The sequence below is a fragment of the Cytobacillus sp. Bac17 genome (assembly GCF_024519925.1).
GTDB lineage: Bacteria > Bacillota > Bacilli > Bacillales > Cytobacillaceae > Cytobacillus > Cytobacillus pseudoceanisediminis.
This window is the reverse complement of record NZ_JALJRC010000032.1, coordinates 1-45,005: the sequence shown is the minus strand read 5'-3', so window position 1 is coordinate 45,005 and position 45,005 is coordinate 1. Positions and strand designations below refer to the sequence as shown.

At 40.1% G+C, this 45,005-nt stretch carries 45 protein-coding genes, 1 pseudogene and 1 riboswitch; of the genes and pseudogenes, 10 read left to right on the top strand and 36 right to left on the bottom strand.

From position 1 onward, the window contains the following. Nucleotides 1-695 precede the first annotated feature (695 nt). The 6 genes from NR125_RS24570 to NR125_RS24545 form a co-directional block, all read right to left on the bottom strand. The gene (locus NR125_RS24570; RefSeq protein ID WP_009335220.1) at nt 696-1,427 is read right to left on the bottom strand and encodes a class I SAM-dependent methyltransferase; all 732 of its coding nucleotides are present in this window, start codon (nt 1,425-1,427) and stop codon (nt 696-698) included. Nucleotides 1,428-1,663: 236 nt separating this feature from the next. After that, the gene (locus NR125_RS24565) at nt 1,664-2,341 is read right to left on the bottom strand and encodes a GNAT family N-acetyltransferase (RefSeq protein ID WP_009335221.1); all 678 of its coding nucleotides are present in this window, start codon (nt 2,339-2,341) and stop codon (nt 1,664-1,666) included. A 332-nt stretch (nt 2,342-2,673) separates the two neighbouring features. Beyond that, nucleotides 2,674-3,630 (bottom strand): ATP-grasp domain-containing protein, encoded by a 957-nt coding sequence (locus NR125_RS24560; RefSeq protein WP_009335222.1) that lies wholly within the window; start codon nt 3,628-3,630, stop codon nt 2,674-2,676. Between the two features lie 15 nt (nt 3,631-3,645). Further along, the gene (locus tag NR125_RS24555) at nt 3,646-4,695 is read right to left on the bottom strand and encodes an LLM class flavin-dependent oxidoreductase (RefSeq protein ID WP_009335223.1); all 1,050 of its coding nucleotides are present in this window, start codon (nt 4,693-4,695) and stop codon (nt 3,646-3,648) included. A 110-nt stretch (nt 4,696-4,805) separates the two neighbouring features. After that, a riboswitch (SAM riboswitch) is annotated at nt 4,806-4,909 on the bottom strand. Between the two features lie 117 nt (nt 4,910-5,026). Then, entirely contained in the window at nt 5,027-6,010 is a 984-nt protein-coding gene (locus NR125_RS24550) for an ABC transporter permease (protein WP_009335224.1), read from the bottom strand. A gap of 7 nt (nt 6,011-6,017) precedes the next feature. After that, nucleotides 6,018-6,944, bottom strand: a complete 927-nt coding sequence (locus tag NR125_RS24545) for an ABC transporter ATP-binding protein (RefSeq protein ID WP_009335225.1) — start codon at nt 6,942-6,944, stop codon at nt 6,018-6,020. 107 nt (nt 6,945-7,051) lie between these two features. Here NR125_RS24545 and NR125_RS24540 point away from each other — a divergent pair, with 107 nt between their 5' ends. Further along, on the top strand, nt 7,052-7,822 hold the full coding sequence (locus NR125_RS24540; protein WP_009335226.1) for an SGNH/GDSL hydrolase family protein: 771 nt from the start codon (nt 7,052-7,054) through the stop codon (nt 7,820-7,822). A gap of 111 nt (nt 7,823-7,933) precedes the next feature. Here NR125_RS24540 and NR125_RS24535 read toward each other — a convergent pair whose 3' ends face one another. The 11 genes and pseudogenes from NR125_RS24535 to NR125_RS24485 all read right to left on the bottom strand — a co-directional run bounded on the left by NR125_RS24535 (nt 7,934) and on the right by NR125_RS24485 (nt 17,091). Beyond that, nucleotides 7,934-8,683: an ABC transporter permease gene (locus tag NR125_RS24535; protein WP_009335227.1), complete on the bottom strand. Its 750-nt coding sequence runs from the start codon at nt 8,681-8,683 to the stop codon at nt 7,934-7,936. Then, nucleotides 8,684-9,445, bottom strand: coding sequence for an ABC transporter ATP-binding protein (locus NR125_RS24530; protein ID WP_256816291.1), 762 nt, complete (start codon nt 9,443-9,445; stop codon nt 8,684-8,686). A gap of 172 nt (nt 9,446-9,617) precedes the next feature. Beyond that, nucleotides 9,618-9,959, bottom strand: coding sequence for a DUF1048 domain-containing protein (locus tag NR125_RS24525; protein ID WP_009335229.1), 342 nt, complete (start codon nt 9,957-9,959; stop codon nt 9,618-9,620). A 72-nt stretch (nt 9,960-10,031) separates the two neighbouring features. Then, a complete protein-coding gene (locus tag NR125_RS24520; protein ID WP_019379484.1) occupies nt 10,032-10,352 on the bottom strand; it encodes a PadR family transcriptional regulator in 321 nt (106 codons plus the stop codon). Between the two features lie 245 nt (nt 10,353-10,597). Further along, nucleotides 10,598-10,941, bottom strand: a pseudogene (locus NR125_RS24515) (VOC family protein). Between the two features lie 99 nt (nt 10,942-11,040). Next, a complete protein-coding gene (catA, locus tag NR125_RS24510) occupies nt 11,041-11,688 on the bottom strand; it encodes a type A chloramphenicol O-acetyltransferase (protein WP_256816289.1) in 648 nt (215 codons plus the stop codon). Nucleotides 11,689-11,883: 195 nt separating this feature from the next. After that, complete coding sequence (locus tag NR125_RS24505) at nt 11,884-12,960, bottom strand: copper resistance D family protein (protein ID WP_009335234.1); 1,077 nt, start codon at nt 12,958-12,960, stop codon at nt 11,884-11,886. Between the two features lies 1 nt (nt 12,961). After that, complete coding sequence (locus NR125_RS24500) at nt 12,962-13,492, bottom strand: copper resistance CopC family protein (RefSeq protein WP_236887978.1); 531 nt, start codon at nt 13,490-13,492, stop codon at nt 12,962-12,964. A 538-nt stretch (nt 13,493-14,030) separates the two neighbouring features. Continuing rightward, nucleotides 14,031-16,166, bottom strand: coding sequence for a heavy metal translocating P-type ATPase (locus tag NR125_RS24495; protein WP_082919362.1), 2,136 nt, complete (start codon nt 16,164-16,166; stop codon nt 14,031-14,033). Next, the gene (locus NR125_RS24490; RefSeq protein WP_019379488.1) at nt 16,159-16,527 is read right to left on the bottom strand and encodes an ArsR/SmtB family transcription factor; all 369 of its coding nucleotides are present in this window, start codon (nt 16,525-16,527) and stop codon (nt 16,159-16,161) included. Before NR125_RS24490 ends, NR125_RS24495 begins: the two co-directional genes overlap by 8 nt. A 183-nt stretch (nt 16,528-16,710) precedes the next feature. Then, entirely contained in the window at nt 16,711-17,091 is a 381-nt protein-coding gene (locus tag NR125_RS24485) for a FixH family protein (protein WP_009335238.1), read from the bottom strand. Nucleotides 17,092-17,292: 201 nt separating this feature from the next. On the opposite strand from NR125_RS24485, the gene NR125_RS24480 reads away from it, so the two are divergent. Both NR125_RS24480 and trmL read left to right on the top strand, forming a co-directional pair. Next, nucleotides 17,293-17,790, top strand: coding sequence for a PCYCGC motif-containing (lipo)protein (locus NR125_RS24480; protein ID WP_269465762.1), 498 nt, complete (start codon nt 17,293-17,295; stop codon nt 17,788-17,790). A gap of 143 nt (nt 17,791-17,933) precedes the next feature. After that, nucleotides 17,934-18,404, top strand: a complete 471-nt coding sequence (trmL, locus tag NR125_RS24475) for a tRNA (uridine(34)/cytosine(34)/5-carboxymethylaminomethyluridine(34)-2'-O)-methyltransferase TrmL (protein ID WP_009335240.1) — start codon at nt 17,934-17,936, stop codon at nt 18,402-18,404. A gap of 393 nt (nt 18,405-18,797) precedes the next feature. On the opposite strand, the gene NR125_RS24470 is transcribed toward trmL, so the two are convergent. The 4 genes from NR125_RS24470 to NR125_RS24455 form a co-directional block, all read right to left on the bottom strand. Continuing rightward, nucleotides 18,798-19,085, bottom strand: a complete 288-nt coding sequence (locus NR125_RS24470) for a hypothetical protein (protein WP_009335242.1) — start codon at nt 19,083-19,085, stop codon at nt 18,798-18,800. 159 nt (nt 19,086-19,244) lie between these two features. Continuing rightward, a complete protein-coding gene (locus NR125_RS24465) occupies nt 19,245-19,868 on the bottom strand; it encodes an FMN-binding negative transcriptional regulator (RefSeq protein WP_009335243.1) in 624 nt (207 codons plus the stop codon). 21 nt (nt 19,869-19,889) lie between these two features. Then, on the bottom strand, nt 19,890-20,408 hold the full coding sequence (paiA, locus tag NR125_RS24460; protein ID WP_009335244.1) for a spermidine/spermine N(1)-acetyltransferase: 519 nt from the start codon (nt 20,406-20,408) through the stop codon (nt 19,890-19,892). 12 nt (nt 20,409-20,420) lie between these two features. Further along, nucleotides 20,421-20,846 (bottom strand): MarR family winged helix-turn-helix transcriptional regulator, encoded by a 426-nt coding sequence (locus NR125_RS24455; RefSeq protein WP_009335245.1) that lies wholly within the window; start codon nt 20,844-20,846, stop codon nt 20,421-20,423. A gap of 279 nt (nt 20,847-21,125) precedes the next feature. Here NR125_RS24455 and NR125_RS24450 point away from each other — a divergent pair, with 279 nt between their 5' ends. After that, entirely contained in the window at nt 21,126-22,901 is a 1,776-nt protein-coding gene (locus NR125_RS24450) for a beta/alpha barrel domain-containing protein (RefSeq protein WP_256816288.1), read from the top strand. 61 nt (nt 22,902-22,962) lie between these two features. Here NR125_RS24450 and NR125_RS24445 read toward each other — a convergent pair whose 3' ends face one another. Then, nucleotides 22,963-24,483: a DHA2 family efflux MFS transporter permease subunit gene (locus tag NR125_RS24445; protein WP_251156631.1), complete on the bottom strand. Its 1,521-nt coding sequence runs from the start codon at nt 24,481-24,483 to the stop codon at nt 22,963-22,965. 61 nt (nt 24,484-24,544) lie between these two features. Beyond that, entirely contained in the window at nt 24,545-26,881 is a 2,337-nt protein-coding gene (helD, locus tag NR125_RS24440) for an RNA polymerase recycling motor HelD (protein WP_009335248.1), read from the bottom strand. Between the two features lie 465 nt (nt 26,882-27,346). Here helD and NR125_RS24435 point away from each other — a divergent pair, with 465 nt between their 5' ends. The 3 genes from NR125_RS24435 (at nt 27,347) to NR125_RS24425 (ending at nt 31,267) form a co-directional block, all read left to right on the top strand. Continuing rightward, nucleotides 27,347-28,969, top strand: a complete 1,623-nt coding sequence (locus NR125_RS24435) for an ATP-binding protein (RefSeq protein ID WP_009335249.1) — start codon at nt 27,347-27,349, stop codon at nt 28,967-28,969. Then, the gene (locus tag NR125_RS24430) at nt 28,966-29,661 is read left to right on the top strand and encodes a response regulator (protein WP_256816287.1); all 696 of its coding nucleotides are present in this window, start codon (nt 28,966-28,968) and stop codon (nt 29,659-29,661) included. The genes NR125_RS24435 and NR125_RS24430 overlap by 4 nt, the downstream gene beginning before the upstream one ends. A gap of 280 nt (nt 29,662-29,941) precedes the next feature. Further along, nucleotides 29,942-31,267 (top strand): CitMHS family transporter, encoded by a 1,326-nt coding sequence (locus tag NR125_RS24425; RefSeq protein ID WP_009335251.1) that lies wholly within the window; start codon nt 29,942-29,944, stop codon nt 31,265-31,267. Nucleotides 31,268-31,634: 367 nt separating this feature from the next. Here the strand turns inward: NR125_RS24425 and NR125_RS24420 are convergent, their stop codons facing one another. The 8 genes from NR125_RS24420 to NR125_RS24385 all read right to left on the bottom strand — a co-directional run bounded on the left by NR125_RS24420 (nt 31,635) and on the right by NR125_RS24385 (nt 37,554). Further along, the gene (locus tag NR125_RS24420) at nt 31,635-32,069 is read right to left on the bottom strand and encodes an NUDIX hydrolase (RefSeq protein ID WP_217027556.1); all 435 of its coding nucleotides are present in this window, start codon (nt 32,067-32,069) and stop codon (nt 31,635-31,637) included. Nucleotides 32,070-32,242: 173 nt separating this feature from the next. Then, entirely contained in the window at nt 32,243-32,569 is a 327-nt protein-coding gene (locus NR125_RS24415; RefSeq protein WP_256816285.1) for an antibiotic biosynthesis monooxygenase family protein, read from the bottom strand. 449 nt (nt 32,570-33,018) lie between these two features. Next, nucleotides 33,019-33,582 (bottom strand): ribonuclease FAU-1 family protein, encoded by a 564-nt coding sequence (locus NR125_RS24410; protein ID WP_180321091.1) that lies wholly within the window; start codon nt 33,580-33,582, stop codon nt 33,019-33,021. Between the two features lie 38 nt (nt 33,583-33,620). After that, nucleotides 33,621-34,097, bottom strand: coding sequence for a GNAT family N-acetyltransferase (locus NR125_RS24405; protein ID WP_071157920.1), 477 nt, complete (start codon nt 34,095-34,097; stop codon nt 33,621-33,623). A gap of 107 nt (nt 34,098-34,204) precedes the next feature. Further along, the gene (locus NR125_RS24400) at nt 34,205-34,828 is read right to left on the bottom strand and encodes a class I SAM-dependent methyltransferase (protein WP_071157918.1); all 624 of its coding nucleotides are present in this window, start codon (nt 34,826-34,828) and stop codon (nt 34,205-34,207) included. A 258-nt stretch (nt 34,829-35,086) separates the two neighbouring features. Then, the gene (locus NR125_RS24395; RefSeq protein WP_256816283.1) at nt 35,087-35,503 is read right to left on the bottom strand and encodes an NUDIX hydrolase; all 417 of its coding nucleotides are present in this window, start codon (nt 35,501-35,503) and stop codon (nt 35,087-35,089) included. A gap of 292 nt (nt 35,504-35,795) precedes the next feature. Then, entirely contained in the window at nt 35,796-36,851 is a 1,056-nt protein-coding gene (locus tag NR125_RS24390; protein ID WP_256816282.1) for a flavin-containing monooxygenase, read from the bottom strand. Nucleotides 36,852-37,026: 175 nt separating this feature from the next. After that, a complete protein-coding gene (locus tag NR125_RS24385) occupies nt 37,027-37,554 on the bottom strand; it encodes a CueP family metal-binding protein (RefSeq protein ID WP_180321086.1) in 528 nt (175 codons plus the stop codon). A gap of 182 nt (nt 37,555-37,736) precedes the next feature. Here NR125_RS24385 and NR125_RS24380 point away from each other — a divergent pair, with 182 nt between their 5' ends. Beyond that, nucleotides 37,737-38,690: an arsenic resistance protein gene (locus NR125_RS24380; protein WP_256816281.1), complete on the top strand. Its 954-nt coding sequence runs from the start codon at nt 37,737-37,739 to the stop codon at nt 38,688-38,690. A gap of 115 nt (nt 38,691-38,805) precedes the next feature. Here NR125_RS24380 and NR125_RS24375 read toward each other — a convergent pair whose 3' ends face one another. Together NR125_RS24375 and NR125_RS24370 are read right to left on the bottom strand one after the other, a co-directional pair. Next, nucleotides 38,806-39,345 (bottom strand): PadR family transcriptional regulator, encoded by a 540-nt coding sequence (locus NR125_RS24375; RefSeq protein WP_009335261.1) that lies wholly within the window; start codon nt 39,343-39,345, stop codon nt 38,806-38,808. A 135-nt stretch (nt 39,346-39,480) separates the two neighbouring features. Then, entirely contained in the window at nt 39,481-40,713 is a 1,233-nt protein-coding gene (locus tag NR125_RS24370) for a cytochrome P450 (protein ID WP_009335262.1), read from the bottom strand. A 547-nt stretch (nt 40,714-41,260) separates the two neighbouring features. Here NR125_RS24370 and mleCBF point away from each other — a divergent pair. Further along, nucleotides 41,261-42,103, top strand: coding sequence for a CBF family alpha/beta fold macrolide esterase (gene mleCBF / locus NR125_RS24365; RefSeq protein WP_192908184.1), 843 nt, complete (start codon nt 41,261-41,263; stop codon nt 42,101-42,103). 381 nt (nt 42,104-42,484) lie between these two features. Here the strand turns inward: mleCBF and NR125_RS24360 are convergent, their stop codons facing one another. The 3 genes from NR125_RS24360 to NR125_RS24350 form a co-directional block, all read right to left on the bottom strand. Beyond that, nucleotides 42,485-43,123 (bottom strand): CPBP family intramembrane glutamic endopeptidase, encoded by a 639-nt coding sequence (locus tag NR125_RS24360; RefSeq protein WP_256816279.1) that lies wholly within the window; start codon nt 43,121-43,123, stop codon nt 42,485-42,487. A 205-nt stretch (nt 43,124-43,328) separates the two neighbouring features. Further along, nucleotides 43,329-44,243, bottom strand: coding sequence for a tetratricopeptide repeat protein (locus NR125_RS24355; protein WP_256816278.1), 915 nt, complete (start codon nt 44,241-44,243; stop codon nt 43,329-43,331). A gap of 151 nt (nt 44,244-44,394) precedes the next feature. Further along, nucleotides 44,395-44,712 carry a hypothetical protein gene (locus tag NR125_RS24350; RefSeq protein WP_256816277.1) on the bottom strand — a complete coding sequence of 106 codons (318 nt, stop codon included), beginning with the start codon at nt 44,710-44,712 and terminating at the stop codon, nt 44,395-44,397. Between the two features lie 51 nt (nt 44,713-44,763). Between NR125_RS24350 and NR125_RS24345 the strand changes: the two genes are divergently transcribed. After that, complete coding sequence (locus NR125_RS24345; protein ID WP_372675478.1) at nt 44,764-44,889, top strand: GNAT family N-acetyltransferase; 126 nt, start codon at nt 44,764-44,766, stop codon at nt 44,887-44,889. The last annotated feature ends 116 nt before the right edge of the window (nt 44,890-45,005 follow it).

The following is a 45,005-nucleotide window of genomic DNA, read 5'->3' as shown; positions in this document are numbered from 1 at the left end:
TGTCGATGCAGGCGATGCTTACTTTCGCTGCCATGAATTTGAAGAAAATGGCCAACTGGACTTGGCAAGGTCCAGAAATGGCCTAAATGATAACCTCGGAGAGGTCTGCAATTCTCTGTAATTACTTGAAGTCCCACAAAAAATGAAAAAAAGAGTTCGGAATGAGACTATTCCGAACTCTTTTTGTCTACAAACTGAAGGCTTAGGAAACTAAGCCTTCTTTAACTACTTGCCCCTTTTTAACCAGCAGCAACCATAGTTAATCGGGATGTATTACGACGAAAATAACATGGAGCGAGGAAAAATGGTAGTTAATCGGGATGTTTAACGACCAAAAGGACGAAGGCTGGGGAAAATGGTAGTTAATCGAAATGAATTACCAGATTGATTAGTGAAAGAACAATTTAAGACCCCGGATTTTTTCAATTGCTGTATTGACTCTGCAACATCGGAAAACAATTTAAAGTCTCCTGGATAAATAACACTGCCACTTCCACCGATAGTTCCATCCCTACCAATAAAAAACTGCTTGTAAAAACATAAAATACTTCCTCCGAAATACCTGTAATTTTTAATAAATTATTCTGTATTAATTAAAGGAATTCCTGTATTTTGGAAATTACTGCCTTAATTAACCTGCATCGCATGTTAAATAAGAAAAACGTCCCTGCATTTACGCAGGAACGTTTAAACAATTACTTTTCTGCTGAGATAATTAAGAACATAGGTCTACGGAGTTCATCTTTCATTTCAGGAATACTGATTAACATTTCCTCAGAGGGAATAGGTTCCTTAATTGCCCTTATATTAAATCCAGCATTAACTAAGGCATTGATATAAGTTGAAAATGTGCGATGGTATTTTATAACGTTTTCAGTTAGAAATGTTGTTTCACGTAATCCTTCCAATTGATAATTGTCAACTGCCCAATGCAAACGATTCCCTTTGTCATCATGATGCCAATCTTGTTCGTTCCGAGAAGTGAAGATTGGATGTTCAACTGAAAAGACAAAAGAACCTCCAGGCTTTAAACAATCATAGACCTTCTTACAAATTGCTTCAAAGGACTTAATATAATGAAAAGCCAATGAGCTGATGACAACATCAAATGGAGAGTCTGAAAAATCAATGTCTTCAATTGGCATTTTAATGTATGAAATGAAGGAATCATGAGTCATTTCACGAGCTTGGTCAAGCATTTTTTCAGATATATCTACTCCAATAACAGACCTTGCTTGCTGTTCACGAGCATAACGGCAATGCCAACCGAAACCGCATCCCAAATCTAGTACACTTTTATTTCGGAGCTCGGGTAAAAGTTCTTTTAATACATGCCATTCTCCAGCAGCTTCAAGTCCTTTGACTGAACGTGCCATTTTTTTATATTCAGAAAAGAAATTCACATCATCATACTTGTTTTGCTTCATTTTATGCAACTCCTAAAAATATTAGTTAGCCTCCTAAAATTAAAACAGCATCTAATTCAGGAGGCTATCTATCTCCTTCTAACCATTTCTTTCACCTCATTAAAAATAACTGTACCTAATATAACACATTGCTTATTAAACAAACCGCCCCGTTTGTCTAATAGTGTCTTTAACAAAAGAAGCACTAATCCTTCCTGGATTAATGCCCTATTAGATGCAAAAGCAGTCATGTGTAATCAGCTTATATGAATGTCTGTTCCATACTGAGCTAATTGCAGCTTCCTTGCCACAGATTGAGATGCTAAGTTGTCCTTAGAAGTGCTATATAGAGCAATGCGTCCTTGTATCTGAACTTCTGCAGCCCAGGCCTTTGCAACATCTGCACTGTATGCTCTTCCACGGTAGTCTTCATGTGTAAACAAACTTGCTTCGTCGGCTTTTGAAGTCTTCCTTGCACTACAGCAAATTGAAACTGGTATATTGTCTTCAATTATTACAAAACAGGGTTGCTTGTATTCAAAGTCTTCATAGGTATATGGAAACTGAGACTTTAAAATTTCTTTGTTTTCATGAGTTATTTTAATTGCTCTTGAATAAGTCCTGTCCCTTACATCAGGAAATACATACGCTGGCCCAGTCCATACATTGCTTAAAAGATGGTCAATGCTTAATGCCTTTATTATTTTCCCTGGATGAGCACCAGGGTTAGCTCCTATAACTTGGTCTAACTTCTCTACAGTACTCTTATCCAGTGAGTTTGAATACCTTACTATACTACCCATTCTAGTGGCACCAATGAAAATTCGTGGCGCTGCACCGTAAGGGGGTTCATTCACAGCTATCACTCGATTTTCACTATCATGTCTAAATAACACATTCACATGAAGCTCCATCAATTCTAAATCAGAGATCATACTATTCCTCCGCAATCTTCATTTCTGTCTAATATTCAAGATTACACTGTCATCTCCTGCAGCGTTTTCATTTATAGTCCAATCCTATGTATGGATAATTCCTTTATCTCTTAACAACCATATCTATATTTTTAGAGCTAAATCAATAAAATCCCACCTATTTTTCCAATTTCTAACCTGCCCAGTTTGTAAAAAAAAGCTGCCTGGTTTAGGCAGCTCTCTTAAGCACTAAAGAAGCAATCCCTCTCATCGCAAGATTGATTGGGATTGCTTCTTTATAAAACATGCTGCAGTAAAAGACAATAGGACCTGCTATAGCAGGTCCTCACAAATTAAGCCGTTGCAGTTGCAGCGTATTTTTCTTCCAATGTCTTCTTTAACAATGAAGCTAACTCAAGCATTCCATATTTTCCAGCTTTCGCTTCTGCTTCAGAGTTATAGTTTGTGTTTGTATTAATATCATAAGTAAAAATGTCACCTTCAGCATTTCTGATAAATTCAATGCCAGCGACTTGAATATGATTCCTGGCCAGAACGTCTTTATATTTTTCTAAAATTTCGTCCTCAAAACCTTCAATGATCTTGAACTTTGGCCTCTCTTCTGCTTCTTCTCCAACAGGGCAGAATAAGTCGCCAATCTGGCATGCGTCCGCAGGGCATAGTTCAAATCCTTCCGATGTATCAACCCTGACGGCATAAACAAAGTTGCCTCCGACAAATTCACAGCGGGTGATATAGCTTTCAGGAGATTGAATATATTCCTGAATAAGGGTAATGCCATCAACAGGCTCTTCGAAGGAAGGTCCCTCCACATAAGCTTTTAGAGCTTCAATACTATGGAATAATTGAACACCCAGGCCTTTACCGGCACGGTTATGCTTCGTGATAAACGGCTGTCCGGCAAATGCTTCGGCTGCCTTAATAATATGTTGTTTTCCAACCGCTGCAATCGTTTTGGGAGTCCTGACACCAGATTTGTTTAACTCCAAGTACTGCAAAACCTTACTAACTTCAAGCTTCAGAGCGCTCGTTCCATTCAACACTGTACGGCCATGTGCTTCAAGCCAGGCCAATACTTGTCCCGAAAATTCAGCTGCAAAGCGATGATCACGGGTATGAGAAGAAGCACTCATCCGGCTATAGAAGATTCCTTCTGGAGGTTCTGCCGATAAATCTACCGTTCCTTCGTCTAAATGCCATTCTTCATAAGGAACACCCAGTTCCTCCAGCCTTTTTGTCAAATGGACTGTCCACTCACTATTTTCATGAATTACATATACCTTGCTCATTATTATGGCCCCTTTCTAGCTCTTTATTAAACTGCGTTTTTGTTCCACTAATGGCATAACCGTCTTTGCAAAGCGTTCCATTTCCTCCAGCTGAGGTGAAAATTGCAATAATAATAAGTCTAGGCCAGCTTCTTCATATTGTAAAATCCGATCAGCAATTTGCTCTGGTGTTCCTACTAAGTTTGGCCGCAGACCTCTGTTAGAGACAGAGTAATCCTGCAGCTGAATCTGCTGCTCTAATTGTGACTTTGTAGTGAAATCCTTAAAACCGGCGTAACCGCTGGAATCCTTCACAGCCGTGATTTTTTCAAGCTCAGCAAGAGCTTCTTCTTCTGTATCACGGCAAATAACATAAGCAGCCATTCCGAAAGAACTGAATGGCGCATTGCCCGTTTGTTCACGCCGTGCCTTCATTTCTCCTATTTTCAGATCAATCTCCTCAGCCGTTCCGCCGTGCATAACATAAGCATCACATTTTTCTGCAATGGTCTGCTTGCCTTTTTCGCTTTCACCGCCTGCATAAAGAATCGGGTTAGGTCTTTGAACTGGCTTTGGAGCAAGCTTCGTGTCCCTTAAGTCGTAAAATTGACCGGAATAATGGAAGGTTTCTTCCGTCCATAACCCTTTTAGAACATCAATGAACTCCTCAGTGCGGGCATAACGCTCATCATGTTCTGTAAAAATACCGCCATATTGACGCGCTTCTTCGGCCCACCAGGCAGAAACCACATTTAGAGTAAAACGGCCGTTGCTGATTTGATCAATATTGGCTGCCATTTTTGCTGCTACAGCAGGATTATGAAAACCAGGGCGGACCGCGGTCATAATTTCAATTTTTTCCGTCACGGCTGCAAGTGCGGCTGCCGTGGACCAGGCTTCAAGAGAATCATGGTCCGGTCCTTTAATATCATTTAAATATAATTCAGCTATTAACGTAGTCGAGTATCCCCATTTTTCAGCCGACTGAATGACGTTTTTAGCATATTCAAAGGTTGGCGGCATATTTTCGTCTTCTACATTTCGCAGCCAGCCTCCAAAAATCGGCAACCAGAAACCATATTTCATTTTTCTTCTCTCCTCTTGCATTTTTAAATATCTACTTTTCGCATAACTTAAGTTGGATTTATAAACAATTAAAAAACTCTCCTCCTAAGAAGAGAGTTTTATCAACCCTCTTCTCATCTTTCAAGCGATGCGCTTGCTGGAATTGGCACAGTATTCATCAGAACCTGCTGCCGAGGCTTCAAAGGGCCAGTCCCTCCACCTCTCTGGATAAGAAGAAAATATTCAATTTTTTAATTAATTAAAGCGATAATAATTTAAATTCACCCAATTGTCAATCAATTATTTCTGAACTCTAAATACTAATAAGGATTATCCTTATATAATGACACTCTTAATACATATCCTTCTGGGTAAAATTCCAAAACGCAACAGCAAGACAGGCGGCAGCCCAAATCCCAAGCATGGTTAATGAAAATGGCAGTGACATCCCTTCAATCGGCGGAGCTTGACCTTCTAAGTAGTTAATCAGATCAAAGTTCAAGTTCACTAAATACTTGGAGCTCGTCCAGCTCGAACCGATAGAAGATAACAGGGTGCCTGCGATTAACACGGCCATCATCGCCCCAATTCCAGTCGCTGTATTTTTCACCAGAACCGATATCATGAGGCTTATGGTTCCAACAACCGCTGTTACCACCCAGGCAAGCCCAACTGACATCAGCAGGTATTCCCACATCGACAGGATATGGATGTATTCCGTTGAAAACTCACCAGATGCAGAAGCTTGAAATCCGGTCAAAATAGGTGCAGTCCAGCCATCATAACCGAGCACGATTCCTGAAACCCCATAACAGACAATCACGGTTGCCGCCATCAGCAATGACGTATACAGCAAAACCGTCAGCCATTTAGCCATCAGGATTCTCCATCGTTTAACCGGCCGGGACAGCAATGTTTTGATGGTGCCATCATTATATTCCCCGCTCACAATATCAGCCATTATAATAATAATGAATAAAGGCAGGACAAGCGTAATTCCCTGTGAGAAAAAGATGCGGATAAACGTAGGGGCTCCAGGATAGTTTGGGTTAATATCGTTGTCCAGATAATACTGCTTTTGCTTCAGATCAAATTCAAGGAACTGTCTAAACTCGTCCTGGATTCCGCTCGATGCCAGCCGATTTTGCCGATCGACAATCTCCTGCTGAAGCTCCACTCTCCAGTCCAGAGTACCCTGTTTTTCGATTTTCTCCTGTATCTCCCGGTATTGTGCGTATGTAAACATAGAGACTAGAATGACTAAAATAACGATGACAACCGCCATGCGTTTTTTGGAAGCAATCTTCATCACTTCATTATGAATCAGGCCAACCATATTTGGATTAGACAATATGATCGCCTCCTGTCAAACTAATAAATAGATCCTCCAATGTCTGCACTTTCCTTTCGATCGTCCATACATCAATACCCGCCTTCATTAAAGCTTCATTCAGGAGCGAGGTTTTGCTATCATCCATAAGAGTGTGTATAGTATGGTCATCATATAGTTCTGCAGCCTGGACATATGGGGATTCTTTAAGAATAGCAAGTGCACGAAAAGAATCACTGACTCTCCAATCCACACCAGATGACAGTGCACCAACTAAATCGCTGACGCTGCCGACCTTCACGATCTTCCCATGGCTCATAATAGCCACACGGTCCGCCAGCAACTCGATTTCACTTAAAATATGACTGGATACGAGCACCGTTAGGCCCGTATCATCGACCAGCTTCCTGATAAATGTCCGCAGATCTTTGATTCCCATCGGGTCCAGTCCATTTGTAGGTTCATCCAGTATCAGCACATCCGGACGGCCTAACAATGCTTGTGCAATACCAAGGCGCTGACGCATTCCCAATGAATAGGTCCGAACCTGATCATCAATTCTTACAGTCAGATCAACCAAATCAATGACCTCTTGGATCCGTTCTTCATCCACATCAGGCAGCATCCGTGCAAAGATTTGCAGGTTTTCGCGGCCGCTCAAATACTTATACAGCTCTGGATTTTCGACGATAGAACCGAGGCGCTGCATCGCTTGAACAAATTGCTTTCTTACATCAAAACCACATATTTCAACCTTCCCGGACGTTGGCTTAATGAGCCCAACGAGCATCCGGATCGTGGTGGTTTTACCGGCACCATTAGGACCCAGGAACCCAAATACTTCTCCTGGATAAATGTCAAATGATATATTATCAATAATCGTTTTCTTTCCAATGATTTTCGTTACATTTTCCAATTGAACTGTCGGCTTTAAGCTCATAGCATCACCCTTGTTCTATTCTAACTAAATTTTCGAACAATGACTCTTTTAAATACTCAATTTGAGAAAAATTTAGATACAATTACATTAAAAGGAGAAGTCAAACGATGAAAAAATGGATGTGGCAGTTATTTTTAACATTGTCCCTTGCGCTGACAGTTCTTTTTGGGTATGGCCTAGTCAGTGCCTACATGGATGTTACCAGTCCGCCTCGAGCAGGGATACTAGCGAAAACAGAAGAAGTTCCTGTCACACCTGGTGATACATATGTTGCACTTGGCGATTCATTGACCAGGGGTGTCGGCTCATCAAAGGGAGAAGGCTTTGTCCAGCCGGTTGGAAATGAACTTAAAGAAAATAATACTATAGAACGTTTCCAAAACCTGGGTGTAAGAGGTGCCAGAATTGAAGATTTGCTGGCCCAGTTAGAACAAAAGGAAGTCAAGAGATCTCTTAAAGACGCCAAAATCATTACCATTACAATAGGGGGAAATAACCTTTTTAATAGCGGGGAGATCCTCGAAAAATATTCAGAAGAAACCGCCCTTGGCATCCTGGAGACCGAAATTCCGAATTTGGAAAAGACGTTTAAAAACATTCGTGAAAGTAATCCCAATGCAGTCATACTCTATATGGGGCTATATAATCCATTCAAGCAATCGCCAAACGGGGATTCATTTGATTCCATCATCCAAAAATGGAATGAGTCTGCCCGTACACTAGGCTTGAAATACAAAGTTCAAGTAGTGGATACTTTCAATCTGGTCACAGACGCCAAACGCGATCTTTCCAGTGATGTCTTTCATCCGAATGATGCTACTTATCAGCAAATAGCTGAAAGCATGTCACTTGTCATTGAAAAAAGTATCATCCAATAAGAAAAAGGTGAATCCACGGCAGATTCACCTTTTTCATTATTTGTATGCTTCATTAACCTTTAGCCAAAAGGCCCTATAGGGCTATGAATCCGTTATCCTATAATGGTGTGCTTACCCTAACTGGCGTTTGAATTCTTTAACAGCGAAGAAGTAAGAGATGAGCATGATGCCGACGCACCAGGCAAGCGCGATCCAGATGCCGCTGCCAACAGACCCTTCATACAAGAGGGCACGGATCGCATCCACGATTGAAGTCACGGGCTGGTTTTCAGCGAACGCACGGACTATTTTAGGCATGGTGTCGGTGGGAACAAAGGCCGAACTGATAAACGGCAGGAAAATCAGCGGGTATGAGTAGGCTGTCGCCCCTTCCATAGACCCCGCTTTCAATCCGGGAATGACCGCCAGCCATGTCAGCGCCAGTGTAAACATCCCGAGTATTCCAGCTACCGCAAGCCACTCCAGGACATCAGCGCTGGAACGAAAACCCATCAAGAGAGCAACGAGGATAACCACCAAGATAGTAAGCGCATTGGAAACAAGCGAGGTCAGCACGTGAGCCCACAATACCGACGAGCGCTTGATGGGCATCGTAATGAAACGCGACATCAGCCCGCTCTTTACATCCGTAAACAGCCGGACGGAAGTGTAAGCAACGCCGGACGCGATAGCCATCAGCAGAATTCCCGGCAATAAATAATTGACGTAGTTGTCCGTTCCTGTCTCTATGGCGCCGCCAAATACGTAGACAAACAGCAGCATCATCATAATCGGCGTAATCGCCACCGTGATAATCGTATCCGGACTGCGCATAATGTTGCGCATTAAACGACCTAGTAATACCCCTGTTTTACTTTTCATTTACATTTCCTCCTTTTTGCCGATGATTGCGAGGAAAATTTCCTCCAATGTCGGCTGCTTCTCGATATACTCCACCTTCGCTGGCGGGAACATCTCCTTGAGTTCGGTTAGAGTACCGGTCGTGATGATTTTTCCGCCATGCAGAATGGCGATTCGGTCTGCCAGTTGTTCGGCTTCCTCCAGATACTGGGTCGTCAGCAGGATGGTCGTGCCGCCGCCGGCAAGCTCCTTGACGGTATCCCAGACTTCAATCCGCGCTTCCGGGTCAAGCCCTGTCGTTGGTTCATCGAGAAAAATGACTGCCGGCGTCCCAATCAGGCTCATGGCGATGTCAAGCCGGCGCTTCATCCCGCCGGAATAATTGTCAGCCCGGCGGTTAGCCGCATCGGCCAGGCTGAATCTTGCAAGCAGATTGTCAGCGACTTCTGCGGGATTAGAAACTCCCCTCAGCCTGGCGATCATCATCAGGTTTTCCCGCCCGGTGAGCATGCCGTCTAAGCTTGAGAACTGCCCTGTCAGACTGATGCTCTGGCGAACCTGATCCGGTAGCCGCTGGACGTCAAAGCCGCGAATACTAGCTTCTCCGCCATCAGACTTCATCAGCGTCGAGAGGATGTTGACGGTCGTCGTCTTGCCCGCTCCATTTGAACCCAGCAGGGCGAAAATTTCGCCACGCCTCACCTCAAAATCCACCCCCTTTAAGACTTCCTTATCTTTAAAGGATTTTTTTAACCCTTTTACAAAAATCGCTGCATTGCTCATACTTTTTTCCTCCTTATAATTAGCGCCTTGCGGAGCTGGATTGCCTACAAACCCCTACTTAGTCTGACAGATATTCTGTATAACTTAGTACCGAGGTAAAAATGAAACTGAATAGTGCAGGTGATAAACCACATTTGTAAAACACCTATTCAGTCGGTATTATATATAGAATTTATTTTTTTCCCAATCGCTTCATGATACTCTCATTCAAATCCTCACGATACTTGGCAACATAGGTTTTAGCATTTGCCACTAGTTCGTCGGCAAAGGATGCCACGTCATCTCCGGTGATTTCCAGCACTTGTCTGCCTTCCGCCGCACCGGCTTCGAACAAATCGATTAATTCATACTGCATGTGCAGCATATCCATCCCGTTGCCCGCTGAGAAATTCCACATATAGTTTTGGATTTTCTTAAATACAAACTGGTAATCCTCTGGAAGGGCTTCAACCCTCGCCATCATCATCTTGTATTCTTTTTTATCACCAATCATTTTTTTAAACATATCAAACATGTTATTTTTCCTCCTTTTTTTATAAAGCTGAACAAGACACTCCAAAAATATCCGACAGAATATCTTATGAAACTAGGTTGACTTCAAGACGTTGATTTTTGAAGATACAAAATCCCATTTTTCCCAAAATAATTCAAGTTCCTGGCGGCCAGCATCATTTAGTGAGTAAAATTTGCGGGGCGGTCCCATATCTGAAGGTTTCTTTTCCACGTTCACCAGCTTTTTCTTTTCTAATCGCACGAGGATGGTGTACACCGTCCCTTCCACTACTTCGGTAAAACCAAGCTGGTTCAGCCGGCGGGTAATCTCGTAGCCATAGGTTTCATGTCGGCTGATGATTTCCAGTACACAGCCTTCAAGCGATCCCTTCAGCATTTCAGTTAAATTTTCCATATTCAGAGCCTCCTCTATTGTGTCTGACTTATATTCAGTGATACTTAGTACCAGGGAAAATTTTTTTACTGAACAGCACTTGTGAAACTCCGCTATTCAGTATTGCTTATTACAGGTATATCGTAACACCGAGTAGCGAAGAGTGTCAACTATTTTCATAAGAATAATTTAATTTGGTCAACTGCCCCACAAGCATAATAAGCTTATGAGCAACGATAGCTCAGTAACAAATATATGACAACTAGCTATTTCTCCCAAAGCTCGACCAGTCGGCCATCAGGGTCTTCGATCCAAATAAACTTTCCAAACTCACTAACCTCTTTTTCCTTAGCAAGAGGGACACCAATTTGTTCAAGATGCTTAATAGTTTCGTTTAAATCATCTACTTGAAAATTTTACATCACTTGTTGCTCTGCTGGAAAATAACTGTCATACTCGGCAAAGAAAAGATAATCTCATTGCCTAATGGGGGTTTAATCAAGTTCCCATTCCAATTTTCTATTTCAATCTTCAGCACTTCACTGTACCATTTTTTCACAGCATCAAGATTCCTAGTTCTCCAAAATATTCCGCCGAAACCTTTTATCATCGCAACTAACTCCTGTCTTTTTTATTTACAAACTTTAGTATTTCTATAAAAAAGGAACTGCTGCACACAGTTCCTTCGATATACTCCACCAATGACCAGTTAAATCCAATCTGCACTTTCGTCGGCAAGCCTTTGTAAATCATTCATAAAAACACCAGCATGATAGCCATCACAAACAGCATGGTGCATTTGTAAAGAGACAGGCAGGAAAAATTCATCATTTACTTGTGAATACTTCCCTCCAGTTATTATGGGTAAGAGAAAATCCCCGCCATTATTTATATTTAAATTAAATGCGGTAAAAGAACTCCAAGGAATCATAGAGATCGGAATAGTATTATCTGGTATAGGTATTTTTGGAAATAATCTCCCCGTACCATTGTATTCTTCTGCATCTTTTTCATATTGAGAATGAAACTCAGAAAAAATAGATAAGTTTGGTGACCAGATGCCAGAAAATGTGTGTGTCTTTTTATCAAAAATGGTATAGAGAGGGCATATCTCTGTCCAATAACCTAAATTACCTTCTGAGTTGAAATTTATTCTAAATTCTCTGTGGGCGTTAACGATTTTTGTCACCATAAAAATAAACGCAGGATATAACTTATAATTCTTTTTCTTTAAGTTCTTCATAAGCATCGTAATATTTATTTCATTCGTCAGACTGAATGTTGTCTGCTGCTGTATATAGTGTTCAAAATATTCCTTTCGATCCCAATTGTCACGATTAATACTGTTAAATTTCATACTCAACGCCTCCTAATATAATCAAATTTATCTTAGGAGGCTATATTCACTGCTTTTTTCATGACAGTCATCCTTTTTTATTAAATATTTCTTTATATTATCAAGTATCCCTAACTAATTTCAACCAGCTTTCTACGCTAGTGAAAGCAATGGCAATTTATAAGGTTTTGACCACTTATCTTTTGACACCGCATATCATATAGATAGAGAAATCATCAAACCAAAATAAAGGGCAAAAACAAAACTCATTCCGAAAAGAATTGCAATATAAGGTTTTACTTTCTTAAAGCTGATCACAATTAAAGCTAAGAAAAGCAGCGAGTTAGCCAATAGAAATAATGATAAAAAATTTGGTGTTAAATGAACATTATTTACAGAAGGAATGTCAGTCCCCAAAAGCCATTCCACCCAAATCGAAGCACCTTCCGACTGGACCGTAAATTCAACTTCGTGGGGTGGCGATAAAGTTCCCAATACACTTGTAAAACAAAAAACAAGGAAAATAATAATACTCTCCCCCTTAATCCATGGCCGAGGGTCAAAAGAGGAAACTATTAATGATTTTCTGGTTAGCACTCCATTTAAAAATGCGAATACCAATAAAGGAATAATGCTTAGATGTTTTAACAGAAGCATTTGCCCATATGGGAGGACCCATGAATTCACATAATCCTTTGGTTCAACCATATAGAACATTAGAGCAAAGCCGCTTATAAGCAAGATCATTAAATTTATCATGGCAAATGGGGTAAACCACCGCAGGAACAATGGCCACTTTTTTTCATCACTTGAAAACCAGGCGACGTGGATTAGAATCCCTGTCCAAAGTGTCACCATAAGAAAATGGATGGAATGTGCAATAAACCCGTTCCAAAAGGACAATGAGGCAACATGACTGGAGTACCCAATGGCAAAAACCATCAGCAGCAGCCAAAGCGCCTGCAGATATTTTGAACCATTTAATAACAATGTCATCCATAGGAATACCGACATAAACCCAATGAAGATCCAGGCTCTACCTACTTGAAAATCTGTCAGAACTGAATACGCTGCGAGTGTAAGACCTACGTCATCGCTAAAATAAGAAATCGTCTGTGCGACCGGTCCAAATGTAAAAATATAAATGCCTAACGTTGATAAAAGCAGCGTCTTTTTAGAGATATTTGTTTTGGGCTTTTTCTTTTCAGATATAAACTGAAGTACTGTGTTTCCGATTAAAATCGAAAATAAAAGATATGTTACGACTTCGGCTAACGGTACGGCTACACTCATTTTAACGCTTCCTTCTGAACAGAAGGAACAATCCCAACACTAATATAGCCAATGTTAAAATTGGAATAAAGATATTCATAATCCTATTTGGAGAGGATTCTTTTTCGCTCTCTGCCCTTTTCTCTGTTTCTTCTGTCTGCATCTTTTCTTCATCAGAAATTTGAGATTCTTCCATTTCTGATTCTTGACTTGTATTTTCTTCAGATTTTACAGTAAAGGGGATTTCCCCTGTAATCTGGTGCCCGTCTTCCCCGACTATCTTCCAGCGAATAACATAGGATCCGTTTTCAAGTGGTGATTCTAATGTTCCGCTCATTTGCTTGCCATTTGGTTCAACATCGGAAAAAGGGATTTCTTGTCCTTCCATGACTAGAGTCATTGTACTCAAAGATTCAATTTCACCAGCAAAGGTAAGAGTAATTTCATTTAGATGTTCCGTTACTATTTGTCCTGGTTTTGGAGTTGAAGATTCCAGCCCAGTGTGAGCAGTTGCCATTGATGGCAATATGATGAAAAAACATAGGAATGACATTAGGATCTTATTCATAGTAAAATTCCCTTCTCATTTACTTAATTCCCAACAGAAGTATACCATTATTATTTTGACTTTAATCATCACTGAGAGGCTGCAGGTTCTTAACCATTTCATGAACTAAATATCAGCAACCTCCCCACCCCCTTGGAGCAGCGCCGAACCCCTTCTATATTGCCAAGGGAGCCCTAAAAAGTATAACCCTTGACTATCAGTAACTCCTCCTTTATGTATTGGCATCTCTTTCTCCTTAAAGATTGCGGGAAGCTTTATCCTGCTATCACCCGATTTAAAGCCAGTGGACCAAATCAGATTTCCTACTTTCATTGTGCTTTGGTCCTTAAAGAAGGGGCTATGATCATTGGCAGATAAAGCCTTCGATTTCTGCTTTATTCCTCCGTCTTTGAGCAAATTTTTCTCTTTTTAGGATATTAGCCTGCAGAAAGGCTTGCTTGGCCTGCCCCAGTAACCAAAACGTCGTATCCCAAAGTATCCCCCTAGCAAAAGAGCTTCCCATGAAAAATGGGAAGCTCTTATCTTATTTATCTTTAATTCTGAGTAATCTCAAGCCGTTTAATGTGACAATAAGAGTCGCACCCATATCTGCAAAAATCGCAATCCAAAGCGTTAGCCAGCCTGGAATGACCAGAAGTAATGCGACTAGCTTTATCCCTAATGAAAACGTAATATTTTGCTTAATAATGCTAAGGGCTTTTCTGCTTAACTTTACGGTAAATGGCAGTTTGCCAAGATCATCTGCCATCAGGGCAATATCCGCTGTTTCAAGAGCCGTATCTGTTCCAGCTCCCCCCATGGCTATTCCAACAGCAGAAGCAGCCAATGCAGGGGCATCATTTACACCGTCGCCAACCATCGCCACACGGTCATATTTCTTTCTAAGATCTTTAATATACCTTAATTTATCCTGTGGCAATAATTCGGCTTTAATATCTGATACGCCGACTTGTTCACCAATCGCGTTTGCAGTTCCTTCGTTATCGCCAGTAAGCATAATGGTTTTTTGAATCCCCATAGAATGGAGATTTCCAATAACATTTTTGCTGTTTTCTCTTAACACATCCGCTACGGCAATCAGACCCAATACTTCCTTTGAGGTACCTGCTGCCATGACCGTTTTTCCTTGCTTTTGAAGGCGGGCAATGGTTGCTTTTAATTCAGAAGGAATGCCGTTTGATAATAATTCCTCAAACAAATTCGGGCTTCCAACATAATACATCTGATTTTGAAAGATTCCTTTAATACCTTTTCCCGTAATGGAAGAAAATTCTTCAATACTGATGTCCTGGTATGCCGCATTTTCTTCTTCCGCTTTTTTCATGATAGCTGAAGCCAGTGGATGCTGTGATCCTTTTTCCAATGCGGCAGCAATGGACAAAAGCTCATTAGAATTTGCATGGGATTGCGGAAGGTAATCTGTTACCATGGGAATCCCTTTTGTTAGTGTTCCCGTTTTGTCAAAGGCAATGGCTTTGATTGCGCCCATCTCTTCTAAATGAATACCGCCTTTAATCAGTACGCCATTTTTTGCCGCATTCCCAATCGCAGTAACAATTGCAACAGGGGTCGAGATCACGAGCGCACAAGGACAGCCAACCACAAGTGCAGCTAATCCCTGGTAAATCCATGTATCCCAATCAGCTCCAAAAAACAGCGGAGGAACAACGGCTACACCTAAGGCAATAAGCATGATAAGCGGCGTATAGTATTTAGCAAATTTGTCGACAAAGGCTTGTGAAGGTGCTCGCTCAGCCTGAGCCTCTTCCACTAAGTGGATGATCTTCGCAATTGTCGTATCATCTACATGCTTTGTTACTTTAACCTCAAGCAGTCCCTCTTCATTCAAGGTTCCTGCAAAGACTTCATCTTCAGCCGTTTTGGCAACAGGGACCGACTCACCCGTAATAGCCGCTTGGTTAACGGATGACACCCCTTTTACTACGATGCCATCCATCGCTATCTTTTGCCCGGGCTTGACAATCATAATGTCGCCAAGCTGAATATCATCCACCTCAACCATCATTTCTTGATTTCCTCTTCGGATTAAGGCTTCCTTTGGAGCAATATCCATTAAAGAGCGAATGGATTGACGCGCTTTATCCATGGAATATGTTTCAAGTGCTTCACTGATGGCAAAGAGGATGACGACAGTCGCTCCTTCGCCCCATTCCCCTATAAAGGCGGCACCAATGACAGCAATAGTCATCAGTGTTTTCATATCAAACTGAAGGCGGATTAGATTTTTTAACCCTGTTGTGAACAAGCGGTATCCGCCAATAACCATCGATGCGCCATACGCTAAAACGGAGAAAATGCTCCCTTCCCCATTCAGTTCCCCCGCAGCCCATCCAATAACGAGGAGGACAAAGGAAGCGATGACAGTCGCATGCTTTTTCAGAAAAGGTTCTTCCTTCTCTTCAAACCGCTCCTTCTCAGGGATAATTTTTATATTCTCAAAAGCTCCGGCCTTTTCCAGTTCTTCAATGGTTGCATCTCCATAAACGGTCAGCTTTGAAGCACCAAAATTTACACTTGCATCAGAAACACCATCCAGGTGTTTTACGTTCTTTTCGAACTTTGTGGCGCAGCCTGCTCAGGTGAATCCCTGCACACGATAGACCGTTTTTTCATCTGACTTCGCTAAAGCCTCACTCATAGTGCGCCACCTCCTTTTGATGTGTAAAGGCAATTTGAATCAGCTGTTTGACATGATCATCATCCAGTGAATAAAAGACCAATTTGCCCTCCTTACGATACTTCGCCAATCCCATATTCCGAAGAAGCCGTAAATGGTGAGAAGCCGTAGCCGTTGTGCACCCCACAATATTGGCTACATCACAGACGCACAGTTCTTCTTCCTCACATAGGGAAAAGGCAATCTTAACCCTAGTTTCATCAGATAATGCTTTAAATATTTGGGCAACAGCAGAGGTATTGTGGTGTGAGGCAGATTCTTTAACACGTCTTACTTTTTCTTCATCTACGCAGGTTACTTCACAAACATCTTCATGCTTCAAGGAAGCCACCTCCTTAATCAAACGATTATTTGATTATTAGTATATGCATCTATTACCAAACAGTCAAACATTCATTTGATTATTAGGAAGATATTTTTATGTCATAAGAAAATGAGTATCCAACAGCACAAATGGTTCATCCAAATTGAAGGATGAACCATTAACTGAAAATTATTATTTGCTTTATTCTATCTTAAATTCTTTTGTTGGCATATTATGCATACCTCTTGCCGTTACATGTGCTGTTACTGAATAGATTCCCGCCTCTTGAAACGTTGTTGTAATAGAATAAACACCTTTGCCTTGATGCTCCCCAATCATTTCTTCTGATGTATCTTGACCTGCTTTTTTCACTTCAAACTTAACCTCATTGGCATCTTCAACCTTTTCCTCCCCCTGTGTGACGGCGGCCTGGATGACAGCCTCTTGATTTACCTGTATCACTTCTGGAATGTTAACCGAAACCTCCAATAATTCAGGAACTTTTTCGGCAGCGTCATTCTCCTTTGAACACCCTGCCAGCAAAAATAAAACACAGGCAAAAAGAAAAATGGCTTTCCTCATATATAGCACGTCTCCTTTGTTTACATGTTCAAAATATTGTATGTACCTTTTCATTATAGCGATGGCTGGTGTTTTATTTATGACTATTCTATGAATTCATTGTGCCCTTGGTAATTATTAATAGGCATAGAATCATTGAATCAGTAATTAGAATTAGGTATTCTTACATTAAAATAGCAATTTGATAGAAAGGAAGGTTTAATGAAGAATTTCATTTTCCCTATACTAACAGCCATTGTGCTAGTTTCTGGCTGTTCGCCGGCAGAAGATCAGGCATCAGAGGATAGCCATTCACATAGCGGCCATCAAGAACAGGCTGCTCCTGTCTTAACGTATGAAATCGGCAGCAATGACTGGTCAGCCGTCACCACATACAGCGACAGCCCTAAAGTTTTAGAAGCATATCAGTTCGCTATCGCACATCCAGAGGTATTGGATTACATGCCATGTTATTGCGGCTGTTATGAAGAAGATGGTCACACCAGCAATACGAATTGCTTCGTTGATAACGTAAAAGGGACCACGGTAACACTTGATACCATGGGCTTTGGCTGAGGGGTTTGTGTGGACATAGCCCGTGAGGCTAAATCAGAGTTTGAAAAAGGCACAAGCTTAAAAGATATTCGTCATATGATTGATAAAAAATACGAAAGCATGGGGACAGAATCTACTCCAACACCTATGCCTGAAGAAGTATAAAACACGCTAATCATCAGCGTGTTTTTTAATCGTCAGCAGATCCTATTATTTAACTAACGTCCCTGTCCCGTTAGCATATTACTAATACGCCCAATCAATATGCTATAATTTGGAGGGTAAATTGAAGATAGAGGTGACAATCCTTGGCCATACATGTCGTACTATATCAGCCGGATATTCCGGCCAATACCGGAAATATTGCTCTAACTTGTGCTGCAACGGATACATCCTTGCATTTAATTCGGCCGCTTGGCTTTTCAACAGATGAAGAAATGATCAAACGGGCAGGCTTTGATTTCTGGAACTCTGTGAACATAACGTATTATGATTCAATGGATGACTTTTTTTCAAAAAACCAAGGCGAGTTCTACTATATTGAAACCTTTGGTGAACAGGCACATTCATCCTTTGATTTCAGCGATGCTTCAAAGGAGCATTATTTCATGTTTGGAAAAGAAACAACGGGCTTGCCAAAAGACTTACTGGAAGAAAATAAGGATCACTTTTTAAGAATACCCATGAATGATAATGTCCGTTCACTCAACCTTTCAAGCACAGCTGCTATATTGGTGTATGAGGCTCTGCGCCAGCAGGGATTTCCCCATCTGAAATAAAACATCTTCCTCGCTGGAAGATGTTTTGTTTGTTTTCATTCCAATTAGCACTTTAGTAGGTCACGCTAATTAAATTATGTTCTGCTTAAACGGAATGCTGTTTTTCTTTCTTGTTCCTCGCAATAATAACAGCTAATAAATTTATCCCAGCCCCAATTAAATTCATAATAAAGCTACCTATCTTACCAAAGTTATCGATGGTTAAACCAATTAAAAAACTCCCAAAAAGAATTAGTAAAATAACAATAAATAACCTCAAGTCCCTTCCTATCCCCCTATTAAACTCATTAACTTATATTGTCCAAATATCCCGCTATCTCCATAAGAAAAAGCTGCCGAATGACAGTCCAGAATCCAGCTATCGAATTGATTAACTGAGCACCTTCAGGTCAGTCACTTTTCCGGTTTCAGAATAGTTCTTTGCAGGGGAACGCCTCCCATCGAAACATTGCGTTCTATGAAAATATAGGTCTGGCCATCAATAATAAATTTTCGATTCCCCATATAACTGACCTCTCGCCCTTGTTTGATAAGTTCACTCTGAATCGCTTCAACATACTCTTTAAAGTCCACGTACCTCTCATCCAAATCAATGGTGATATGATTTTTTCTATAGCCCATAAGCCAATTAAAACCAATCAAGCATAAACCGAGTATGGCCAAAAATAAAATGATTTTCATATTCGATGCTTCACTCCCTTTTTAATAACTACTGTATGAGAATGATATTAATTCGTTTCATGAAAAATAAGATCAACGTCCTCGCCTCTATACTAACATAATATTCCAGATGCCAAAAAACAGAGGGACATCCTGGTTCCTCTGTTTTTTCCTATAAACTTACAATCTCTTTTTTACCTTACCCTCCATCAGTTGGGCCATTTGCTTAGAATTAAGATCATTCTCTTCATGGAGTTTATGAATTATATTTTGATAGTCTCTTTCATTGCGGTTCTGGCTTAGTTTATCGGCAGCTTGAATTTCCTCTACCCTAATCTTGAATCCAACAATTCCTTTTAGCTGCTGTTCTAAAAGCTCCGGAGAAAGCTTATCCCATAAAACTGGATTCCTGCGATGCTTTTCATATTTTTGAAGCAGCATGGCCAGGTCCTGCTTTAATTCCTCTTCACTCAGAATATTGGCTCGACCATATACATGGACAGCCTGATAGTTCCAAGTCGGGACATTTTCTTCCTCATACCATGAGGATGAAATGTAAGCATGTGGTCCCTGGAACATCACCAGTACATCTTCAGAGGCTTCGAATGTTCTCCATTGCGGGTTTCCATAAGCCATATGCCCTGTTAAATAGCACGTATCTCCTTCTTTTATTAACTGCAATGGCAGATGAGTGGCTATGGGTCTTCCATGTTTGGTCGTGACCATCGTGCCAAACGAATTACTTTGAACAAACTCCCATATTTCATCCGCATTTGTGACTTTATAATATTTAGGAATATACATGATCATCCGCCCTTCAAAATATTATTTGAGAATCTTGGCCATTATAAAATCCGTTTGTTCTTCATCACCCATATAAAAGGAATGGGCTCCCGTTTGGACAAATCCCATTTTCTTATAAAAGGCAATTGCCTTTTCATTTTTTTCCCATACACCCAGCCAAATTTTCTTTTTATTTTGTTCCATCGCAACTTCCAGGGCTTTATTGAACAGATATTTACCATACCCCTGTTTCTGAAATGGGCTTCTGATATATATCCTCTCAATTTCGAGTGCTTCATCGCCCATTTCTTCAGTCTGAGCCTCATCGGTATTCACCTTTAAATACCCGGCAGTCTCGCCATCAATTTCAACAAAGTAGAACTGTGATGAACGTTGAGATAGTTCAGTCTCTAATTGCTTTAGGTTAAACGCCTTTTCCAAATAGGCTTCCATGTTTTCGGGAGAATTCTGTTCCTTAAACGTTTCATTAAAGGTTTCATAACTAATTTCCTGAAGTCTGCTTAAATCTTCAAGTGTACATTTTTTCATATTAATAGTCATTATGCCTCTCCTTTAATAATTTCTCTTGTTCCCCTTTTTCACATATTCCCAGTCTTTCTCTACATTTTTTCTAACTCTTTGAAGCAGCTTGAAAATGGTTTCTGCTTCTTTCTCGGAAAGCCCCTCTAAGCAAATCGCATTGGAATATTCATGTTCTCTCTTTATAAGAGGAAAAACTTTTTTCCCTTTCTCTGTTGGGAAGAGCTTCCTGATTTTCTTGTTCTGTTCATCATCTTTCTTTTCTATAAAGCCATTCATTTCAAGCTTTTTAATCGCACGGGCTGCCGTTGTCCGATCAACTTTTATCATCTCAGCTAACTTTTCCTGAATAATTCCTGGATTTTCACATATTCGCACAAGGTACAGGTACTGCCCTTTTGTAAGGTCAAGCTCTTTAAATTCGATATTGCTTATGGAATCCAGTGCCCTAGCGATCATGCCAATTTCACGGAGAATTTCCAGTGTACTCAGCTCCTCAACATGAATTTTTGTTGTAAATGCAATAATAATACCATATATTCAATCTACCTTAATTTTGTTGCATTTGCAATAAAAATAATATAATTTGTATTCCTTGCTATGAATTTCAATGATCCAATTGTCATTAGTCCTTTATTGACGGTCTGTTTAAATAGAAGGAGCACTCTTTCACCACAATAAACTGCCTATCCATCCAAACTCGTATGCTAAAATAGATAAAAATGGGAGGTGTTTTATTTGCCGGATTGGTCGTATCATCCTATTTTTAAGCCCATACTTCAGAAGCTCCCGCCTTCCTTCAGCCGGGGGTTTATCCATCGCGGAATGAGCATGATTTCATCCAGCCGTATAGGGGAAGGATTAATCGAATTTCTTGGTCATATGGAACCCTCCGGCAAGCATGCGAAAAATTTATTTGGTGTTCATTTTTCCACTCCAGTCGGACTTACCGGCAGGATTGATCCTCACTTATCAGGGATGAAGGCTTTTCAGAATCTGGGCTTTGGTTTTATTGAAGTTGGACCTGTTTCCATTCGAGGGTCATCAGGAGAACTATTTATGGACCCGAAACTAGAGAAGATACATAGATTAACTGACGCTTCAATGGAGTTAATGGGAGCTAAGGAACAGCTGCTTTCCTTAAAGAAAAAGAAGATTCCGCTTCTTATAAACGTTGAAGGAACTTATCAGGAAGCCTTGCAAATTTGTGAAGAATTGCTTCCTTTTAGCGACGGATTTATTTTGGGCAGCCATATTTTTCAATCAGCGAGTCAATTTAACCAATTTAAATATGAATTAAATAAACCTATCATCCTTTCTATTTCACAGGATGATACTCTCAGCCTGGACTATGGCCCGGACGGAATTCTTCTTACAGGCAATGCTTCACCGGAAGAACTCATTCATAAGCTGTCAGCTCTCAGGAAGCTGTACTGCGAAGAATTGCCCATCATTACTTCAGGCTGTGTAAAAGAGCCTTCAGATGCTATTAAACTGCTGGAAAGCGGAGCTTCTTTAATCATGTTAGGCGATGAGTACATTTTCACTGGACCTGGATTGCCGAAGAGGATTAACGAGGCTTATACCAGCACATTTACGAAGGAGCCTGTCGAAGTGAAAGGATGGCGCTGGTACTGGCTGTTCGGCTTAGCTATTGCCGTTGCAGGGCTCATAGCCCTGTTTTTCAGCATGACTTCGGTGATCCTTCCCTATGACGAGAGCTTTCTGGGGATCTTTAGGAAAGATATTATTTCCTTTAACCCTGCCATTTTATACTTTATGGCTCATGACAGAATGACGCTGTCAGGAACAATGATTTCAGGCGGAATCATCTATATGCAGCTTGCCAGGCATGGAATAAGAAATGGCCTCCACTGGGCAAGAAAAGCGGTAAATATAGCAGGAGCTATCGGCTTCCTGGGCATTGTCCTGTTTATTGGCTACGGTTATTTCGATTGGCTCCATGGGCTGTTTTGGCTTATATTACTGCCCTTGTTTATATTGGGATATGCAAAATCAAGAACAGCAAGTGCATCTCCCTCCAGTTCAAATCTTTTCAACAGTCCGCAGTGGAAGCTGAGCTTATTCGGCCAGCTTTGCTTTGTGATTCTGGGGTTTTCATTAGCTATTGGCGGGATGATCATTTCCGTCATTGGGGCTTCACATGTATTTGTACCAACTGATCTTACTTATCTTTGCATGACTCCTGAAGCTCTGAACGAGTTTAACGATCGGTTAATTCCTGTGATCGCACATGACCGTGCAGGATTTGGGAGCGCACTTTTAAGTGTAGGCTTGCTCGTCTTGATGCTGGCTTTATGGGGGATCCGCGAGGGGGAAAGATGGGTGTGGTGGACCTTCACCATTGGGGCGATTCCGGCATTCGCCGCCGGGATCTTAACTCATTTTTTTATTAACTATACGGATTTTATCCACCTGCTTCCTGCTTATTTCGCATTGGTTTTATATGTGATTGGCGTTATCGCAACCGCCCCTTTTTTATTTAAAAAATAGTGGGTAAATAAAAAACCGGACGGTATCAGAACTGGATACCGCCCGGGTTTCGGCCTTTTGATCAATCTTTAACTGCCGCTTCTTCACCTGTTTGATTTTCATAATGGGGTTTCACTCTTTTAATAAAGAAAGCAAGTATGAGTGCAATCACCGCAATCAATGCAGAAATGAAGAAAGTGAAATTAATGCCATGCAGCATCGCTTCATTCATGATTTGCTGCTGCATGTCAGCTGCGGCCTGTGCAGATGGCTGAGCTGCACTGGCACTCATATTGGCCAGTGAGTCAGCAGCCAGTTCCTCTGCTTTTTCTTTCGTGCGGTTGTTCATGACGGTAATCAGCAGCGCGGATCCAATGGCGCCGGATACCTGCTGCAGCGTATTATTCATAGCGGTTCCGTGCGGATTATTTATCGCCGGCAGCTGATTCAATCCATTTGTCATGACAGGCATCATGACCATTGACATCCCGAACATCCGAAAGGTATACAGCAGAACAAGAGTAGAATAGGCTGTATTCATGCCGATTCTGCTGAAGTAATAAGATGTTACAACGGTAATGGTCAGCCCAATTACCGCCAAAACTCTTGCCCCATACTTATCAAAGAGTTTCCCTGTAATGGGAGACATGACCCCCATGACAATCGCTCCCGGAAGCATCAATAGACCCGACTCCATTGGTGAAATTCCCCGTATGGTCTGTACATAGATGGGCATCAAAATCATCGCTGAAAACATGGCGACGGATATCACGATTGAAATGGCCGATGACAGGGCAAACATCGGATATTTGTAGATGCGAAATTCAAGCATAGGGTCATCCATCCGAAGCTGACGGAGTACAAAGGTAATTAAAGCAAGTGCCCCAATCACAATCGTGCCGTACACGAGGGGGCTATCCCATCCTTTTTCCCCTGCTGAACTAAAGCCATAAAGCAAGCCGCCAAATCCGATGCTTGATAAAACCAGCGAGATGAAATCAAGCTTAATAGCTCTCTGGGGTGTGATATCTTTTAATTTAAAGACTGCCAAAACTACGGTTAACAGGGCAATTGGCAGAACAAGGTCAAATAACATCCTCCAGCTGTAATGTTCAATCAGCCATCCTGAAAGAGTCGGCCCAATCGCTGGAGCAGTAATCATGACAAGACCAAACATCCCCATTGCCGCCCCTCTTTTTTCGACCGGAAATGCGGTAAGCATGACATTCATTAATAATGGCATCATAATCGCCGATCCTGAAGCTTGAATCATCCGAGCCCCTAATAACACACCAAATGCAGGCGCAATACTGGCCAGGAATGTTCCCAAAGTAAATAATGCCATGGCTGTAATGAATAATTTCTTATCAGAAAATCGCTGAATGAAGAATGCACTCGCCGGTATTAAAATCCCGTTAATAAGCATATAGCCTGTAGACAGCCATTGTACGGCTGTTGCATTCACACCGAATTCTTCCATGATGGATGGGAGGGCAACGTTCAGTAATGTTTCATTCAATATCGCAACAAAAGCCCCGATAAATAAAATGGCGATCATGCCATATGGCGGTTTGTTTTGACCCGTATTGGTTTCCTGCGGCATATAGAATCAATCCTTCTTTCTATGTTAAATATAGATTTGTTTATCGGATAACCCGACCGAGTCAGACCTGGATGAAACCTTCACGCAAAACGTCTTGCAAAAACGGGCTCGGTGCCCCTACGCTGTAAAGCTGCAAATCATGCATTGCTCTCGTGCAGGCGGTGTAGAATACACGGCGCAGGCTTTCATCACCATAGACATGCTCTGATGCATCATAAATAATGACGGCATCAAATTCGATGCCCTTGGATAAATACGACGGTACGACAACCACTCCTTGTTCATATTCAGTCGAGTTGCTTTTCAAGAGTTTAATTCCATCGATGCCGGACAGAGCCTCATATGCACGCAAACTTTCTTCAGCCGATTTGCATATGATCGCAATAGTTTTTAACCCTTGGCTTCGTAAATCCGCGACTTTAGAGGCGATGCAGCTGTGCAGCTGTGCGTGATCGGTTATTTGTTTCAGCTCGGGCCGCTTGCCGCTGCGATCAAAAGGGATGATCCTTTCGCCGTTTGGAACGAGTCTTCGCGTAAATTCAATGATCGGCTTTGTGGAGCGGTAGCTTCGTGCTATATTGATCACTTCTGTTTCATCCGGTCCGTACAGGCCAGCAAGCGGTTGAAAATCAGCCATTTCGCTGGCATGGGCAAAGATCGCCTGATTAAAGTCGCCGAGGACCGTCATCTTGGACGCAGGAAACAGGCGCTTTAGAAACTCAAATTGAAATGGCGAATAATCCTGTGCCTCATCAACGACGATGTGCTTAATCGAGCTGTTCGTCTGAAAGCCTTGAATCTGCTCCTTCAGATATAAAAACGGGGTAGCATCTTCATAAAGCAGGTGACCTTCATCCAGCATTTTCAGCGTCGCCTGACAAATATCCGTCCATTCTGCTGGTATCTCCCCTTCTATCCACTGTTTGATCTTTATGGGATCAGTAAAAATCTGTTTGTATATCCCCTTAAAATCGACAAAACGCAACGCCCGGATTCGTTTTCGCAGCGGCTTCAGCTTTTTCCGGACAATCAAGCGGGCTAACGCTTCAGGCTCGATTTCATAATCATGAATCGAATCTTCTTTAAAGCCGCGTTTTTTCGCGAGATAGGCATGTGCCTTATGATATTCCTCATTGCTGAGCAGCTCGATTTCCTCCTGTACCCACGGCTTATTCCGTTCCGCCTTTTCAGCTTCATTAATTTGCTTAATAAGCCATTCCATCAGCTTTTCAAGTCTGTTATGAAAGCGAAGTGAAGTGTCGCTGCTATAAAACCTGTCTGCCATTTGCTGCGCGGAGACAATCGGCTTTCCTCTGAAGACTATGTCCTTAAATAGCATTCCGGATAACTCCAGCGACTTCATGTATGCATGGATCGCTTCAAAAAAGCGGACAGATGCTTTGAATTGAATGCCCGTAACCCTTGCCCTGTAGGAAGAGGTATGGTCTGCAGTTAACACGTATTCCAGCTGCCCGTATGGATTTTCAACTTCAAACTCTTTACTCAGCCGGTGGTCCAAATATTCCTGGAAGGTGACCTGCTGCATATTCTCTTCACCGAGTTCCGGGAGCACATTGGACACATAACTGTTAAACATTGAGTTAGGCGAAAACAAAATAATTTGCTCCGCATTTAAATTATCCCGATCTTTGTACAGCAAATAAGCAATCCGCTGCAGGGCAGCCGATGTCTTGCCGCTCCCAGCCGCACCGTGAACAATGAGCAGCCTTCCGCGATCATGACGGATGATCCGGTTTTGATCCTGTTGAATGGTAGCTACAATATTGTGCATATGTTTGTCAGTACCCTTGCCCAGAACCTCCTGCAGGATCTCATCCCCAATGGTGAGACTTGTATCGAACATGGACTGCAAAACGCCGCCGCGGATAAGATATTGCCACTTCTTCTCCAATGTGCCCTGGATTGTGCCTCCCGGTGTTTCATACTTGGCGGGACCGGGCTGGTAATCATAGTAGACACTGGAGATCGGTGCCCTCCAATCGTAAATAAGGAAATTTTCGCCGCTGGCATCCCTTAGCGAGCTGATCCCAATATAGATTTGATCCTGATCTGATGAACCTTCTTCCATAAAATCAATACGGCCGAAGTAGGGAACCTCCTCCATCCTTCGCAGCGTGGACAAGCGCTTGGATGCATGTCTGTGGGTGCTTTGGCTGACCGAAAGAGCTTGAGCCTCCTGCCTCAACCCGATGATGGTCTCCAGGTAATCATCAAAGGTATCAATATTCACCTTGACTTCATCCCAAAAGTGTTTGCGGATATGAACCACTTCGTTTTTACGCCTGGAGGTTTCCTCTTCCAATCTGCTGACTTCCTCCGCAATTGTCCCCATGACACTGTCCAATCGTACTTGCTCCTGCTGAAGTTTCGAATTCATAGCAAACACTCCTTAAAAAAATTTATAAAAGGGTTGACAAACGAATTGATTGCATTATATAATTAAGATAGGGAAAATATATTTATTTTTTATTACATAATGCACATCTATATAAATTTACCACAGGGTTTCACTTTTTTCAATGGTTTTTACTTAATTCTTTGATTGTCGATTTTCGACAGAGCCGTATTTAACGTTCCCCAATGTTAAGTACGGCTCTTTTAATTTTATTTATCCCCTATCTTTATTTGTACTGATCCCCTCCCCGTTAACCATCAGGACAATTTCTTAATAGCTTCCCCATCCGTTACATTGTTAACGAATAGTATGGCCTTTTAAGGAGAGATCACCAGTCTTGTCCTGCATCCAAAGCTTTATTCATTTAAAGTAAGTGAACTTTACCTTGCCGAAAGCATTTGCCTCCTTTAATCTAGTAGTAAAATAAAATTGCTAGAGGTGGCCATTTTGTCGAAACCTTTTAAATTTAAGCAGCCTGGGCTTTTCGGGCAAATGGTTCTGCTCGTGCTTACTGTACTCTTAATTTGCATCTTGTTAATTATCATTTCCTTTTCATCCATTATTGACCAAATGATTGAGAAAACCACCGGACAGCAGGCGCTGACAGTTGCGGAATTGGTTGCCGAAAACGATTCCATCATCGATGCGTTTAATACAGATCATCCAGCACAAATGATTCAGCCTATTGCCGAGAAGCTTAGAGAGCGGACAGGCGCTGATTATATTGTAATAGCGAACGGGGATGGTATTCGTTATTCCCATCCCTATCCGAATCAAATTGGCAGGGCTACAGAAACAAGCAATAAAGCCCCGCTGGCAGGAGATTCTATTGTTTTTATTGGAAATGGCGTTTTAGGAGAAGCAGTTAAAGCGAAAACACCCATTTATGATGAGTCAGGTAAGATTATCGGTGTTTCTTCCGTTGGCTTCTTGACGAATGAAGTAGAAGGAAAAATTTTTGTCTATCAATTGCGGGTAGCCGGTTTCGGAGGACTTGCCCTTCTCATTGGCATACCAGGAGCCTTTTATATCGCCCGCCGTGTCAAGAAGCTTATATTTAATCTGGAGCCAGAGGAAATTTCTCACGCCTTCTCTGAAAAGCAGGCAATTCTGGAATCAATCGGGGATGCCACGCTTGCTATCAGCCCTGATCTAAAAATTTTATCAGCCAATAAAAAAGCGCGCAGCATTTTAGGTGAGCATGCAAAAGATACGCTGACTGAGCTGCATTTGAAAGCGCTTATACAAAATGCATTGGAGAATCCCAACCTTTTCATCCAAAAACAAGTGCTCATAAACAACTCGATATACATTGTAGACATATCGCCCATCCAGGCTGAAGAAACGGCAATAACAGGATTCGTCCTGACTATTCGACCCTTCTCTGAAGTTGAAGATTTGGCGAATGAACTTATTGAAATCCGGCAGCATGCCAACCATATTCGGGCGCAGACCCATGAGTATTTAAATAAACTGAACACATTAAACGGGCTCCTGCTATTGGAGCGTTACGAAGAAGCAAAAGCGCTTATGAAGATGGAAGTGCAAGAACTGCAGCAAACTGTCACCTTTTTAATGTCTACAATTAAAGATCCTTTGATTGTTGCCCTTCTTCTAGGGAAAGTGAACCGTGCCAAAGAAATGAAAGTATTGATCACATTTGACGAAAACAGCCAGTGGTTAGACTTCCCTGACACCATACAGAGCGAACATGTCGTGACAGTGGTTGGTAATTTGATTGATAATGCTCTAGAAGCATCTTCTGCATGGAAAGGAAAAAGCGCCACTGTCCACCTGTCCTTTACAGACTACGGAGACGAGCTGATTATGGATATTGAAGACAATGGCAAAGGCATGACATCTGAAGAAGAAGCTTACTTTTTTACAGAAGGAGCGACAACCAAAAATGACCCCCAGCATGGTCTGGGCCTGACCATTATGCAGCATGCATTGAGCCAGCTTGGCGGGGAATGGTATCGTACAGATCGTTCAGAAGGAACATGTATGACAATCGCCATTCCAAAAGCTAATCCTGATTTCACAACTGCGAAGGAGAGAGAAAAATCATGACTAACCCATCCATCGGGGTGCTGATCGTTGAAGATGACCCTGTCGCTTCGTCTGTATATGAACAGCTTATTCAAAACGGAAAAGATTTCACTGTCATCGGAAAAGCACAAACAGCTTCAGAAACCATTCAATTGCTAAACGTTATCACTCCCGACCTGATCCTGCTCGATGTTCATCTGCCAGATGCAAATGGAATTGATTTGCTATTTCAAATCAAACACGCACACCGTCATGTAGATATCATTATGATAACCGCTTCCAATGATGCCAAAACAGTAAGAAACGCCATGCGTGGAGGAGCATATAGCTATCTGCTGAAACCGATTATGGTTGACAGCTTTTTTTCAACATTTGAAGAGTACAGCCAAACGAGGCATGCCCGGCAAACAAATGCCCATATCAAACAAGATGAAATACAGCGGCTCTTTCAAAAAAACACTCCAGCTGCCGAGACAAAGCACGAGGCCGAGAATTTGCCAAAAGGCATCGACAAACACACACTCCGCAAAGTTACACAAGCAATGAAAGCTGCATCCACAAGCCTAAACGCTGAAGAAGTAGGGTTGCAAATCGGAGCAAGCCACTCCACGGCAAGGCGCTATTTAGAGTATCTGGTTTCTATTAACTTGGTGGAAGTCGATATTGTCTATGGCAGCGTGGGCCGTCCGGAACGCCGATACAAACAACCTTAGCAAGCCCTCTTATAAAGGGGCTTGCTTTTTTTAGCTATGTCTTAAAGAAAGCTTCTATAGGATAAACATTGCCTGACCAAGAAGTTCAGTTTAAGAAGAAAGCTCCTAGTGAATGATAGATATCTAACATATTACGGTATTTCTCTTATTTTCATAAAAAGTATGAAAATTATGAAACTATTGCTTTTTATTCAAATAAAACAACTAATCTATTCTTACGAGAGCAGCCCTGTTAAAGTAATTCGAAAGGAAGCGCTTACAACTATTTAGGAGGGTTCATATGCTCGCGTTGCTTGGATATATTATGGTTGCTGTTTTTATGGCTTTAATTATGACAAAACGAATGTCTGCACTACTGGCATTAATTATTGTACCAATTGTCTTTGCTTTAATTGGAGGTTTTTATACCGGAATCGGGGATATGATGCTCGAAGGGATAAAGCAAGTTGCTCCTACAGGCGTTATGCTTGTGTTTGCTATCCTTTATTTCGGTATCATGATTGATGCCGGCTTATTTGAACCAATTGTGAATACGATTTTGCGGATTGTAAAAGGGGATCCGCTAAAGATTGCCCTCGGAACAGTTGCTCTCGCGTCACTTGTTGCCCTGGACGGAGATGGGACAACAACATTTATTATTACTGTCACAGCCATGCTGCCTCTATACAAAAAGCTAAATATGAATTTATACATGCTCTCAACACTCGCACTTCTCTCCATCGGCGTCATGAACATGACACCATGGGGCGGACCGACAGCCCGAGTCATCAGTTCTTTGCAGCTCACAACCGAGGAAGTATTCCTTCCGCTTATTCCTGTAATGGCAGCTGGAATAGCCTTTGCCTTTCTCGTTGCTTGGCATTTTGGATTAAAGGAACGGAAACGGATTGGGATCTTCAAAATGGATGATCCAATTGCCAGTGAGATTCAAGCGGCAAAGGAACAAACCGCTGCCGCTATAGATCATGGAGAAAAGTCCGCAGAGCTGCAGCGTCCAAAGTTAATTTGGGTTAACGCCGGACTGACAATAGGCCTGCTGATTGCCTTAATTGCCGGATTGCTGCCTCTCCCTGTTCTATTTATGTTAGGGTTCGCGATTGCGGCGATGATCAACTATCCAAACCTGGTACAGCAAAAAGAACGCATTGCCGCCCATGCTGGAAATGTTCTCGCAGTGGTCGCATTAGTCTTTGCCTCTGGTATATTCACAGGAATCATGAACGGGACTGGAATGGTAGATGCAATGGCGACAGCACTTGTTCAAGTCATTCCAGAACAATTGGGAACCCAGCTGCCTTTAATTACAGCTATCACGAGCATGCCATTTACGTATTTCATGGCAAACGATCCCTATTACTATGGAATTATCCCGATCATTGGAGAAACTGCTGCCAGCTACAATATTCCTATGGCTGAAATTGCCCGTGCATCAGTACTCGGCCAGCCCGCTCACGTGTTAAGCCCGCTCTATGCCGCAGGTTACCTTCTAGTCGGCATGATCGGAATTGACTATGGCCAGAATCAGCGTTTTGCTTTAAAATGGGCAGTTGGCTCTTCAGTATTTATGATTATTGCTGCCATTGCATTTGGCGTTATTTCGATTTAATAGTTAGGGTGATGCATATTATTTGTATCACCCTATAAATCTGCAAAGCATCCTATAGTTTAAATATAATTCTACATAAATCTTATTTAACATTATTTATTTTACAGCTATAAAATGAACCAAAGTCAGATGCTGCGTTTTATGTTTTTTACGCGATTTAAGTAATGATCGTCTACTGTTTTAAATGTTTGTTATAAAAGTACATCTAAATATAGAATAAACCTTCAAGTCCTTATGTTCCCCTTTAACATAAATTACTCTTCTGCTTATACCTTTAAAAGACATACCTAACTTTTTTGTTCAACAAAAAGAAAACCACCTATTGGCAGCTGAATTTTACGATAGTCCTTTTGCTTCACAATGAGAGTCATGTCAATTGAATTGGAATCAGTGCCTCGGCTTTCTTAATATTTTCTTTTAAGTAAATAGGTGATTTTGGGTGGTTTAAAATTTCTTCTGAAGTTAACCAAAACACCTTTTCTACCTCATCAGGAATAATAGGTAACGCCTCACCAGATTCATATTCGCAAAGAAAAACAACATCCACCACATTTTGACCAGTATCTGTTACAAAAGAGGTGCTATTTACATAAGTTAAACTGTCTTTTACTTTTACACCGACTTCTTCTAAAATTTCACGTTTTACAGTTCTTTCTAGTATATTAGATGAACTTCCTTCTATATCCACCTTACCTCCAACTAGGGAAAGCAGACCTCCAGCGTGTTCCTCTTTTTTACTTCTTTCAATTATTAGCCACTTGTCATTTTTCCTTATAGCACCTTCAACATTTACAATAAACATTTTAAGTCCCCCAATATTTAATTGTATTTATTTTTCTTTAAATCTCATTAACTTCCCTTCCATTACTATGTTTTTATTTCAGCTAACCTGCACCTTCAGCTGTACAAAAAAACCGACTGGGTTTGGCAGCTGAACTCGAACATCAGCATCCACCATTGTATAAGACAAGAATATTATATTTCGAAAAAGTTATCCCTTTCTACTTTACACACTCTTAGTGCGAAGCTCTTATACCATTCATTTTTACCTCTATCCTGTGCAACTTGATGTGCCGAGTATTCCTTCCAATTCTTTATTGCATCCAATGAAGCCCAATATGAAACTGTAATTCCCAACCCTTCATCACGAGAACTTTCCAGGCCTAAGAATCCCTTTTGCTGAGAAGCTAACTCTGCCATTTTTTCCGCCATTTTTCCGTAACCTCTATCTCCCTCAGTTCTCTGTGATGAAAATATTACTGCGTAATAAGGTGGTTCAGGAGTTTTTACAATTCCATTCATACATTGTTTCCTCCAGTTTAATATTTTTATAATTCCCACTATTCTATTATAAATATTTTTAAACAAGAAAAGCGACTGCCTTATTGAGCAATCGCACACTATTTAATAAGATATTTACTTATGGTTTCATTTGGTCATTTGCATCCATTTATAATCTGCCTGGGGTCGCAGTCATTATCAAGACATGCTCGGCTACTTTTCATTAACTTGAATATTTTTATCAAACGCATAAATGCTGACAAGCTTCGGCCTGAACTAATTCCTCCAATTTTTTTTACTTTAGCAGAATCCTCATAAATTCTTTTCACTAATGTGGTCCTTGCCGTGATTCTCCAGGATGAGGTCAGCGAAAAAGACACACAGTCAGGCAATTTTACATTACATAACATCCATGAACTTTTATTTATATAAATATCACTTAAATCCCCTATGATTTCGGGATAATGACTTTACGTATGCTTTTTCACAAACTGCTCCAACAAAGGAATAAATTTCTCATGCGCATAAATGCCTTCAGATTCTGAAATCGTTTGAAGAAGAACATGATGAATAGATTTTGTTAATAAGTTTAAAGCCTGCTGGACAGAACCATTCTCAAATTTCTCCAATGACTCAGGCAATTCATCCTCGTCTAGAATAAAATATTCTCCATTCGGAAGTACTAAAATATCGATTATTAAATCTTCAAAACATACCATTCTATCGCTTATCAATGTATTTTTTACAATGTTAAAATATGAGCCCAAATACTTTCCTTTATGGTCTCTCCAGAAATATAGATTATATGGGCGATTTTCCCAGTAATAAGCAATTGTATAGCTGCCTTTCGGTATTGTTAATTGAGCTTGATTGGCTTTCATTGTAAAAGTGTCTTCAATAATATGAAAAAGCACCGCACTTTGATTTTGCACTGTCAACAGCATACAATTATATTCCACGACTTCGGAATCATACCTTATTTTTCTTTCTATTATTTCAGCCCCATTGAATTGATGAGTTCTTAAATTTGTTATAGTTGAAACCTCCCAATGGCAAATAAGAAAAGATGTATTTACAACATTAAATTCATAATGTACTGTTCGCCAATTGGCCCCATTTTTCTGCGTCCTGTATCCTGAAATCCAACTTTTACATACAGTTTTTGAGCAGCAATGTTTTTGTGATTAACAGCTAACACGATTTCATTACAGTCAGGGAATTCGTCAGCAGCAAATTTTCTTAATAATAACATAGCCTGCTTTGCATATCCTCGTCCTTGCTTAGCCTGGTTAATGGATAATGATGTTAGCAGCATCGCCTGCGGATTGTCCGAATACTCCTTTACTCTTTCAGTTGAATGCAATAAAAAGAAGCCTACTGGTTCTCCATCACAAAGGATAACGATCCGATGTTGGCCTTCTGTTACTTCTTTATAATTGCTTGGCAGTGAAGTGAATTGAACCTGCTCTTTAGGAAGCTCAAAAGAATTCAAGATATCCATATGTTCATTAGAGAAATGTTTCAATTCCAAATAATTTGTCTTTTTCATTTATTCTCCCCCTCAGTACAATAGTATGATAAGAACAAATGTTTGTACAGTTAAAATTTAGTTATTAAACCAAAACAAACAATAAGCTGCCGTGATGGCAGCTGGCACTATTTTTTCTTGCATTTTATCATGAAGAAATTTATTGATGGTTTATTTTTCATATCCTTATTTGGCTCGTCAATCTCTGAAAGCTCAATCAGGCCGTATTGTCCAAATTCTTGTTTTATGGTGTGAGAATCATAAAAAAACATTTTCACACCTTCCATGATCTCAAAATAATCTTTATCCAATTGTTTGCCCTTGCCAAACATGGGTGCTTTTTTTGAAACAGCTGTAAAAATCATATAGCCATTTGGCTTTAATTGATCATAGCAATCTTTAATAAACTTCTCTCTCTCATCCTTATTCAATAAGTGAATAAGGGCATGGGAGAATACACCAGTGTAAAGCTGGTCATCAAAAGGCATGTCAGTTACTGAGCCATGAAAAATTCTGCTGTCAATCCCATGTTGGCTTGCCAGATCAATGGCTGTTTTTGAAATCTCAATGCCTGTCACATTTATGCCATTTTCAATAAAAACCTTCGCATTTCTTCCATATCCAAAACCCGGCAACAGTATATCCTTAACATTCTCTTCAAGGAAAAAGTCCTTTGTTAAGATAGCGGAATCTGCAGCCTCAAATCCCCACATCGTTTGTTTTTCTATAAAACTGGATTCCCAGAATTCCATTAGATCTCTATCTCCTTTATGTTTTATTTTCATTGCAGCACTAGCGGCTTAACACTTATATATTTTTTAATAATAGACATAATGACTCTTTAATAACTATAATTGTTTTTTATTTTTTTGTAAATGTAATTCCTTAACAATTAACAGAATGTATTCTTTACTACAATTAAGTTAAGCCAGCCTGCTCCTTTAAGTAAACAAAAAGCTGCCTGATTTGGCAGCTGCTATGAAAAAGCACATGATAATTAAGAAGCGATATTATGTACCTTCAACCCAATAAGTAGTTTTCCCCAAGATAAGATCGTTTTTAAATAATTCTTCATATACAGCCAATAACTCATCCGGAAATTTCACTATCCCAGCATCACTTACAAATCGGATTCCCTTTATCTTATTTAATTCATTCATACAAGGTACACCGCTGACAGAATCTGCAAAGTAGAAGTAACCCGTCCACTGGATATCTCTGAAATAGAAATTTCCCTGATACACCTCAGTAAGTGCATGAACGGTTAATCCGATTTCCTCTTTTACTTCCCGTTTTGCACACTTTGATGGAGTTTCGCCTAATTCCTGTTTTCCCCCTGGAAAATTCCACAGATCCCCTCTATCTTGTACTACTAAAATATGATGGTCCTCATCTTTTATCAGGACACGGGTGAAAATATTTTGCATATACCCTTTTCCTCTCCATTAAAAGAAACAATTTTATGGCATAGAAGATACAGCCAAATCAATAAAAACGATTGCAAAAACTAAAAAACCATGAAAAAGCTAGAATACAATACCAATTTTGGCTCTCTTATTTGTTTATAAAGGGTAAGTCCGACACGATCGAAATAATCCATGTAATCATGCCCCATAGGGAAAATAAAAAGCCAAAATTTGCAATCAATAACAATCAAATGAAAAAATAATAAAGACCAGGATACCGTTTAAATTCTTTCAATCTCATCACAGGAGTTACTCAACAAAGGCACCCTGACTTTTGGGATCTAATAGAAAGAATTGCCGAAAGAAAATATTCAGCGTCCAATCCTACTCCGCAAATCAATGCCGAGCCTCGCTGATATTGCCAGGGTAAGCCTATAAAATACAGGCCCTTAACTTCAGTGATCCCCCTTTTATGTATTGGTTTTCCTTCATTGGAGATGACACCTTTTATATTAATCCAGTCGTATGAAGGAACGAAACCAGTGGACCAGATAATACTATCGAATTTCCTCCGAGTCTGATCTTCAAATAGAACTTCTGTATCATTGATGTGTAAAACTTTAGGTTTTACATCAACCTTTTTGATTTTTATGAGTTCTTTCAGTTCCTTTCCAAAAATCGGGTCCTTCTGTTTTTGAAACCAGCTGCCTTTTACTGTATCTTTTCCTGCAAACAGCAGACCGAGTTTATCCAGCCAATAAAAAACACTTCTTCCAAGTATCGTTAATGGCAAAAATTTCATACTGTGACCAACAGCTATAGTGACGCTCTTATCTTTTGCTAATTCCACGGCGATTTGTGCCCCGGAATTGCCGCCGCCCACAACCAATATCTTACTTCCTGGCACTTCACCTGGCGAATGATATTCAGAAGAGTGAAGCTGAAAAGTATTTGCCCCCTTTTTTATGGCATTAGGTATATATGGTTTTTGAAATGCTCCAGTTGCAATGATTACTTGCTTAGCTATCATCTTCCCGCTATTAGTTTCTAAGAGAAATGAACCATCAGGCTGTTTATTTAACTTAGTTACATTAGTGTTAAGCATGACTGGAAGATCAAAATGCTTAACATAGTCAATCAAATAGTCCGCCATCTCATCTTTCGCTGGAAGTTCATTTGATGAACCTCCCATTTGTAATCCAGGCAAACTGCTATATCGGCGTGGGGTAAATAAAACCAGGGAATGGTATCTTTTCCTCCAGGAGTCCCCCACGTCCCCATTTTTTTCTAATATGACAAAGGATACATTTTCTTTTTTTAAATAATAACCCATTGCTAATCCTGCCTGACCTCCACCAATAATGGCCACTTCATAATTTATTATGGTTCTCACTCCTCTCACACAAAAGTTATTCAAATACTGATTTGAATATTATTATATAATAACCAGAAAAAGGAATACACATTTTAAAAATAAAAACAGCTGCCTCTTGGCAGCTGTTCATAAAAAATGGACCTTCTTTGTCGATGAACCGAAGGCCCCTTTAAGTTAATTGCATGGTTGTAATACAAGTACCTTCATTCTCAAAAGTTGAAATTTCTGATTCCGATGTTTTTCCATCATACTTAATCTTTATTTGATATGTTTCATCTCTTGGGAGCCATAAATCAAAAAATCCATTTGCTTGGGACTTTACTTTTTCGTTCAAAATGACATTGCCTTCCGTATCTTCGATATATACATCAAACTCTTTATCAGCTAGTTCACCTTGACAACCTGTCAAGCTATGATTAGTTCAAGGATGAGTTTCATTAACGTAAGGTGCAATTGAAACGAAAAACTCTTCTTTCGGCAGATCATAGACTAATTCTTCACCATCCGCTTTTTTTACCAGTAGCTGCTGTGAGGTAATCGAAGCAGACTCGCTCTTAACGTTTCCTGCACTATAATCATTCACCAATTCCTTGATGTTATCAGCCTTCAAAGCGGCCTCATCATTTGAATCGGCTTGTCCACAGCCAGCTAATACTATTGAAATGAGTAAGACAGACAGAAATAGTTTTACCTTCATCTTTGTTCACATCCTTATTCAGTTTCATGCTTAAATAACTATTGCCAAAGTAAACAATAGCAAATAAATATGGAGAAATTATGGAGAAATGATTTGCAGCACCCGCTGCTTAAATAAGCAATTCGAATGTAACTATGCTAAAGTTATCTATGCATAGATATTTTCAGAGGCTGTGAGTCAAATTGAACTTAATTGAAAAATTATATACTGTTATAATATTTTTAGCAGTGATTTTTGGTATTAGTATAGGGCAAGCAGAGTTAATAAGGGCTAATGCGGAAAGTTTTATTGTGCCTTTATTAGTAGCAATGCTATATATTACTTTCTTACAAATTCCTATTGAAGATATCAAGATAGCTTTTAAGAACATAAAATTTACATACACTTCAATCCTCATAAACTTTGTCTGGACACCCATCCTGGCATGGCTGCTGGCAATGGTATTTTTAGGCGATAATCCATCACTATATATTGGATTTATTATGCTGATGGTTACACCATGCACTGATTGGTACCTAATCTTTACAGGCATAGCAAAAGGAAATGTTGCCTTATCAACTGCTATCCTGCCTCTAAACTTAATCTTACAGGTCATATTGCTGCCTATCTGCCTTCTGATCTTTGGCGGAACGACAGGAGTAATAGAACTGGGGTTTTTAGTTGAAAGTATTCTGGTTGCATTAATCATACCGTTAGTTCTGGCTGTTTTAACAAAGATACTCTTAAAAAACAAGGATCAGTTAAGAGAAAGCCTTGTATCCAGCCTTAGCGTGCTGCCAATTATTTTTCTAAACTTTGCCATCGTATCAATGTTTGCGTCACAGGGACAATTATTGCTTAACCATTTAGATTTACTGTGGAAAATAACAATACCTATTCTTTTATTTTTTATGATTAATCTTTTTGTCAGTCAAAAAGCTGGACAGCTTATGAGATTCCCGAACTCCGACAGAGCCAGTTTAAGCTTGACCACTTTAGCCAGAAATTCCCCGATTGCTTTAGCCATTGCTATGACTGCATTTCCAGACCAGCCTTTGATTGCGTTGACCTTAGTAGTAGGCCCTCTGCTGGAATTGCCTATCCTGGCCGTCATCACCCAGATTTTATTATTTATCACTAAAGAGAAAAGAACATAAGAATGAAAGCACATATCCTTTTTATTTATGAATATGTGCTTTCTTAACTTGTCTCAATAGCACAAAAAAGGTTGTTAATCTAACATTCATGTGAATACATTAGTTATAACACCCCTCATATCTTCCCTTCTCTAATCTGCCCAATCAGCTTATCCAGCCAATAAATAGAGTGCTCTGCTTTGGTCGACACATACCCGCCAAGAAACTCGATCAGTTTCTCATTATCTTTGTCTTTTTCAATCAGCTGTTCAAAACTTTTATAATACTCCCACTTAGCCTTGGAGCTCTTTAATTTCTCTTCAAGGATAGCGACTGCTTTATCTTGATCTACATATTTGATGTTGGCTAAACCCACCAACATTTCACCGATCGAATCGGCCGTTTCAAACAATTTGTAGATTTTTTTCGGCAGCTCTTCCCGGCCTTTAGCTGTGATTTCAAATATTTGTTTATCCGGCCGATGTTCTTCTTTAATTATTTCGACTGTTGCAATTAAGCCCTGTTTCGCTAATGAATCGAAATGGTAGTACAGCTTGCTTTCTGTCAATCCAGCTAGCTGATCAAATGGAATAGGCTCTGAAAGCTGCTTTTTTATTTTATAAGGATAATTCTTACCCTCCATCAGTTTGGTTAATATAAATATTTGAATGGTCATTCTTTATGCTCCTTCAAGAGAATTACCCTTATTTTAGCAAAATGAAGCTGGCATTTCAGCCTCATCCTTTACCTCTCCAATATTAAAACTCCCTTAAAGCAGTCAGTGTGCCTGCTTTAAGGGAGCCTTTATTCCTTACTTATACACGTTCATCGGCAGATTCGTTAAAGACTGGCCAGTGGCTGATGCCGTTAAATTCTTTTCTAATTCAAACCCTTCCACTGGTTCGATGCTGGAGAACTTCTTCACGAAGGTCTCCAGTGCTATTTTCATTTCCAGGCGTGCCAGAGGTGCACCCAAACAGAAATGCGGGCCATTTCCGAATGTTAGATGCTTTTTATTGTTAGGACGATGTATGTTTATAGAAAAAGGATCATCAAACATCCGATGGTCCATATTGCATGCACTCATCCAGGCAATAACGACATCCCCTTCTTTTAACTCAACGCCCAATAAATTGTTATCCTTTTTCACAGTTCGGTCTCTTCTCGACATATGAAAACGATAGCGGAGCATTTCTTCAACTGCATTTGGCACTAATTCCAGGTCATTACGCAGTTCTCCATATAAAGACTCATCATCATAAAGCAATGAATAAAACGTATTGGCAATCGCATGACTGGTTGTTTCCACTCCTGCGCCTAAAAGCAGCATGGTCACCTGCACAATTTCATTATCGGTAAACTTTTCACCATCTACTTCAGCTTGAATTAAATCAGAGATAATATCATCCGAAAGGTTCGACCGCTTTTGAACAACAATCGGATAGAGATATTGGAAATATTCTTTCGCAGCATTCTGTTTTTGAAGCTCTATGTCTTCCAGTCTCTCTTTATCGTAAGGCTGGAAAAGGATATCCACCCATTCTTTGAATTGAGCTCTGTCCTGTATCGGCACGCCGAATAAATCTGCAATAACCATACTTGGCAGCGGGGCTGCTAAAGCCTCAACAATATTAATTTCATTATTATCCTGGATGTTTTCTACCAGCTCCTCGGCAATCTGCTTGATGCGCGGCTCCCAATTCTTTAAACTGCGGGGAGTAAAAGCTGCTGCTAACAAGGAACGCCCTTTCCGATGATCCGGCGGATCTACAAGTGTAAGATTTGTTAAAGGCGACGCTTTCTCATGCTTGTCATTTGCCCCAACAAATATCGTTGTTCTCGGTCCGGCACTTGAAAAAAATTCATAGTTGCCCAGCACCTGTTTCACACCCTCATAGGTAAACACATTCCATGTATTCGTTTGTTCATGATAATACACGGGATGATGGTGAAGCATGTCCTTATACCACTCAATAGGAAAAAACTCTTCTGCACGTGACTTAAAATTAGTAATCTCATTTACGGGAATGACTTCTTTCAACATACTATTTCTTTTCCTCCTTTAAGATGATGGGGATTCACTGGGCTGCACCAAAATAAGATTTAATAATCTACTAAGGTAAATGTACCTTCCGTTATTACATTACTCTAAACAAAGTAGTTTAAAAAGAGTAATTTCGGCTAAAGATTTCCATTTTTTTATTTGAGGGGAATTTTATATATAGTCCATGTAACCTACATATAGGGAGAGGTTTTTTCAGAAAACATGCGTATAAGCAGCCTCCCTATGCTGTTTATACGAAGTCTGCAACTCATAGATAGGTACCTTTTTAATTCACTGCCTAAATATAGTATGACAAGTGGCATATCCAGAAAAAAACACATGGGAATTTTGGTTTTTTAGTGATTAGTCATATGTTAAGGAATAAATATAGAGATGAGTCCCTTGTTAAATAAGATTTAAAAGGAGGCCACGTCATGATTATCAAGGGGATTCGGCACAGATAATTAACAGGGGCAGGGCAACCATGCTCCGGAAAGAATTTGATCTGCGACATAGTAACGATGATTAGATAATACGGAGGTAAAAAATGACTGAACGAATTCTGAAAATAAATAATGTGGATATATGTACAGAAAGCTTTGGAAATGCTAAGGATCCAGCTATCCTTTTGATTATGGGCGCAATGACTTCACTGGACTGGTGGGATGAGGAATTCTGTCTCCGCCTTGCTGATAAGGGTAGATTTGTGATTCGATACGATCATCGGGATCTGGGACGATCGACCACTTATGAACCTGGTACTTCAAATTATACAATAACGGACTTGGCTGACGATGCGGCCGGTGTACTGGATGCTTATCATATAGAACAGGCACATATCGTTGGCATGTCCATGGGCGGCCTAACTGGCCAGATACTTGCCTTAAGATATCCGGACCGTGTACTGACGCTTACGCTGATTGCATCAAGTGTGTTCGGGACTGAGATGGAAAAGCTGCCTCCAATGGATCAGAACATACTGGATTACCACGCGAAGAGTGCTTCTATCAATTGGTCGGATCGGGATGCTGCAATTGCTTTTCTTGCGGGCGGCTGGAAAACTTTAGCCGGCTCCAAACCTTTCGAGCAGGAAAGAATATATAAACTTGCTTCAAGGGAAGCAGACCGCGCCAAACATCTGCCGAGCAGATTTAACCATGCCATGCTGCAAGGTGGAGACGTATATTTCGATAGAATGGATGAGATCAGTGTACCGGTGCTCATTATTCATGGCACAGAAGACCCAGCTCTCCCATACGAGCACGGGCTTGCTCTTAAGAAAGCCATCCCTCATTCTGAATTAGTGACACTTGATGGAACTGGGCATGAGATTCATAGTGAAGACTGGAATCAGATTATAGATTCTGTTATAAAGCTTAGTGCGAGATAAGAAGAATAAGTGGAAAGAAAATACACCTTCACACAAGAAGTCTTGGTTTAGTTGTATTGAATTGTTTTTTTAAAGGAAAGTTCAAAGCCCAATTTCTCAATGTTATGAGCGGGAAATTGGGCTGCTTTTACTTCAGAATTACGGCATTAAAATAAAACAGCCATTGTGATAAGTGCATTTGTTTAAAAATTTTAGATTACACTATACCAGAAAAGGGCTAAAGCCTATACAGCAATATTGCCCCTTCACAAAGAAAAAACGCATTTCTAATTTCAAAAAGCGCCCGATTGTTGAAGTTCTTAATTACTATGTCTTATTGAACTAAAGCATCCTTTAGTTTAAGTACAATTCTTCACAAACTTAGGATTAATATGCAATGGATTAGAAAAACATTGAGAACACATTCCAAAGAGAGTGTGCCAGGATTGGAACCCATAAATTTCTAAACCGAAGGGCAAGAACCCCAAGAGCAAGACCTAAAAGTAACGTACTAAAACCAGCAGAATGGATCAAAGCAAACAGAATGGAGGAAATGATTAACATTACATATCGTAATTTTCTGTATGGGATCAAAAGGAGCATACCCCTATAAAAGAGTTCTTCTTCAATAGGTACAATGATGCAAACAATCATAAAAAACTGGATATATTCGCCAAATCGTAAAGGCAGCAAATGAAAGGATAGTGGCTGGTGCATCAGCAAAATGACCAATGCCATTACCCCAAATATCCAAATGTAGGTACCTCTCTTTTTAAGAGGCGATAAACTAAAAAGATCTTTGTACTTCTTGCCCGCTATAAAAAATACTGTGATTAAAAATAGCATTAATATAACTCTATTTTGCAGTTGAAAACTAAATGGGCCCTCTGGCAACGTATCGGTAATGAATATAAATTGCTCTGGTATTTTAATGCCACGAAGATAATATCCAATAAAGACTATTAATAAAAATAGTGCAATTTTTCCTGAAATATTAAGGGAGGGTGTAGCCAGAGTAGGTTTATTTAACTGTAGTTTCAAGGGAAAAATCCTTTCCTCAAATTATATAAAATATATATTCTCTAAGTGTAAACTTTTTCCTTTATTTAGCTAACCTGCCCCTTTTGTTAAATAAGAAAAAGCTGCCAGATTCAGCAGCTGATCTTGAATATAAGCACCCTTTACTTTAAGTACACTACATCACAAACATCCGTATATTTAGAATAATATTGTTAATTTTATAGTATTATTCTTGGTATTCTGGATGATTGTGCCTAATGCAACCAAATAAATAACAACCTGTCTTCATGGAAACTTCGAATTCCAAGGGAGGAACATAACCAGATGAAATCTTTTCAAACATACCCTCATACTCTTTCTTTTCGGTGCGTAATTCTTCTAGGTGATTTATTTTATCGTCTTCAGTCCAATCTTCATCACAATCATCTTTTTGAACTTCATCAATTTCCTTAATTTTCTCCTTGATAACATCGTTTATTATTTCATTTGCTAGTGATTTATTGTTTAGTTTGAACAAAGAATAAACATACCTACTAACCCAATTCGGTTGCTTCCAATAGATATCCCAACCTTTATAAAACCATCTGTTAGCTTTTTTAAAATAACCCAATTCTACATACATATCTGCAATATCTACCTCGCCAACAAACTCATCGTCATGTTCAGAAAAGGCATCGAGCCTATCCTTTGCCTCGTTTAATTTACCTAATTCGATTAAACATTTGACGTGACTGTACATTGCGTAATCTGATTTCTCAGTTGCTAATAGAAAATATCTTGAAGCCACCTCTATATTTCCAAGATGGTAATTAGCGATTGCCAAGTTATTATAAGAGGTTTTAGAAGGCTGAATAGCAATAGAAGAATCCAAAACACCTTTAGCAAGTTCCCAATTTTCTTGTCGTATATATATTTCTCCTAACAGACTGTATGGAAAATGAGAATTAGGTTTATATTTTATCGCTTCTTCCAATAAAACAATAGCTTTCTCGTCTTTGTACTCTTCATAACAGTATATCCAAGCAAGATTAGTTAGTGATTGGACATTTCTACATTCGTTTACTGCCGTAAGAAAAAACTTCAATGCCTCTTCGTATTCATTACTTTCTAGTAATTCAATAGCTTTTTTATTCGTATTCAATAATGAATCCCTCATGTCTCAATAAATTTTATAAAACAAAAGTAAAATGCCTTAACTTCTATTGCACAAACCTGTTAGCAACTTCAATTACAGTAGGAACTGCTATTGCAACAGCTCCAGAACTAAAGCTCTCGTTAGCATAGTAGGAATATCAATAATTTAATCTCTGTAAGATTTGAGCTTCATTCTTTATCCGTGATATTACATCGTATTCATTCAACACAAAAGATTTATCATCAAAATCAACCCTATCAATCATTTCACTAATTTCAAACCAAACAGACAGGTCATCTGAACTATCTAACTCCGTAGCAACAATTTGAAAAATCATATGTGCCAAGTCAAATATCTTTGGATAGTCATTAGCTTTTATGATTCTATTTGCTAAAAGACCTATGTAGGCTCTTGCACATATCTCAAAGGTTGGCTCTTTAATTGCCAACTCTTCTAATGCTCTTTTAAAATACACTTCGATTTCAAATAGATTAGCATCAAATGAAATCAGGAAGTAGATGGTGTAATGGAGATGGAGATAGGTTATTTATTTGTTAGGCGCGTATGGGGGAAAGGATATGCATCAGAAGCAGCTTTAGCGTGTAAGAATTACGGATTTGAAATATTTCCATTGTCTCACTTTCGTTTTTGATTGAAGGATAGTACCTCATCGCTACTGGGTCTAAATACTTCTTTTATTAATGGATGTATTGTTTTAAAATTGTATACTAAATCATCTACTGTTTTTATTGGTCTAACGAACCCGAC

What these genes read in the sequence shown, in the direction of transcription:
- NR125_RS24570 (WP_009335220.1), bottom strand. Translation starts at nt 1,427, where the DNA reads ATGAAGCAAAACAAGTATGATGATGTGAATTTCTTTTCTGAATATAAA.
- NR125_RS24565 (WP_009335221.1), bottom strand. Translation starts at nt 2,341, where the DNA reads ATGATCTCTGATTTAGAATTGATGGAGCTTCATGTGAATGTGTTATTT.
- NR125_RS24560 (WP_009335222.1), bottom strand. Translation starts at nt 3,630, where the DNA reads ATGAGCAAGGTATATGTAATTCATGAAAATAGTGAGTGGACAGTCCAT.
- NR125_RS24555 (WP_009335223.1), bottom strand. Translation starts at nt 4,695, where the DNA reads ATGAAATATGGTTTCTGGTTGCCGATTTTTGGAGGCTGGCTGCGAAAT.
- NR125_RS24550 (WP_009335224.1), bottom strand. Translation starts at nt 6,010, where the DNA reads ATGGTTGGCCTGATTCATAATGAAGTGATGAAGATTGCTTCCAAAAAA.
- NR125_RS24545 (WP_009335225.1), bottom strand. Translation starts at nt 6,944, where the DNA reads ATGAGCTTAAAGCCGACAGTTCAATTGGAAAATGTAACGAAAATCATT.
- NR125_RS24540 (WP_009335226.1), top strand. Translation starts at nt 7,052, where the DNA reads ATGAAAAAATGGATGTGGCAGTTATTTTTAACATTGTCCCTTGCGCTG.
- NR125_RS24535 (WP_009335227.1), bottom strand. Translation starts at nt 8,683, where the DNA reads ATGAAAAGTAAAACAGGGGTATTACTAGGTCGTTTAATGCGCAACATT.
- NR125_RS24530 (WP_256816291.1), bottom strand. Translation starts at nt 9,445, where the DNA reads ATGAGCAATGCAGCGATTTTTGTAAAAGGGTTAAAAAAATCCTTTAAA.
- NR125_RS24525 (WP_009335229.1), bottom strand. Translation starts at nt 9,959, where the DNA reads ATGTTTGATATGTTTAAAAAAATGATTGGTGATAAAAAAGAATACAAG.
- NR125_RS24520 (WP_019379484.1), bottom strand. Translation starts at nt 10,352, where the DNA reads ATGGAAAATTTAACTGAAATGCTGAAGGGATCGCTTGAAGGCTGTGTA.
- catA (WP_256816289.1), bottom strand. Translation starts at nt 11,688, where the DNA reads ATGAAATTTAACAGTATTAATCGTGACAATTGGGATCGAAAGGAATAT.
- NR125_RS24505 (WP_009335234.1), bottom strand. Translation starts at nt 12,960, where the DNA reads ATGAGTGTAGCCGTACCGTTAGCCGAAGTCGTAACATATCTTTTATTT.
- NR125_RS24500 (WP_236887978.1), bottom strand. Translation starts at nt 13,492, where the DNA reads ATGTCATTCCTATGTTTTTTCATCATATTGCCATCAATGGCAACTGCT.
- NR125_RS24485 (WP_009335238.1), bottom strand. Translation starts at nt 17,091, where the DNA reads ATGAGGAAAGCCATTTTTCTTTTTGCCTGTGTTTTATTTTTGCTGGCA.
- NR125_RS24470 (WP_009335242.1), bottom strand. Translation starts at nt 19,085, where the DNA reads ATGAAAATCATTTTATTTTTGGCCATACTCGGTTTATGCTTGATTGGT.
- NR125_RS24465 (WP_009335243.1), bottom strand. Translation starts at nt 19,868, where the DNA reads ATGTATATTCCTAAATATTATAAAGTCACAAATGCGGATGAAATATGG.
- paiA (WP_009335244.1), bottom strand. Translation starts at nt 20,408, where the DNA reads ATGACTATTAATATGAAAAAATGTACACTTGAAGATTTAAGCAGACTT.
- NR125_RS24455 (WP_009335245.1), bottom strand. Translation starts at nt 20,846, where the DNA reads ATGATCGCTAGGGCACTGGATTCCATAAGCAATATCGAATTTAAAGAG.
- NR125_RS24445 (WP_251156631.1), bottom strand. Translation starts at nt 24,483, where the DNA reads ATGCCGCAGGAAACCAATACGGGTCAAAACAAACCGCCATATGGCATG.
- helD (WP_009335248.1), bottom strand. Translation starts at nt 26,881, where the DNA reads ATGAATTCGAAACTTCAGCAGGAGCAAGTACGATTGGACAGTGTCATG.
- NR125_RS24430 (WP_256816287.1), top strand. Translation starts at nt 28,966, where the DNA reads ATGACTAACCCATCCATCGGGGTGCTGATCGTTGAAGATGACCCTGTC.
- NR125_RS24425 (WP_009335251.1), top strand. Translation starts at nt 29,942, where the DNA reads ATGCTCGCGTTGCTTGGATATATTATGGTTGCTGTTTTTATGGCTTTA.
- NR125_RS24420 (WP_217027556.1), bottom strand. Translation starts at nt 32,069, where the DNA reads ATGTTTATTGTAAATGTTGAAGGTGCTATAAGGAAAAATGACAAGTGG.
- NR125_RS24415 (WP_256816285.1), bottom strand. Translation starts at nt 32,569, where the DNA reads ATGAATGGAATTGTAAAAACTCCTGAACCACCTTATTACGCAGTAATA.
- NR125_RS24405 (WP_071157920.1), bottom strand. Translation starts at nt 34,097, where the DNA reads ATGAAAAAGACAAATTATTTGGAATTGAAACATTTCTCTAATGAACAT.
- NR125_RS24400 (WP_071157918.1), bottom strand. Translation starts at nt 34,828, where the DNA reads ATGGAATTCTGGGAATCCAGTTTTATAGAAAAACAAACGATGTGGGGA.
- NR125_RS24395 (WP_256816283.1), bottom strand. Translation starts at nt 35,503, where the DNA reads ATGCAAAATATTTTCACCCGTGTCCTGATAAAAGATGAGGACCATCAT.
- NR125_RS24375 (WP_009335261.1), bottom strand. Translation starts at nt 39,345, where the DNA reads ATGACCATTCAAATATTTATATTAACCAAACTGATGGAGGGTAAGAAT.
- NR125_RS24370 (WP_009335262.1), bottom strand. Translation starts at nt 40,713, where the DNA reads ATGTTGAAAGAAGTCATTCCCGTAAATGAGATTACTAATTTTAAGTCA.
- mleCBF (WP_192908184.1), top strand. Translation starts at nt 41,261, where the DNA reads ATGACTGAACGAATTCTGAAAATAAATAATGTGGATATATGTACAGAA.
- NR125_RS24345 (WP_372675478.1), top strand. Translation starts at nt 44,764, where the DNA reads ATGGAGATGGAGATAGGTTATTTATTTGTTAGGCGCGTATGGGGGAAA.